General features: G+C 69.2%; 52 protein-coding genes, 1 tRNA gene and 2 pseudogenes (2 of these 55 running past the window's edge). 40 read left to right on the top strand and 15 right to left on the bottom strand.

Going from position 1 to position 57,107, the window contains the following annotated elements:
• From eccCa to eccE, 9 genes are all read left to right on the top strand, one after another.
• A protein-coding gene (gene eccCa / locus AC5Y6X_RS24095; RefSeq protein WP_499989637.1) for a type VII secretion protein EccCa crosses the window boundary here: on the top strand, window positions 1-1,806 show its final stretch. It extends 2,157 nt beyond the left edge of the window; only the last 1,806 of its 3,963 coding nucleotides appear in the window; its start codon lies off the left edge, out of view; the stop codon is at window positions 1,804-1,806.
• A gap of 2 nt (window positions 1,807-1,808) precedes the next feature.
• Entirely contained in the window at window positions 1,809-2,117 is a 309-nt protein-coding gene (locus tag AC5Y6X_RS24090; protein WP_499989636.1) for a PE family protein, read from the top strand.
• A 2-nt stretch (window positions 2,118-2,119) separates the two neighbouring features.
• Window positions 2,120-3,598, top strand: a complete 1,479-nt coding sequence (locus AC5Y6X_RS24085; RefSeq protein ID WP_499989635.1) for a PPE family protein — start codon at window positions 2,120-2,122, stop codon at window positions 3,596-3,598.
• A 57-nt stretch (window positions 3,599-3,655) separates the two neighbouring features.
• A complete protein-coding gene (locus AC5Y6X_RS24080) occupies window positions 3,656-3,949 on the top strand; it encodes a WXG100 family type VII secretion target (RefSeq protein WP_499989634.1) in 294 nt (97 codons plus the stop codon).
• Between the two features lie 31 nt (window positions 3,950-3,980).
• Window positions 3,981-4,271 carry a WXG100 family type VII secretion target gene (locus AC5Y6X_RS24075; RefSeq protein ID WP_324682210.1) on the top strand — a complete coding sequence of 97 codons (291 nt, stop codon included), beginning with the start codon at window positions 3,981-3,983 and terminating at the stop codon, window positions 4,269-4,271.
• 10 nt (window positions 4,272-4,281) lie between these two features.
• Window positions 4,282-5,178: an ESX secretion-associated protein EspG gene (locus tag AC5Y6X_RS24070; protein WP_499989633.1), complete on the top strand. Its 897-nt coding sequence runs from the start codon at window positions 4,282-4,284 to the stop codon at window positions 5,176-5,178.
• A 68-nt stretch (window positions 5,179-5,246) separates the two neighbouring features.
• Window positions 5,247-6,653 carry a type VII secretion integral membrane protein EccD gene (gene eccD, locus AC5Y6X_RS24065; protein ID WP_499989692.1) on the top strand — a complete coding sequence of 469 codons (1,407 nt, stop codon included), beginning with the start codon at window positions 5,247-5,249 and terminating at the stop codon, window positions 6,651-6,653.
• Window positions 6,650-8,035 carry a type VII secretion-associated serine protease mycosin gene (gene mycP / locus AC5Y6X_RS24060; protein WP_499989632.1) on the top strand — a complete coding sequence of 462 codons (1,386 nt, stop codon included), beginning with the start codon at window positions 6,650-6,652 and terminating at the stop codon, window positions 8,033-8,035. Before eccD ends, mycP begins: the two co-directional genes overlap by 4 nt.
• A 14-nt stretch (window positions 8,036-8,049) precedes the next feature.
• Window positions 8,050-9,021, top strand: coding sequence for a type VII secretion protein EccE (gene eccE, locus AC5Y6X_RS24055; protein ID WP_499989691.1), 972 nt, complete (start codon window positions 8,050-8,052; stop codon window positions 9,019-9,021).
• Here the strand turns inward: eccE and AC5Y6X_RS24050 are convergent.
• Window positions 8,977-10,179: an alpha/beta hydrolase family protein gene (locus tag AC5Y6X_RS24050; protein ID WP_499989631.1), complete on the bottom strand. Its 1,203-nt coding sequence runs from the start codon at window positions 10,177-10,179 to the stop codon at window positions 8,977-8,979. The genes eccE and AC5Y6X_RS24050 overlap by 45 nt on opposite strands.
• Window positions 10,180-10,302: 123 nt before the next feature.
• Between AC5Y6X_RS24050 and AC5Y6X_RS24045 the strand changes: the two genes are divergently transcribed.
• On the top strand, window positions 10,303-11,088 hold the full coding sequence (locus AC5Y6X_RS24045) for a trans-aconitate 2-methyltransferase (protein WP_499989630.1): 786 nt from the start codon (window positions 10,303-10,305) through the stop codon (window positions 11,086-11,088).
• On the opposite strand, the gene stf0 is transcribed toward AC5Y6X_RS24045, so the two are convergent.
• The 3 genes from stf0 to bluB all read right to left on the bottom strand — a co-directional run bounded on the left by stf0 (window position 11,077) and on the right by bluB (window position 14,088).
• Entirely contained in the window at window positions 11,077-11,874 is a 798-nt protein-coding gene (stf0, locus tag AC5Y6X_RS24040) for a trehalose 2-sulfotransferase (RefSeq protein WP_499989629.1), read from the bottom strand. The two genes, AC5Y6X_RS24045 and stf0, sit on opposite strands and share 12 nt — an antisense overlap.
• 77 nt (window positions 11,875-11,951) lie before the next feature.
• Window positions 11,952-13,343, bottom strand: coding sequence for a sulfatase family protein (locus tag AC5Y6X_RS24035; RefSeq protein WP_499989628.1), 1,392 nt, complete (start codon window positions 13,341-13,343; stop codon window positions 11,952-11,954).
• Window positions 13,344-13,416: 73 nt separating this feature from the next.
• Window positions 13,417-14,088: a 5,6-dimethylbenzimidazole synthase gene (gene bluB, locus AC5Y6X_RS24030; RefSeq protein ID WP_499989627.1), complete on the bottom strand. Its 672-nt coding sequence runs from the start codon at window positions 14,086-14,088 to the stop codon at window positions 13,417-13,419.
• A 65-nt stretch (window positions 14,089-14,153) separates the two neighbouring features.
• On the opposite strand from bluB, the gene AC5Y6X_RS24025 reads away from it, so the two are divergent.
• Window positions 14,154-14,441 (top strand): hypothetical protein, encoded by a 288-nt coding sequence (locus tag AC5Y6X_RS24025; RefSeq protein WP_499989626.1) that lies wholly within the window; start codon window positions 14,154-14,156, stop codon window positions 14,439-14,441.
• Between the two features lies 1 nt (window position 14,442).
• Here AC5Y6X_RS24025 and AC5Y6X_RS24020 read toward each other — a convergent pair whose 3' ends face one another.
• A complete protein-coding gene (locus AC5Y6X_RS24020) occupies window positions 14,443-14,925 on the bottom strand; it encodes a hypothetical protein (protein WP_499989625.1) in 483 nt (160 codons plus the stop codon).
• A 316-nt stretch (window positions 14,926-15,241) separates the two neighbouring features.
• Here AC5Y6X_RS24020 and AC5Y6X_RS24015 point away from each other — a divergent pair, with 316 nt between their 5' ends.
• Complete coding sequence (locus AC5Y6X_RS24015) at window positions 15,242-15,895, top strand: L,D-transpeptidase family protein (RefSeq protein ID WP_499989624.1); 654 nt, start codon at window positions 15,242-15,244, stop codon at window positions 15,893-15,895.
• A 6-nt stretch (window positions 15,896-15,901) separates the two neighbouring features.
• Here the strand turns inward: AC5Y6X_RS24015 and AC5Y6X_RS24010 are convergent, their stop codons facing one another.
• A complete protein-coding gene (locus tag AC5Y6X_RS24010; RefSeq protein ID WP_499989690.1) occupies window positions 15,902-16,393 on the bottom strand; it encodes a nuclear transport factor 2 family protein in 492 nt (163 codons plus the stop codon).
• A gap of 83 nt (window positions 16,394-16,476) precedes the next feature.
• On the bottom strand, window positions 16,477-17,121 hold the full coding sequence (locus AC5Y6X_RS24005) for a TetR/AcrR family transcriptional regulator (RefSeq protein WP_499989623.1): 645 nt from the start codon (window positions 17,119-17,121) through the stop codon (window positions 16,477-16,479).
• A 38-nt stretch (window positions 17,122-17,159) separates the two neighbouring features.
• Between AC5Y6X_RS24005 and AC5Y6X_RS24000 the strand changes: the two genes are divergently transcribed.
• The 4 genes from AC5Y6X_RS24000 to AC5Y6X_RS23985 all read left to right on the top strand — a co-directional run bounded on the left by AC5Y6X_RS24000 (window position 17,160) and on the right by AC5Y6X_RS23985 (window position 22,562).
• Window positions 17,160-18,386, top strand: a complete 1,227-nt coding sequence (locus AC5Y6X_RS24000) for a hypothetical protein (protein ID WP_499989622.1) — start codon at window positions 17,160-17,162, stop codon at window positions 18,384-18,386.
• Window positions 18,387-18,551: 165 nt separating this feature from the next.
• Window positions 18,552-20,504, top strand: a complete 1,953-nt coding sequence (locus AC5Y6X_RS23995; protein ID WP_499989621.1) for an Hsp70 family protein — start codon at window positions 18,552-18,554, stop codon at window positions 20,502-20,504.
• Between the two features lie 159 nt (window positions 20,505-20,663).
• A complete protein-coding gene (locus tag AC5Y6X_RS23990) occupies window positions 20,664-22,091 on the top strand; it encodes a DUF7159 family protein (protein WP_499989620.1) in 1,428 nt (475 codons plus the stop codon).
• An 81-nt stretch (window positions 22,092-22,172) separates the two neighbouring features.
• Window positions 22,173-22,562 carry an Rv0313 family protein gene (locus AC5Y6X_RS23985; protein WP_499989619.1) on the top strand — a complete coding sequence of 130 codons (390 nt, stop codon included), beginning with the start codon at window positions 22,173-22,175 and terminating at the stop codon, window positions 22,560-22,562.
• A 32-nt stretch (window positions 22,563-22,594) separates the two neighbouring features.
• Here the strand turns inward: AC5Y6X_RS23985 and AC5Y6X_RS23980 are convergent, their stop codons facing one another.
• Window positions 22,595-23,290 (bottom strand): DUF3060 domain-containing protein, encoded by a 696-nt coding sequence (locus tag AC5Y6X_RS23980; protein WP_499989618.1) that lies wholly within the window; start codon window positions 23,288-23,290, stop codon window positions 22,595-22,597.
• A 56-nt stretch (window positions 23,291-23,346) separates the two neighbouring features.
• Between AC5Y6X_RS23980 and AC5Y6X_RS23975 the strand changes: the two genes are divergently transcribed.
• Window positions 23,347-24,372 (top strand): NADP-dependent oxidoreductase, encoded by a 1,026-nt coding sequence (locus AC5Y6X_RS23975; protein WP_499989617.1) that lies wholly within the window; start codon window positions 23,347-23,349, stop codon window positions 24,370-24,372.
• Window positions 24,373-24,511: 139 nt separating this feature from the next.
• Complete coding sequence (locus AC5Y6X_RS23970) at window positions 24,512-25,336, top strand: glycoside hydrolase family 16 protein (RefSeq protein ID WP_324682133.1); 825 nt, start codon at window positions 24,512-24,514, stop codon at window positions 25,334-25,336.
• A gap of 4 nt (window positions 25,337-25,340) precedes the next feature.
• Here AC5Y6X_RS23970 and AC5Y6X_RS23965 read toward each other — a convergent pair whose 3' ends face one another.
• Window positions 25,341-26,858 carry a glycosyltransferase family 39 protein gene (locus AC5Y6X_RS23965; protein WP_499989616.1) on the bottom strand — a complete coding sequence of 506 codons (1,518 nt, stop codon included), beginning with the start codon at window positions 26,856-26,858 and terminating at the stop codon, window positions 25,341-25,343.
• A 68-nt stretch (window positions 26,859-26,926) separates the two neighbouring features.
• Between AC5Y6X_RS23965 and AC5Y6X_RS23960 the strand changes: the two genes are divergently transcribed.
• Genes AC5Y6X_RS23960 through AC5Y6X_RS23950 form a run of 3 tightly spaced genes read left to right on the top strand, consistent with a single transcriptional unit; the run spans window position 26,927 to window position 28,656 of the window.
• Entirely contained in the window at window positions 26,927-27,238 is a 312-nt protein-coding gene (locus tag AC5Y6X_RS23960) for a hypothetical protein (protein ID WP_499989615.1), read from the top strand.
• Between the two features lie 39 nt (window positions 27,239-27,277).
• Window positions 27,278-27,949: a GAP family protein gene (locus AC5Y6X_RS23955; RefSeq protein WP_499989614.1), complete on the top strand. Its 672-nt coding sequence runs from the start codon at window positions 27,278-27,280 to the stop codon at window positions 27,947-27,949.
• Between the two features lie 26 nt (window positions 27,950-27,975).
• Window positions 27,976-28,656, top strand: a complete 681-nt coding sequence (locus tag AC5Y6X_RS23950) for a GAP family protein (protein ID WP_499989613.1) — start codon at window positions 27,976-27,978, stop codon at window positions 28,654-28,656.
• On the opposite strand, the gene AC5Y6X_RS23945 is transcribed toward AC5Y6X_RS23950, so the two are convergent.
• A complete protein-coding gene (locus AC5Y6X_RS23945; protein WP_499989612.1) occupies window positions 28,647-29,435 on the bottom strand; it encodes a hypothetical protein in 789 nt (262 codons plus the stop codon). The two genes, AC5Y6X_RS23950 and AC5Y6X_RS23945, sit on opposite strands and share 10 nt — an antisense overlap.
• Window positions 29,436-29,614: 179 nt before the next feature.
• On the opposite strand from AC5Y6X_RS23945, the gene AC5Y6X_RS23940 reads away from it, so the two are divergent.
• Window positions 29,615-30,175 carry a hypothetical protein gene (locus AC5Y6X_RS23940; RefSeq protein ID WP_499989611.1) on the top strand — a complete coding sequence of 187 codons (561 nt, stop codon included), beginning with the start codon at window positions 29,615-29,617 and terminating at the stop codon, window positions 30,173-30,175.
• Window positions 30,176-30,297: 122 nt separating this feature from the next.
• On the opposite strand, the gene AC5Y6X_RS23935 is transcribed toward AC5Y6X_RS23940, so the two are convergent.
• Complete coding sequence (locus AC5Y6X_RS23935; protein WP_499989610.1) at window positions 30,298-31,134, bottom strand: L,D-transpeptidase; 837 nt, start codon at window positions 31,132-31,134, stop codon at window positions 30,298-30,300.
• A gap of 855 nt (window positions 31,135-31,989) precedes the next feature.
• On the opposite strand from AC5Y6X_RS23935, the gene AC5Y6X_RS23930 reads away from it, so the two are divergent.
• On the top strand, window positions 31,990-33,093 hold the full coding sequence (locus AC5Y6X_RS23930; protein WP_499989609.1) for a PPE family protein: 1,104 nt from the start codon (window positions 31,990-31,992) through the stop codon (window positions 33,091-33,093).
• Between the two features lie 127 nt (window positions 33,094-33,220).
• Here the strand turns inward: AC5Y6X_RS23930 and AC5Y6X_RS23925 are convergent.
• Window positions 33,221-33,294: transfer RNA gene (locus AC5Y6X_RS23925), tRNA-Gly, on the bottom strand.
• Window positions 33,295-33,498: 204 nt separating this feature from the next.
• On the opposite strand from AC5Y6X_RS23925, the gene AC5Y6X_RS23920 reads away from it, so the two are divergent.
• The 7 genes from AC5Y6X_RS23920 (at window position 33,499) to AC5Y6X_RS23890 (ending at window position 42,544) form a co-directional block, all read left to right on the top strand.
• Window positions 33,499-34,140: a VldE C-terminal domain-containing protein gene (locus tag AC5Y6X_RS23920; protein WP_499989608.1), complete on the top strand. Its 642-nt coding sequence runs from the start codon at window positions 33,499-33,501 to the stop codon at window positions 34,138-34,140.
• 42 nt (window positions 34,141-34,182) lie between these two features.
• Window positions 34,183-34,755 (top strand): dCTP deaminase, encoded by a 573-nt coding sequence (gene dcd / locus AC5Y6X_RS23915; protein WP_324682116.1) that lies wholly within the window; start codon window positions 34,183-34,185, stop codon window positions 34,753-34,755.
• Between the two features lie 151 nt (window positions 34,756-34,906).
• Window positions 34,907-36,742 carry a DUF7159 family protein gene (locus AC5Y6X_RS23910; RefSeq protein WP_499989607.1) on the top strand — a complete coding sequence of 612 codons (1,836 nt, stop codon included), beginning with the start codon at window positions 34,907-34,909 and terminating at the stop codon, window positions 36,740-36,742.
• 230 nt (window positions 36,743-36,972) lie between these two features.
• Window positions 36,973-38,418 (top strand): DUF7159 family protein, encoded by a 1,446-nt coding sequence (locus tag AC5Y6X_RS23905; RefSeq protein WP_499989689.1) that lies wholly within the window; start codon window positions 36,973-36,975, stop codon window positions 38,416-38,418.
• Window positions 38,419-38,507: 89 nt separating this feature from the next.
• Complete coding sequence (locus tag AC5Y6X_RS23900) at window positions 38,508-39,545, top strand: DUF7159 family protein (protein ID WP_499989606.1); 1,038 nt, start codon at window positions 38,508-38,510, stop codon at window positions 39,543-39,545.
• A 155-nt stretch (window positions 39,546-39,700) separates the two neighbouring features.
• On the top strand, window positions 39,701-41,128 hold the full coding sequence (locus AC5Y6X_RS23895) for a DUF7159 family protein (RefSeq protein WP_499989605.1): 1,428 nt from the start codon (window positions 39,701-39,703) through the stop codon (window positions 41,126-41,128).
• Between the two features lie 90 nt (window positions 41,129-41,218).
• Window positions 41,219-42,544: a UDP-glucose dehydrogenase family protein gene (locus AC5Y6X_RS23890; protein ID WP_499989604.1), complete on the top strand. Its 1,326-nt coding sequence runs from the start codon at window positions 41,219-41,221 to the stop codon at window positions 42,542-42,544.
• 38 nt (window positions 42,545-42,582) lie between these two features.
• On the opposite strand, the gene AC5Y6X_RS23885 is transcribed toward AC5Y6X_RS23890, so the two are convergent.
• Window positions 42,583-43,155, bottom strand: coding sequence for a Uma2 family endonuclease (locus tag AC5Y6X_RS23885; RefSeq protein ID WP_499989603.1), 573 nt, complete (start codon window positions 43,153-43,155; stop codon window positions 42,583-42,585).
• A 401-nt stretch (window positions 43,156-43,556) separates the two neighbouring features.
• Between AC5Y6X_RS23885 and AC5Y6X_RS23880 the strand changes: the two genes are divergently transcribed.
• The 10 genes and pseudogenes from AC5Y6X_RS23880 to rfbA all read left to right on the top strand — a co-directional run bounded on the left by AC5Y6X_RS23880 (window position 43,557) and on the right by rfbA (window position 54,807).
• Window positions 43,557-47,216: a nitrate reductase subunit alpha gene (locus AC5Y6X_RS23880; RefSeq protein ID WP_499989602.1), complete on the top strand. Its 3,660-nt coding sequence runs from the start codon at window positions 43,557-43,559 to the stop codon at window positions 47,214-47,216.
• Window positions 47,217-47,226: 10 nt separating this feature from the next.
• On the top strand, window positions 47,227-48,810 hold the full coding sequence (gene narH / locus AC5Y6X_RS23875; RefSeq protein WP_499989601.1) for a nitrate reductase subunit beta: 1,584 nt from the start codon (window positions 47,227-47,229) through the stop codon (window positions 48,808-48,810).
• Window positions 48,807-49,481 (top strand): nitrate reductase molybdenum cofactor assembly chaperone, encoded by a 675-nt coding sequence (narJ, locus tag AC5Y6X_RS23870; RefSeq protein ID WP_499989600.1) that lies wholly within the window; start codon window positions 48,807-48,809, stop codon window positions 49,479-49,481. The genes narH and narJ overlap by 4 nt, the downstream gene beginning before the upstream one ends.
• Window positions 49,478-50,221: a respiratory nitrate reductase subunit gamma gene (gene narI, locus AC5Y6X_RS23865; RefSeq protein ID WP_499989599.1), complete on the top strand. Its 744-nt coding sequence runs from the start codon at window positions 49,478-49,480 to the stop codon at window positions 50,219-50,221. Before narJ ends, narI begins: the two co-directional genes overlap by 4 nt.
• A 107-nt stretch (window positions 50,222-50,328) precedes the next feature.
• Window positions 50,329-51,771 (top strand): nitrate/nitrite transporter, encoded by a 1,443-nt coding sequence (locus AC5Y6X_RS23860; RefSeq protein WP_499989598.1) that lies wholly within the window; start codon window positions 50,329-50,331, stop codon window positions 51,769-51,771.
• 42 nt (window positions 51,772-51,813) lie between these two features.
• Entirely contained in the window at window positions 51,814-52,320 is a 507-nt protein-coding gene (locus AC5Y6X_RS23855) for a nucleotidyltransferase domain-containing protein (protein ID WP_499989597.1), read from the top strand.
• Window positions 52,321-52,449: 129 nt separating this feature from the next.
• Window positions 52,450-52,677, top strand: a pseudogene (locus AC5Y6X_RS23850) (HepT-like ribonuclease domain-containing protein); the annotation flags it as partial.
• Between the two features lie 71 nt (window positions 52,678-52,748).
• Window positions 52,749-53,504, top strand: coding sequence for a maleylpyruvate isomerase family mycothiol-dependent enzyme (locus AC5Y6X_RS23845; protein ID WP_499989596.1), 756 nt, complete (start codon window positions 52,749-52,751; stop codon window positions 53,502-53,504).
• A gap of 35 nt (window positions 53,505-53,539) precedes the next feature.
• Window positions 53,540-53,914, top strand: coding sequence for a nuclear transport factor 2 family protein (locus AC5Y6X_RS23840; protein ID WP_499989595.1), 375 nt, complete (start codon window positions 53,540-53,542; stop codon window positions 53,912-53,914).
• A gap of 26 nt (window positions 53,915-53,940) precedes the next feature.
• Entirely contained in the window at window positions 53,941-54,807 is an 867-nt protein-coding gene (gene rfbA, locus AC5Y6X_RS23835) for a glucose-1-phosphate thymidylyltransferase RfbA (RefSeq protein WP_499989594.1), read from the top strand.
• On the opposite strand, the gene AC5Y6X_RS23830 is transcribed toward rfbA, so the two are convergent.
• Entirely contained in the window at window positions 54,777-56,039 is a 1,263-nt protein-coding gene (locus tag AC5Y6X_RS23830; protein WP_499989593.1) for a YibE/F family protein, read from the bottom strand. The two genes, rfbA and AC5Y6X_RS23830, sit on opposite strands and share 31 nt — an antisense overlap.
• A gap of 31 nt (window positions 56,040-56,070) precedes the next feature.
• Window positions 56,071-57,107: pseudogene (locus tag AC5Y6X_RS23825) on the bottom strand (pyridoxal phosphate-dependent aminotransferase); it runs 264 nt beyond the window's last position.

Here is a 57,107-nt window from a genome sequence, read left to right as displayed (position 1 = left end):
CCGGAGCCGAAGCTGTTCACCGCCGAGCGGGTCGAGCCGGATCAGACCACGGTGATCTCGGAGGAAGAGGAGCCGACCGGGCCGCCGCGCAAGCTGATCGCGACGATCGGCGAGCAGCTGGCCCGCTACGGGCCGCGGGCGCCGCAGCTGTGGCTGCCGCCGCTCGACGAGCCCATCCCGCTCACCGCGGCGCTGGCCCGCGCCGGGATAGGCCAACGGCAGTGGCGCTGGCCGCTCGGCGAGATCGACAAGCCCTTCGAGATGCGCCGCGACCCACTGGTTTTCGACGCCACGTCGTCGGCCGGGAACATGGTGATCCACGGCGGGGCCAAGTCGGGCAAATCGACCGCGCTGCAGACCTTCATCATGTCGGCCGCCAGCCTGCACTCGCCGCGCGACGTCACGTTCTACTGCCTCGACTACGGCGGCGGGCAGCTGCGGGCGCTGGAGGACCTGGCGCACGTCGGCAGCGTCGCCTCGGCGCTGGAGCCCGAACGCATCCGCCGCACCTTCGGCGAGCTGGAGCAGCTGCTGCTGTCGCGGCAGCGGCGGGAGATGTTCCGCGACAAGCACGGCTCGGCGCCCGACGACGGCTTCGGCGAGGTGTTCCTGGTCATCGACAACCTCTACGCGTTCGGCCGCGACAACACCGACCAGTTCAACACCCGAAACCCGTTGCTGGCCAAGGTGACCGAGCTGGTCAACATCGGCCTGGCGTACGGTATCCATGTCGTCATCACCACGCCGAGCTGGCTGGAGGTGCCGCTGGCGATGCGCGACGGCCTCGGGCTGCGGCTGGAGCTGCGGCTGCACGACGCGCGGGACAGCAACGTGCGGGTGGTCGGCGCCCTGCGCCGCCCGGCCGACGCCGTGCCGCACGACCAGCCGGGCCGCGGGCTGACGATGGCCGCGGAGCACTTCCTGTTCGCGGCTCCGGAGCTGGACCAGATAGCCGCGATCAACGCCCGCTACCCCGGCATGGCCGCGCCGCCGGTCCGGCTGCTGCCCACCAATCTGGCGCCCGAGGCCGTCGGGGCGCTGTACCGCGGCCCGGAGAAGGTGGTCATCGGCCAGCGCGAAGAGGACCTGGCGCCCGTCGTCCTCGACTTCGCCGACAACCCGCTGCTGATGGTGTTCGGCGACAGCAAGTCCGGCAAGACCACGCTGCTGCGCCACATCATCCGCACCATCCGCGAGAACTCGACGCCCGACGAGGTCGCCTTCACCGTGCTGGACCGGCGCCTGCACCTGGTCGACGAGCCGCTGTTCCCCGACAACGAGTACACCGCCAACATCGACCGGATCGTCCCCGCGATGCTGGGGCTGGCCAACCTCATCGAGTCGCGGCGCCCGCCCGCGGGTTTGTCGCCCGCCGACCTGGCGCGCTGGACCTTCGAGGGCCACACGCACTACCTGATCATCGACGACGTCGACCAGGTGCCGGACGCCCCGGCGATGAGCGGCCCCCACATCGGGCAGCGGCCGTGGACCCCGCTGATCGGCCAGCTGTCGCAGGCCGCCGACCTAGGGCTGCGGGTGATCGTCACGGCGCGCGCCACCGGGTCGGGCCACGCGCTGATGACCAACCCGTTGCTGCGCCGCTTCAACGACCTGCAGGCGACCACGCTGATGCTCGCGGGCAACCCGCAGGACAGCGGCAAGATCCGGGGCCAGCGATTCGGCCGGTTGCCCGCCGGGCGGGCAATCCTGTTGGGCGACAGCGACAGTCCCGCTTACGTGCAGTTGGTCAACCCGCTGGTTGGCGAGTCCGTGATGGTCAGTGAAACGCAGAGAGGACAGGAGTAGCCATGACGTTGCGAGTGGTTCCCGAGGGACTGGCGGCGGCGAGCGCGGCGGTGGAGGCGCTGACCGCGCAGCTGGCGGCGGCCCACGCCGCGGCCGCGCCGGCGATCACCGCGGTGGTGCCGCCGGCGGTGGACCCGGTGTCGCTGCAGACGGCCGCCGGGTTCAGCGCCCAGGGCCAGGAACACAGCGCCGTCGCCGCGCAGGGCGTCGAAGAGCTGGGCCGCGCCGGCGTGGGCGTGGGCGAGGCCGGGGTGAGCTATCTCGTGGGTGACACCGCGGCGGCCGCTACGTACGGGGTCACGGGCGCCTGACGATGACCGCGCCCATCTGGATGGCTTCGCCGCCCGAGGTGCACTCGGCGTTGCTCAGCGCCGGTCCGGGACCGGGCCCGCTCTTGGCGGCCGCCGGCGCGTGGACGTCGCTGAGCGCCGAATACGCCTCGGCGGCGGCCGAACTCACCTGCCTGGTGGGGTCGGTGCAGGCCGGGGCGTGGCAGGGCCCGAGCGCCGAGCGGTATGTGACCGCGCACGTGCCGTACCTGGCGTGGCTGGAGCAGGCCAGCGTCAACAGCGCGGGGGTGGCCGCGCAGCACGAGGTCGCGGCGGCGGCCTACACCGCCGCCCTGGCGACCATGCCGACGCTGCCGGAGCTGGCGGCCAACCACGTGATCCACGGCGTGTTGGTGGCCACGAATTTCTTTGGGGTCAACACGATTCCGATCGCCGTCAACGAGGCGGACTACGCGCGGATGTGGGTTCAGGCCGCCACCGCGATGGGTACCTATCAGGCCGCGTCGGGAGGCGCGCTGGCGGCGGCGCCCAGAACGGCGCCCGCACCGACCGTGGTGAATCCGGGTGCCGGCAGGGCCGGCAACGCCGCGGCCACCGCCGCGCAAAACAGCCCCACCTCGTGGCTGTCGAACCTGGTGCGGCAGCTGATGAAATTCCTCCAGGACGTCGTGCAGAATTTCGTCAAGCTCCTGCAGAACTTCCTGACGAATCCGGCGGGGGCGCTGGGGGGTTTCCCGCTGCTGTTCTTCGTCGCCTACGAGGTGGTCACCAACCTGCTCGGCTGGCCGACGTGGGCCATGATCTTGAGCGCGCCGTTCGTGCTGCCGCTGGCCATCGGCATCGGCTATTTTCTGCTGGTTGGTCCCGAGATCGCGCCGGTCGCGGAGGGCGCCGCGGGGGCAGCGCCGGTGGCATTGGCGCCCAAGGCTTCTCAGGTGCTTCCGGCGGCGGGCATGGCGTCGCCGGTAGCGAGTCCCGCCGGGGCCCCGGCGTCCACGCCCGCCGCGAGTTCCGCCGCGGCCGCAACCCCGGCCCCGGCGGCGGCCACCGGAAGCTTCGCCTACATCGTGGGTGGCGGCGCCGACCCCGAATCCGGCCTCGGGCCGACGGTGGGGGGCCGCGGTGGCATCAAGGCACCGGCCGCGACCGTCCCGGCGGCGGCCGCCGGGGTGCCGAGTCGCGCCGAGGCGCGGGCGCGGCGGCGCCGCCGGGCCGCGATGCGCGAGTACGGCGACGAATTCCTGGACATGGACTCCGACATCGGCGTCCCACCGGACTACGGCGAGGAGGAGCTCGCCGCCGCGATCGCGTCCGGGACCGGCGCCGGGAGGCTGGGATTCGCCGGCACCGCGCACAAGGACGAGGTGCCGCGGGCGACGGGGCTGACCCAGCTGGGCGGCGACGAGTACGGCGGCGGCCCGCGGACACCGATGGTGCCGGGAAGCTGGGATCACGACGACGAGACACCGAGTGAATCCGGGAGAGGGGCCCGCGACGGTTGACGAGACGGTGAGCAGCGTGGGAGTCAGTAACCGAAATCCGAAGGGAGAGAGATCAGTATGAGTATGTTGGATGCTCACATTCCGCAGTTGGTGGCCGCGCAATCGGCGTTCGGCGCCAAGACGGCGCTGATGCGCAGCACGATCAGTCAGGCCGAGCAGGAGGCGCTGTCGGCGCAGGCGTTCCACCAGGGCGAGGCCTCGATGGCGTTCCAGGCCGCCCACGCCCGCTTCGTGGAGGCGGCGGCCCGGGTGAACACCCTGCTCGACATCGCCCAGGCCAACCTCGGGGACGCCGCGGGCACCTACGTGGCCACCGACGCGGCGGCCGCCTCGAGCTACACCGGGTTCTGACCTCACCGACCAACACGCGAAAGGACTTGTGATGTCACAGATCATGTACAACTACCCGGCGATGCTGGCCCACGCCGCGGACATGTCGGGCTACGCCGGCACGCTGCAGGGGCTGGGCGCCGACATCGCCACCGAACAGGCCGCGCTGCAGAACGCCTGGCAGGGCGACACCGGGATGACGTATCAGGCCTGGCAGGCCCAGTGGAACCAGGCCATGGAAGACCTGGTGCGCGCCTACCAGGCGATGTCGACCACGCACGAATCCAACACGCTGGCCATGCTGGCCCGTGACACCGCCGAAGCCGCCAAATGGGGCGGTTAGCCCTGCCCGGATGAGCGTCGAACCCAACGCCGTCGAGCTGACGGTCGATCACGCGTGGTTCATCGCGGAAAGCATTGGGGCCGGGAGCTTCCCGTGGGTGCTGGCGATCACCACGCCGTATTGCGATGCCGCGCAGCGCGACGCGTTCTTCGAACGTCAGAAGGACGAACTGACCCGGTTGGGCCTGGTGTCCGACGACGGCTCCAAAACCGGGGCCATCAAGCCGGCGGTCGCCGATTGGATCCGGGTGGTGTGCTTCCCGGACCGGTGGCTGGACCTGCGCTTCATCGGGTCGGCAGGCGAGCTGCTGCGCGGCGTCGTCGCGCAGCGCGCCGGCGCCGCGGGTGGGCCCGCGAAAACCGTTGTCGCGCTGCGCAGCGCGCAGCTGATCACGTTCACCGCAATGGACGTCGACGATCCCCGGGCCCTGGTTCCGGTCCTCGGCGTCGGGCTCGCGCAGCGGCCGCCGGCCCGATTCGAGGAGTTCAGCCTGCCGGCGCGGGTCGGCGCCCGGGCCGACGAGCGGCTGCGGTCCGGCGCGCCACTGCCGGAAGTGCTTGACTACCTTGGCATTCCCGGATCGGCCCGGCGCATGGTGGAGTCGGTGTTCGCCGGCCCGCGCAGCTACGTCGAGATCGTCGCCGGCTGCCGCCGCGACGGACAGCACGCCACCACCGAGGTCGGCATGAGCATCGTCGACACCACCGAGGGCCGCGTGCTGGTCAGCCCGTCGCGCGCGTTCGACGGCGAATGGGTTTCGACCTTCAGCCCGGGGACACCGTTCGCCATCGCCGTCGCGGTCGAACAGCTGACCGCCCAACTGCCCGACGGCCATTGGTTTCCCGGCCAGCGGCTGTCCCGAGACTTTTCCGCAGACCTTTCCCCCGAGTACTCGGCAACCAGATAGAAAGAGAGCACGATGTCCCAGGAACGGCCCCAGCATGTTTCGAGGGTCCGGTGACCGCCGGCACCGTTATGCCGATCGTCCGTGTGGCCATCCTCGCGGACAGCAGGTTGACGGAGATGGCGCTGCCCGCGGAATTGCCGCTGCGCGAAATCCTGCCCGCGGTGCAGCGGTTGGCGGTTCCCGCCGCCCCGGACGACGAATCGGGTGACACCGACGGGACCCGGGCCGCGTCCCAGCTGAGCCTCGCCCCCGTCGGCGGGGCGCCGTTCAGCCTGGACGCCAGCCTGGACACCGTCGGAGTCGTGGACGGAGACCTGCTCGCGTTGCAGCCGGTGCCGGCCGGCCCGGCCGCGCCGGGCATCGTCGAGGACATCGCCGACGCCGCCATGATCTTCTCGACCTCCCGGCTGAAGCCCTGGGGCACAGCGCATATCCAGCGCGGGGCGCTGGCCGCGGTGATCGCCGTGGCCTTCGCCGCGACGGGCCTGGGCGTCACCTACCGGGTCGCGATCGGCGCGCCGGCCGGGCTGATCGCGGTCGGCGCGATCGCCGCGCTCATGGCGTTGGCCGGGCTGGTGATCCGGCCGCGCTCGGTGGGAGCCGGGACGGCGCTGTCGATCGCGGCGCTGGTGCCGATCGCTGCGGCCCTGGCGTTGGCGGTGCCCGGGAAATTCGGGCCGGCACAGCTGATGCTGGCCGCGGCCGGGGTCACCGCCTGGTCCCTGATCGCCATGCTGGTTCCCGGCGCCGAGCGCGAGCGAAGCGTCGGTTTCTTCACCGCGACGGCGGTGCTGGGCGCCGGGGTGTTGCTCGCGGCCGGTGCCGAATCGATCTGGCAATTACCGATATTGACCGTCGGCTGCGGGCTGATCGTGGCGGCCCTGCTGGTCACCGTCAGGGCGGCTCAGCTGTCCGCGGTGTGGGCACGCTTCCCGTTGCCGGTCATCCCGGCGCCGGGCGACCCCACCCCGTCGGCCCCGTCGCTGCGGGTGCTCGAGGACTTCCCGCGGCGCGTGCGCATCGGCGACGCGCACCAGAACGGTTTCATCGCGGGCGCGGTGCTGCTCAGCGTCCTGGGATCGGTGGCGATCGCGCTGCGCCCGGAGGCGCTGAGCGGCGTGGGCTGGTACGTGGTGGGGGCGACGGCGGTCGCGTCCATCCTGCGTGCCCGGGTGTGGGATTCGGCCGCGTGCAAGGCCTGGCTGCTCGCCCAGCCGTACCTGGTGGCCGGTGCCCTGTTGGTGCTCTACACCGCGACGGCACGCTACGGCGCCGCCCTGGGCGCGGTGGTGGCGCTCGCCGCGCTGATGCTCGCGTGGGTGGTGGTCGCGCTGAACCCGCGCATCGCGTCGCCGGACAGCTATTCGCTGCCCGCGCGGCGGCTGCTGGGCTTCGCCGCCGCCGGCCTCGATGGCTCGCTGATCCCGGTCATGGCGTATCTGGTGGGCCTGTTCGGCTGGGTACTCAATCGATGATCCGTTCCGGATTCGCCTGCGCCACAGCGGTCCTGGCCGCCGTGGCGTGGGCCTGTCCGCCGGCCTTCGCGGTCAGTCCGCCGGCGGTCGACCCCGGCGTGCAACCGCCCAGCGGAAACCCGGGCCCGGGGGAGCCGATGGAGCAGCGCGGCCCCTGCACCGTCTCCGGTGTCATGCCCGGCACCGATCCCGGTGTGGTGACCCGCAGCCAGGCGATGCTGAATCTCCCTGCGGCGTGGCAGTTTTCCCGCGGCGAGGGCCAGCTGGTTGCGGTCATCGACACCGGGGTGCGCCCGGGCCCGCGGCTGCCCAACGTCGACCCCGGCGGCGACTACGTGGAGACGACCGACGGCCTGACCGACTGCGACGGGCACGGCACCCTGGTCGCCGGGATCGTCGCCGGCCAGCCCGCCGGCGCGGACGGCTTCTCGGGGGTCGCCCCGGCGGCGCGGGTGCTGTCGCTGCGGGTGACGTCGGCGAAATTCTCACCGCGAACCCCGGGCGGCGACCCGATGATGGCGCGGGCCTCCTTCGACGTCGCGACGCTGGGCCGCGCCATCGTGCACGCCGCCGACCTGGGCGCCCGGGTGATCGACGTCTCCACCGTCACCTGCCTGCCCGCCGACCGGCCCGTCGACCAGGCCGCGCTGGGTGCGGCGATTCGCTATGCCGCCGTGGACAAGGACGCGGTGATCGTGGCCGCCGCGGGCAACACCGGCGCGACCGGGTCCATGGGCGGCGGAACGTCGTGCGAATCCAATCCGCTGACCGACCTCGGCCACCCCAACGACCCGCGGAACTGGGCCGGCGTCGCGTCGGTCTCCATCCCGTCGTGGTGGCAGCCGTACGTGCTGTCGGCGGCCTCGCTGACGCCGGACGGCCAGCCGTCGAAATTCACCGTGGCCGGGCCGTGGGTGGGGATCGCGGCGCCGGGCGAGAACATCGCGTCGGTGAGCAACCGCGACGGCGGCGGCCTGGCCAACGGCCTGCCCGACGACCACCAGCAGCAGGTCGCGCTGAGCGGCACCAGCTACGCGGCCGGCTACGTCGCCGGTGTGGCGGCGCTGGTCCGCAGCAAGTACCCCGATCTGCCGGCCACCCAGGTGGTGCACCGCATCACCGCGACCGCGCACAACGGCGCCCGGGCGCCGTCCAACCTGGTGGGCGCCGGCAGCATCGACCCGGTGGCGGCCCTGACCTGGGAGCTGCCCGCGGGCAACGGGCCGGCGACGGCGAAGCCGGTGGCCGTGCCGCCGGCGCCGGCGCCGAAGGACACCACACCACGGGCCATCGCGTTCGCCGGGACCGCCGGGCTGGCCTTGCTTGTCGCGGCCGTCGCCGCCGTCGCCGCGGTCGTCCGACGAAAGGAGACCACCTCGTGAGCCAGCTGCGCTCGATGCCGACTCCAGGCAGCGGCCGAATCACGTTGGCGGCGTTGGCCGTTGTGCCCGCGGCGCTGGCCTACCCCTGGCACTCCACCCGCGACCAATGGCTGCTCGGCATCGCCGTCGCCGTCGTGGTCCTGTTGTTCGGGTGGTGGCGGGGACTGTACTTCACCACGATCCTGCGTCGCCGGCTCGCGATCCTTGCGCGCCGAGCCGGATTCGTGCCCCGACCCAGTCCCGCCACCGAGACCACAGCGCTGCTGCGCGTCGGGGCGCCGGCCGGCGACTCGGCTGCGCTCCCGCTGCCGGTGCTCGCCCGGTATCTTGACCGCTACGGCATCCGTGCCGACAAGATCCGAATCATTAGCCGCGACAACGGTTCCGACGTGTCGCGCCGGGAGATCTGGATCGGGCTCACGGTATCGGCCGCCGACAACCTGACGGCGCTGCAGGCGCGCTCGCCGCGAATCCCGTTGCACGAGACGGCCGAGGTCGCGGTGCGCCGGCTCGCCGACCATCTGCGCGAGCTCGGCTGGCAGGCAGGTCTGGCCGACGCCGACGACGTGCCGCGGCTGCTCGATTCAAATGCTAGGGAGACGTGGCGCGGCGTGCGGCGCGGCGACTCGGATTACGTTGCCGCATACCGGGTCAGCGTGGACGGCGCGTGGCCCGAGACGTTGGCGGCGATCCGGTCGTATCCGACGCGCGAGACATTCACCGCGCTGGAGATCGCCGGCCGTGCATCGGGTGTCACGATCGCGGCCGCGTGCGCGTTTCGCACCGAGACCCCGCCGAAGCGCGGGGCGCCGCTGACCGGGCTGACGCCGCAACGCGGAAACCACCGCCCGGCGCTGGCGGCGCTGGACCCGTTGTCCACGCGACGACTCGATGGGCACACGGATGCGCCCGCCGACATGCTGGCGCGGCTGGACTGGCGCCTACTCGAACATGACACCGTGCAGGAAGCTGGTCATCCGGCGTAGGTAGTCGAGCTGGCTGACGTGCAGCACGTGACTGCCCGGAAACCAGTGCAGCGCACAGCGATCCCAATGCCGCCAGAGCATCTCGGCCTGGCCCGGCGGAGCCATCCGGTCACCGAGTCCGGTGATGATCATCCGACGCTCCCGGGGCACCAGCGGCCGGTAGTTCAGCGGGCAGTGATAGGACAGCCCGGCAGTCAGCTCGTCCCGGCCGATGCTGGACAGCCGTAGCCCCAGCCCGACGAGTTTGTTGGCCGGAAACCATTCGTCGAACATCGTCGCCGGGGTGATGACCGGGCAGTTGGGGATGACGGCGTCGAGCCGGTCCTCGACCGAGGCCACCAGCGCCGAGGTGTAGCCGCCCAGCGAGATCCCGGTCAGCGCAATGCGTTCCACACCGGTGTGGCGCAAATAGTCGACGATGGAACGGAAGTCGTGCACGGCCTGGGCCATCGCCTCCGCGAATCCGCTGAGCCCGCCGGCGAAATAGCCGAATCCGCTGAAGGGGGAGAGTCTTTCGGCCCGCCGACCGTGAAACGGCAACGTGTACATCAGCACGTCATAGCCGGACCGGTAGTACCACGGCAGGGAGAAGAACCGCCCGTTGGCCAGATACGACGAGCCCATGAAACCGTGGATGACGCACAGCGTGGGACGCGGCCCGTCGTCGTGGCGCCAGTGCTGCGCGCGCACGGTGTTGTTGGACGCCCACGCGCCCCATTGCCGGCGCATCGCGGGGTTGATCGCGGTGAAGCTGCTGGGAAAGGCGATGTTGTCCACCCGGCCGCGGGCGATCCACTCCGCGAGCCGACTGGCCGGCCGCGACGACACCCGCGGCAGTTCGGTGGGCGCCGGAAACGACTTCACCGGATCGTGCTCGGCCGCCAGCTCGGCGTAGAACTTCAGGTTGTCGCGCTCGCCGGCGGGCCCGCTCTGGCGCACCGACGCGGCGAGAACCACCGGCGCGACCGTGGTGGCCAGCACCGACGCCACCCAGGTGCGCAGCGCGAGATCGCCGGCGGCGGACGCCTCGACGACCACGCGCTGACGCGGTGACAGCGCCGAGCGCGGCGGCAACCCGTCGGCATCGGCACCCACGTCGGCGCCGGGGACGTCGGGAACCGGAACGGGCGGATCGATCGGATCCGTTTCGGGCGTCACGAACGCCGATGCTATCCCGCCGCGGCGCAATCCGAGGCCCACTCGGGCGGCGCGCGGACCGCACGGCGTAATACGGTCTTGTCTATCAGCGGAGTGGCGACGGTATCGATCAGGAGGACCGCCATGTGGGATCCCGACGTCTACCTGGCATTTGCCGACCATCGCAGCCGCCCCTTCTACGACTTGCTTTCGCGGGTGGGCGCCGAGCGCGCCCGCCGGGTGGTCGACCTCGGTTGCGGCCCCGGCCACCTGACCAAGTACCTGTCCAAGCGCTGGCCCGGCGCGGTGATCGAGGCGATGGACAGCTCACCGGAGATGGTCGCGGCCGCGCGAGAACGCGGCATCGACGCCACCACCGGCGACCTGCGGGACTGGAAACCCAAGCCCGACACCGACGTCGTGATCAGCAACGCCGCCCTGCACTGGGTGCCCGAACACGCCGACGTGCTGGTCCGGTGGACCGGTGAGCTGGCGCCCGGGTCGTGGATCGGCGCCCAGATCCCGGCCAACTTCGACACACCGTCGCATGCCGCGGTGCGGGCGGTGGCGCGTCGCGAACACTACGCAAAAACCCTGCGCGACATACCATTTCGCGTCGGCGCCGTCGTCCAGTCGCCAACGCATTACGCCAACCTGCTGATGGACGCCGGATGCAAGGTCGACGTCTGGGAGACCACCTACCTGCACCAGCTGACCGGTGAGCATCCGGTGCTGGAGTGGATCACCGGCACCGCGCTGGTCCCGGTGCGCGAGCGCCTCGACGACGAGGGCTGGGACCAATTCCGCAGCGAGCTCATCCCGCTGCTCGACGACGCCTACCCGGCCCGGGCCGACGGGACGACGATCTTCCCGTTCCGCCGCGTGTTCATCGTCGCCCAGGTCGGCGGCGCGCAGCGCTCAGGTGGGTAACCCCAGCGCCGCCGCCTCCTCCCGATAGCGGTCGACCCACTCGTCGGAGCGCTGGTCGGCCTGGCGCTCCAGCATCGGCGGGGGAGCCAGCTTCGGGTCCTGCCCGAGGGCGCCGAGGATGTCGGCGACGATCGACGTGAGGTTGCGCCACAGCACCGGGTAGGAGATGTCGATCGGTTCGATGGCTTCCTCGGCGAACCAAGCGCGCCAGCTGTTTTCCTGCCCGCGCAGGTTCTTGACGATGTGCGCGATGGCGCCGGCGTGGTAGACGGCCCGCTCGTCGCGCTCGGGGTCCGGCCTGCCCCGCCACACCCGGGTCTGCACGGCGCGCCAGAACGACACCGCCTGCGACACCACGTCCGGCCGATAGACGTGCACGTACACCGGTTCGCTGCCGATCACGTCGCGGATCGCCGCGCTCAGGGTGTCCCCGGAGCGGTCGGGCAGCTGCGATGCCCGCTGCCGCAGCAGCGGTGTCTGATTCCACATCAGCTTGCCGCCCCAGATCCCGTTGGGCGTGCGCCCGGAACTACGGATGTGCTCGCGCCAGGCGAGCGGCGTCGCGGGGTCGGGCGTGCCGGGCACCAGCGGATCGAGCAGCCGCAGGATCGATTCGTCCTCGGTGTCGGCGAACCACTGCCGGGGCTGGGGCGCCATTCCGGTGGTCGGCAGGTATTGGAAGAACTCCTGCGGTTCCCCGGCGCATCCGGTGGCGCGCAGCGATTCCACGAGCAGTGTGCTGCCGCTGCGCTGCGTGGCGAGAACCAGGTAGGACGTCGCGGACACCGGATGAGCCTACCGCGCAATTCATTCGGTGGGGCCGCCGGTGAATTAGCTTCACGCTGAACGCAACTATTGCACGCCTATTGCTCGGACGGCGCGGCCACCTCGTCGATGCCGCGGTCGGCGGCGATCGCCGAGCGGCTGGTGGGAGTCGTGCGATGGATCCGCAGATACGTCTCGGTGTAGCGCTGCGCGATGCGGGTGCCGGCGAACTCCGATGGAATGACGTCGCCGGTCCGTTGCCGCCAATCGTGCAGGCGGACAGCCAGATCGGCGGCGATCACCTCCATCCGGGTGCCGCCGCGGGCCAGCAGGTTGACCGTCTCGGTGGGATCGGCGCGCAGGTCGTAGAGTTCGCGCTGCGGGCGCGGCGCCTTGACGAAGGGCGCGACGGCCACGCCGGACGGGCTTTCCTCGATGTCCCACGGCAGGTCCAACAACGGCCGGGGCACGTAGTTCTCGATGTAGCTGTATTCCTTTGTGCGGATTGCGCGAATCGGATCGAACGAGTCGTGGTAGGTCTTCATCGTGTAGACGTGGTCGCGCACCGGGTCGGCGTGGTTGTCCGCCGTGAGCAGGGCGTGTGCGTGCGACACGCCCTCGACCTCGGCCGGGACGTCGAGGCCCAGCAGGTCCAGCAGCGTCGGGACCAGGTCGACGCCGCTGAACAGCTCGTCGTAGACGCGCGGTGCGATGTTCCGGTTGGTGGGCGGGCGGATCACCATGGCGATGCCGGTCCCCGCGTCGTACAGCGTGGATTTGGCGCGCGGGAACGCCGCCCCGTGATCGGTCAGGAACACCACCCAGGTGGTGGCGTCCAGCCCGGTCTCGGCCAGCGTGTCCAGGATCTTGCCCACCGCGGCGTCCGCCGTGGCGACCGACCCGTAGAAATCCGCGAGATCCTGGCGCACCTCCGGGGTGTCCGGCAGGTAGTCGGGCAGCTCGATGCCCTCGCTGTCGGCCGGTTCGTAGCGGTCCCGCGGGAAGGGCCGATGGGTTTCAAAGAACCCGGCCGACAACAGGAACGGTTGCTCGGACAGCACCGGCGGGCCGTCCTGCAGCCACTCCCCAACCCTGTCCACCACGTATTCGCAGTAGGAGTTCGACACGTCGAACTCGTCGAAGCCGAGGCGTTTCGGATAGGACGTCTCGTGTTGCATACCGAAAAGCGCTGAGTACCAACCCGACTCGGACAATATTTGCGGAAGGGTGCGGACCCCGCTGCGGTACTCCCAGCCGTGGTGGGCCAGGCCGACCAGCCCGTTGCTCTGCGGGTAGCGGCCGGTGAACAGCGATCCCCGGGATGGCGAGCACAGCGGCGCGGTGGCGTGCGCCCGGGTGAACAGGATGCCCTCCGCGGCAAGCTGGTCCACGCGTGGGCTCGACACGTCGGGGTTGCCGTAGATGCCGAGATTGCGTCCGAGGTCGTGCCAATGCACGATCAGCACGTTCTCGCGCGCCGTGTCCGTCACTTCTTCACCTCGCTGCCCGGCCGGCGGCGACGATACCGCAGCCCGCTGCGGGCCATCTGTGTGCGTCGGCCCATCACGCCGGCTCGTCGTCCCGCGCCGGTTCGCCCCAGCGGTTCTCGGAGACGAACTCCGATAGCGGCCGCGCAACCGCCCAGCCGTCGAGTTCCAGCGCCGGGCGCTCCGGGAACTCGGGCACCGGTCCCAGGCACAGGATGGCCACCGGTTCGGCGCCGGCGGGCATGCCCAGCAGCGCCGCCAACCGGCGCGGATCGAACAGCGACACCCAGCCCATGCCGAGGCCTTCGGACCGCGCGGCCAGCCACAGGTTCTGGATCGCGCACGACACCGACGCGAGGTCCATCTGCGGCAGCGTCCGCCGTCCGAAGACGTGTCGCCCGCGGTCGTCGCCCAGCGCGACGACGAACAGTTCGGCGCAGTCCAGGATGCCCTCGACCTTGAGCGCCAGGAACTCCTCGCCCCGCTCGCCCAGGGCCGCGGCGGTGCGCGGGCGTTCCTCGTCGACCAGCGCGTGGATGCGCCTGCGCAGCAGGTCGTCGGTGATCCGGATGAAGCGCCAGGGCTGCATCAGGCCGACGCTGGGCGCGGCGTGGGCGGCCTGCAGCAACCGCACCAGCACGTCGTCGGGCACCACGGCGCCCGGCACGAAGCGGCGCATGTCGCGGCGTTCGGAGATCACCCGGTACACGGCCCGCCGCTCCTGCGGATCGAATGCGTGATCGCTCACACGGCCATCGTAAGAATGCCGGGGTGGAAAATGCTCCAGAGCGTGCATGACGAAGGGAGTGTCGCGTGAAGCTTTCCCGCAATTTCGAGGCGTTCGAGCAGCTGCCCACCGACGGCAGCGCCACGGGTGCCTACGGCGAGCCCTACCAGACGGCCGACGGTGCGACCGTGATCCCGGTGGCCAAACCGGTCGGAATCTTCGTGATCCGCGGCGGCGAGGCGTCCTGGGTGCCGGCCGTGGACGCCAACCGGATGGCGCTGATCGGCGTGGTCACCGGCCTGCTGGCGGCGGTGATCGGCTGCCTGGCGGTGCTGCGGCAGCCGCCCTGGCCGCGGATAACGATCACGGGCTGACTCACGGGCTGTAGGTGACGCCGACGGCGCGGAAGACGTAGTCGGCCGGCATGTCGAAGGCCAGCGACCGCAGCGGCAGCTTGTCCAGCACATCCTCGGGGATGGCGGCCTTGTAGTGCAGCGACAGCTCGCCGCTGAACTTCGGGTCGACCTCGGCGACGTCGAGATCGACCTGCAACCCGGTCGGCGAGATCTCGGCCCTGGCCGCGCCGGTCTGGGGCGCGTCCCAGCGCACGTCGACGGTCGGGCCGGCAAGCTTGGGCAGCATCGACAGCGTCGCCAGCACCCGCTCCGCGGTGAAGACCAGCGATCCGGTGTAGCTGGCGACGCTGTGCGGCACCCGCGCGCCCGGGATGACGCCGCTGAACCGCCGGGTCACGGCGACGTAGTCGGCGAGGTAGATCAGGCCCTCCGCCTCGACCTGAGCGTGCAGGTCGTCGGGTAGCTTGCCGATGCCGAACAACCTTCGGACAAAGACCGCCATGACCCCAGTATCCCCGGGATGCCGGGGGGCCGGCCACTTCGCGAGCGTTGACTGTGCAGCCAGGGCGTTGGCAGTGAAGCCAGGGCGTTGGCAGTTACACCAGGGCGTTGGCAGTGAAGCCAGGGCGGAGAAATCGCCGGATACACGCCGTAGCTTCACTGCCGAAGCCGTAGCTTCACACTCAAAGCCGCACCTTCACACCCCCGTTGCGCCCGTTGGTGTTTCGGCCCTCGACCGTTTGGTCACGGCGCGGTGACCCAACTGGAGCTAAAGCTTTACTTGACCCCAAGGATGTCGTCAGCTGACGATTGACTCCATGCGCCGACTGCTCGCTTTGCTGTGCGCCGCGGCATGCGCGATCTTCGTGTCCGTGTTGCTCGCGCCGGTGAGCGGCGCGGCCACCCCCTGGTTTGCGAACTCGGTTGGCAATGCCACGCAAGTGGTTTCGGTGGTGAGCACCGGCGGTTCGAACGCGACGATGGACATCTACCAGCGCACCGCCACCGGCTGGCAGGCACTGCGGACCGGCATTCCCACCCACGTCGGTTCGGCGGGCATGGCGCCCCAGGCCAAGAGCGGGGTTCCGGCCACCCCGATGGGCGTGTACACCCTCGACTCCGCCTTCGGCACGGCGCCGAATCCCGGTACTGGACTGCCGTATACCCAGGTCGGGCCGAATCACTGGTGGAGCGGCGACGACCACAGCCCCACGTTCAACACCATGCAGGTCTGTCAGAAGGCGCAGTGCCCGTTCAACACGGCGGAGAGTGAGAACCTGCAAATCCCGCAGTACAAGCACGCGGTCGTGATGGGGGTCAACAAGAACAAGGTTCCCGGCGGCGGCGCCGCGTTCTTCTTCCACACCACCGACGGTGCGCCGACGGAGGGTTGCGTGGCCATCGACGACGCGCAGCTGGTGTCGATCATGAAATGGCTGCGGCCCGGCGCGGTGATCGCGATTACGAAGTAGCCGCCGCTAGGTCGCGACGGCGCGGCCCGGTTTGATCTTGAAGTCCATGCCCGCCAACGACATCGTCGCGTCGTAGGTTCTGTCGTAACCGGTTCCGCTGATCTTCCAACCGTCGTCGGTGCGCCGGTAGGTGTCGCGGTAGAAGGCGGCACCGATCAGCATGAAGTTGAGGTCGGCGACGATGACGCGGTCCTGCAGATACCAACTGCCCGTTGCGGTGTCGCCGTCCACGATGATCTCCGGGTGGGTCACCCGGTGCTCGGTGATGACGTTGAGGGGAAGCGACGTACGCATGTACTCGACCAGGTCGGCGCGGTTGGTGAAGTGCAGTTCGTTGCCGATCGACGGGCCGTAGTCGGCCTTGATGTCGTCGGCCAGGGTGTCGGCGAAGTCGTCCCAGTGTTTGGTGTCCAGCGCGCGCAGGTAGCGGTACTTGACTTGCTTGATCGCTTCGATGTCGGCGAAGTCTTGAGGGGTCATCCGGTCATTGCAGCACATGGGTATCGGTCGGCTGCGGCCGCATCGACGCATCGCCCAGACTGAAGCCACGGTCACGTTCCACGGCGTGTTGTGTGCGTGGTTTACGTGTCGCGGTAGCCCTGACCGTCGGACAGGTAGCCGGTGACCATGTCGATCAGGGCGCGTCGCTCCAGGCTCCAGTCGATCGCCGTCCCGGTGATCATCTGCGCCAGCACCACGCCCCGCAGCGCGGCCCAGATAACCTCGGCCACAACGGCATTCGCCGGATCCTCGGTGATCAGCCGGCCCAGCTCGCCGATCGCGGAGTTCATTTCGAGCAGGTGGCGCCGCGAGGACTCGCCGGGGCCGCCGCGGGTGACCCGCAGGATTTCGAAGGCCGCCATCGAGGTCGGGCTGCTGTAGCAGCTCCAGGCGGTGTCGACGACGACCTCGATGCGCTCGCGCAGCGGCAGTTCGCTCACGTCGGCCGACGACAGGCTCTCGATCAGCCTGTCGACACCGTCGTCGACGACGGCCATCAGCAGGCCGTGGCGGTCACCGAAGTGGTACTGGATGACCCCCCACGTCACGCCCGCGCGCTCGGCCACGTGCTTGGCGGTGGCCGCGGCGAACCCCTCCTCCACGATGCAGCGCACCGTCTCGTCGATGATTCGCGCCCGGGTGTCGTCGCCGCGCTTGCGGGGCGCGCTGGTGCGCCGGGTCGGGCCGACGGGGCGCCCGGACGTCTGGCCTGCAACAATGGACATTGTTGACTTTATAACATAGTCGAGTCTATTTTTGGGCGGTGAGCCGATCCCGATACGCTCAACTGTCGCGCGAGCAGCTGGCCATCCTGGTCCCCGAACTGCTCCTGATCGGGCACATGATCGACCGCTCCGGCATGGCCTGGTGCATCAAGGAGTTCGGCCACGAGGAGATGGTGCAGATCGCCATCGAGGAGTGGGCGGGCGCCAGCCCGATCTACACCAAGCGCATGCAGCGGGCCCTGAACTTCGAGGGCGACGACGTGCCCACCATCTTCAAGGGCCTGCAACTCGACATCGGCGCACCGCCGCAATTCATGGATTTCCGGTACACCATCCACGACCGCTGGCACGGCGAATTCCAGCTCGACCACTGCGGCGCCCTGCTCGACGTGGAGCCGATGGGCGAGGAGTACGTCTTCGGGATGTGCCACACCATCGAGGATCCGACGTTCGACGCCACCGCCGTGGCGACCAACCCGCGCGCGCAGATGCGCCCCATCCACCGGCCGCCGCGCCAACCCGCGGACCGCCATCCGCACTGCGCGTGGACGGTGATCATCGACGAGTCCTATCCGGAGGCCGAAAGCATTCCGGCGCTGGACATCGTTCGTCAAACCCGCGCTGCGACATGGGAACTCGACCCCATCGACCGATCCGGGCAGGGTCAGCCGGACTACTCCGGTCCGCTGCTCTCCGATTTCGACTTCGGCGCGTTCTCGCACTCGGCGCTGGTCCGGATGGCCGACGAGGTCTGCCTGCAGATGCACCTGCTGTACCTGTCGTTCGCGATCGCGGTGCGCAAACGCGCCGCCGCCGATGCCGAGGCCGTCTCGGTGGGCACCCGCGGCCTGATCGGCCTCGCCGGGCTGGCCGCCGAACGGATTCACCGCGCGCTGGAACTGCCCGACGGAATAGAAGGCGCGATGCGGGTTTTCGGGCTGCACCCGCTGCTGAACCCCGCGGGCTACGTGGTGGCGGAGATCGACGGCGACCGCCTGGCCGTGCACGCCTCGCCGGCCCACGACGATCGCGCGTGGATCTCGCTGTGCTCACCCGAATCCGTGCAGCCGCTACAGGCGATCGTCACCGCCGTGAATCCGCGGCTCGCGGTTGAGGTTTGCGGCACGAGCACCGACTGGGTTGCGAAGGTGGTCGAAACCGATACGCCGGCGGACGAACTGCCAGAGGTATCGGTCGCCAAAGTCAGTCGCGGATCGTCGTTCCAATTCGAGCCGAGGCGTTCGCTGCCGCTGACCGTGGTGTGAACCCGAAGCGCCGCGACGCGTTTTGTCAAGGGGTTTTTGGTACCGCTTCGGTGACACAACCGCATCGGCCGTATACCAATGGCATTGCAACCCATCTGCTTTGAGCGTGTCCACGGATATGGTTGACGCTGGCCACCGACCCCTATAGACGAAAGTTTTCGATCTATGTACGACCCGCTTGGGTTGTCGATCGGGACCACGAACCTGGTCGCAGCGAGTAACGGAAGTCCACCGGTTTCGCGCCGTGCTGTGCTTACGTTATATCCGCATTGCGCGCCGAAAATCGGCTTGCCCGACGAAAATCCAAACCTGACGGAGCCGGGCGTGCTGATGAGCGGCTTCGTGGAGCGCGTCGGGGATTCGGTGGCGCTGGTGTCACCCGACGGATCGGCTCACGACCCGGACCTCCTGCTGGTCGAGGCCCTGGACGCCATGGTGCTCGCCGCCGGCGCGGACGCGGCCTCGTCGGAGATCTCGATCGCCGTTCCCACGCACTGGAAGCCCGGCACCGTGCAGGCGCTGCGCGACGGGTTGCGGACGCATCTGGGTTTCGTGCGCAGCGGCATGGCTCCTCGCCTGGTGTCGGACACGATCGCGTCGCTGACCGCCGCGAACGCCGAGCTGTGCCTGGCCGCCACCGGCGTGGTCGGACTGCTCGATTTCGGCGGCTCGGGCACCTCCGCGACACTGGTGAACCTCGCCGGAGACTTCGAGGCCGTCAGTCCCACATTGCGTTTCGCAGAGTTCTCCGGTGACGAGATCGACCAGGCGCTGATGCTCCTCGTGTTCGAGGAACTCGGGCACGGCAGCGGCATCGACCCCGCCAGCACCGCGGCCGTCGGCCAGCTCGGCCAGCTCAGGGAGCAGTGCCGCGCGGCCAAGGAACAGTTATCCACCGACACCGCAGTCGAATTCGCCGCCGAGCTCGGCGGCCGCCGGTGCACCCTGCGGCTGACCCGAGACGAGCTGGGGGACCTGATCCAGGATCGGCTCACCGGGTTCATCTACGCGCTCGACAAGATGCTGGCCCGCCAGCACAAGAGCTGGACGGACCTGTCGGCGGTTGTCACCGTCGGCGGCGGTGCCAGCATTCCGCTTGTCACCGAGCGTCTTTCGGTGCACTCGCGCAGGCCGGTCGTCACGCCGTCGCAGCCCGCGTTCGCGGCCGCGGCCGGCGCGTTGATGCTGGCCTCCCGCGGCGAGGCGTTGGACATCCGCACGCGCACGTCCATCGGCCTGCTCACCGCGACCGCCGGCGGCGACGTCCTCGATCACCCGGCCAGCGACGTGCTGGTGATCGATCACGACGCGATGACGGATCGCGAGTTGGCGTGGTCGCAAACCGAATACCCCGGCGACGTTCGGTTGCCGTACAGCCCCGCCGCCTACGACGAGGACGGGCCGTCGGGATGGTCGATGCGCCTCAACGTGATCGAGCCGCCGCCCAGGGAACGGGCCTGGCGACGTTTCCGGCTGTCCCAGTTGATCGTCGGGATGAGCGCCCTGGTGGCCATGACCGCGGTCGGCGGTGTGGCGTACTCGCTGACGGGCCTCGAACACCGGCAGGCGCCCCCCGCGCCCAGCGTCGCGCCGGTTCCGACGCAACCGCCCTCGGTGGTGCCGAGCCCGCTTCCCCCGCCGCCCACGGCGGTGCCGCCGCCGCCCAGCGCGCAACCGGTGCCCACCACCGTGCCGCCGCCGCCTCCGCCGCCGCCACCGTCGTCACCGCCCCCACCACCGGTGGTCGTGACGACGCCGGAACCGCCGGTCGTCACGACGCACCGTCCCGCGCCACCGCCGACGACGACCCAGCCGCCGACCACGACCCAGCCCCCGACCACCACGCCGACGACGACACCCCCGCCGCCCAGCACGACAACGCCGACGACCACCACCACAACCACGACGGTGCCGATGACCACGGAGTGGATCCACGTTCCGCTGCTACCGGTGCCGATCCCGGTTCCGGTCCCGGCGAACCAGGCGCCGCAGACCCCGCAGGCACCACAGGGGCCGCAGTATTCGCAATATCCTCCGCAGTATCCGCAGTATCCCCAATATCCGCAGTACCCGGGCGACGGCACCGTCCAGAATCCGTACCTGACCCCCGGCTACTAACAGGACCTAGCAAGGCTCTTTGAGCCCAATCACTCCAGCGGCGCACCCGGCAGCACGGGAGTAGCGTTGAAGCAGCCCCATTCCGGGCTGGGGGCGTGTCTTGGCGATGCCCCCCGAAAATGCCCTCTGAAGAGGCATAGGAGGATTGGGAGGCGCGGTTTGGATTTCGTTCTCGGGGTGTCGATGGCTCCCACGACGGTCCGCATGGTCCTGATCGAGGGCCAGGACGCCGACGGCGTAACGGTCGAAGAGGACACCTTCGAGGTGGTTGCCGGGCAGGGCTCGGCCTCCGGGGCGGCCGACCAGGTGATCGGCGCGATCGTCGGGACCCGCGAAGCCGCGGCCGAGGGCGGCTACCGGTTGGCATCGACGGGTGTGACCTGGACGGACCCGGCCGAGGCCGCCGGGCTGCGCGATGCGCTCGCCCGCTGCGACATCGGCGGCGTCATGCTGGTCTCCCCGCTGCTCGCCGCGGCCGCGTTGGCGCAGACGGTGGGTGCCGCGATCGACTACGAGCACATCGCGATGGTCTTCGTCGAGCCCGACAGCGCGACGCTGGCCGTCGTCGAGATTGCCGACGGCTCCCTCGTCGAGCTGCACCGACGGACCCTGACCGGAGCCGGCGCACCGGGCCGGGAGGCCGCCGTCGCGGCCGAGCTGGCGGCGATGGTCGCCGGCCTGGACGCGACGCGAGTGCGGGCGGACGGCGTCTTCATCGTCGGCTGCGGCGTCGACATCGTCGGAATCAAGGCCGCGCTCGAGGCGGCGACCCCACTGCCCGTGACCGCGCCCGAGGAGCCGGACATGGCGCTGGCCCGCGGCGCGGCGCTGGCGTCGGCGAATGCGCCGTTGTTCGCGTCGTCGACGGCCGCCCTGGCGTATGCGCTGGACCCGGGCACCGGAGAGCTGAATCCCGGCGCGCTGAGCCCGACCTACCTCGACATCACCGGCAACTCCGGAATCGGGGCGCTGGCCTACAGCGCCGTCGACGACACCGCGGTCAGCGAGCCGCGACAGCGGCGCGCGCCCATGGTCCTGGCCGCCGGCGCGCTGGTCGCGATCGGCGCCGCCGCGGCCGGGGTGGTGCTGGTGTCGCTGCCGTCCGACGGGCCGACGACGGCCCTGCAACAGAAGCCCCGCGTGAGCGCCGCGCCACAGCAGCCACCGGCCCGGGCGCCCAGCACGCCGCCCGAGGCGCAGGCGCCCGCGCCCAGCCCCTCGCCGCCGCCCGCCGTGGCCGCCCCGCCGCCCGCGCCCGAGGTGGCCGCCCCGGCCCCGCCGCCGACGGCGGAGCCGGCGCCGCACACCGTGGTGAACACGCCACCGCCCCGTCGCACACCGTCGCAGCGGGCCCCGGAGGCCGCGCCGGCCCCCGCGCCGCAGGCACCGGCCGCCGTGCCGTCGCCGCAGCCGCAGTACGCGGCGCCCCCGCAGTACACGCCGCCGCCCCCGCAGTACACGCCGCCGCCGGCGCCGCCCCCGCAGTACCAGCCGGCCCGGCCGCCGCTGACGATGTACCTGCATCTGCCGTTCGTCACGGTCCCCATTCCGATCAACCCGCCGCCGCCGCCCGCCCCGCCGCCGTAGGCCCGCGCGGACCGTCCGTGGCAGACGGCGGCGGCGAGGCGCACACTGGGCAATAACTCCGACGACCAAACAGGAGGTCCCGTGGGCGAGCACGGTGCGTTCGGGTTCGATCCCGACGACTTCGACCGCATGATCAGGGAGGGCAGCGAGGGACTGCGCGAGCTGTTCGAGCGTATCGGCAATTTTGTGGCCGCTCCCGGCGGACGGGCGGGGTGGTCGGCAGTCTTCGAGGACCTGTCGCGGCGGCCCCGGTCCGGGCCGGAAACCACCGGCGAGGCCGGTGACGGCGTCTGGGCCATCTACACGGTGGACGAAGACGGCGGCGCTCGCGTCGAACAGGTCTACGCCACCGAACTCGACGCGCTGCGCGCCAACAAGGACAACGTGGACCCGAAGCGCAAGGTGCGTTTCCTGCCGTACGGCATCGCGGTCAGCGTGCTCGACGACGATTCGGAAGAACCGGCGCAGTAATCACACTGGGGCAGCACGCATTTGGCGTGCGGTCAGCCCTGCTCGACGACGTTGGCATCGCCGGCATTGCTGATCTTCGGTGTGCCCGAATGGTAGGTCACCTTGTTGTTGAAGCCGGAGGCGTCGATGGTGTCGACGGCGTCGACGGTGATCGAGTTTTGGACGCCGGACACGGTGAGGCTCGCGCAGTGGCCGGTGATCACGACGGTGTTGGAAACCCCGCTGACGCTGACGATGCTGTCGTTGCAGGCGATCGTCCGGTTCTCGTTGATGCCGGAGATGCTGAGCTGGCCACCCGCCGGCGGGGCGGCGGACGTCGATGGTGCCGAGGTTCGGGTCCTGCTCGTCGACGGCGGCGACTTGGTCGGGTTGTTCGACGGCGAGGTGAACGGTACGGAGATGGTCGGCGGCGACGTGATGATCGACCGGACCCCGGAAAGCTGGTGTGCGGCGAAGGCCGCGATGCCGCCGGCGAGGGCCAGCATGCCGATGACGATGACGGTGCCCAGGATCCACCACACGCGGTTGCCCGACGGCGGTTTGGGCGGGGGACCGGAAAACGGGCCGCCGCCGTAGGTCCACTGGCCCGGTGGCGGGGGGACCGGGGGGCCGGGCGCGTAGGCCTGGCCGCCGGGTTGTGGGTCTCCCACTTCCGACGTGCGCGCCGCGTCGGCCAGCGGCCGCTCGAGTTCGCGGATCCGCTCTTCCGGGTCTTCGTGTGGATTCATGGCATGAGAATGCCATTCGTTCGGGGATTTTCGGCTCGTTCGGTAGTTTCGGCATCGTGCCCGACTTGCCGAACCGCCAGATCGTGTTGCGTCGTCGCCCCACCGGGTTGGTCCAGCCCGGGGACACCGAACTGGTGACGGCACAGGCGCCCCAGCCCGCCGAGGGCGAGGCCCTGCTCCGGACCACCTACGTCGGGCTCGACGCCGCGGTGCGAACCTGGCTGAACGACCAGCCGGGCTACCTTCCGCCGGTGCAGCTGGGCGAGGTCATCCGCGCGGCCGGCATCGGCGAAGTCGTGGAATCGCGCTGCCCCGCGTATGCCGTCGGCGATGTCGTCACCACGCTGACGGGCTTCCAGGAGTACGTGCTCGTCCGCGACGACGTGTTCAGCACACCCATCCCCGGCGGGGCCGCGGTCGACCAGCTGGCCGTCATGTCGGTGTACGGCCCGACGGGGGCCACCGCCTACATCGGGATGATGGACATCGGCCGGCCCCAGCCGGGGGAGACCGTGGTGGTGTCGGCGGCCGCGGGCGCCACCGGGTCGGTGGCCGGGCAGATCGCCAAGATTGCCGGCGCCCGCGTCGTGGGCATCGCCGGCGGCCCGGAAAAGTGCCGGGCGGTGGTCGAGGACTTCGGATTCGACGCGTGCATCGACTACAAGAACGACGACCTGCCGGCCGCGCTCAAGGAGCATTGCCCCCGCCGCGTCAACGTCTACTTCGACAACGTCGGCGGGCCGATCCTCGACGCGGTGCTGGGCCGGCTGGCCACCAAGGCGCGGGTGGTGCTCTGCGGCGTCATCTCCAGCTACCTGAGCGGCGAGCATCCCGGCCCGGCCAACTACGTCAACCTGCTGTCCAAGACCGCGCTGATGCAGGGATTCAACGCGCTCGACGACTGGGGGCGCTTCGACGAAGCCTTCGCCGCGCTGCGTCAGTGGGAGCACGAGGGCCGAATCAGGCACCGCCAGACCGTGTTTGAGGGCATCGAATCGTGCGTCGATGCCCTCAACGGCCTATTCACCGGGGCCAACATCGGCAAGATGCTGGTCAAGCTCAGCGAACCGGCGTCCGGTTAGTCATGGCGCCCCGTCCTTTGAAAACCGCATGAAGCGGGATGCGCGGGACCCCGGTGCGTGGTTTCATAACACCGTTTGCGAAAGTTGCCGAGGGGCATCCCGAGTCAGAGGTTCGACTTTGAGCGATTGGTGGTTGTAGATGGATCGTCGCAGCATGTTGTTGACGACAGGGCTCGGCATGCTGGGGGCTGCGATGTGCATGCCGGAGGCCTGGGCCGCGCCGTCGGCACCGGAGGCGCCGGCGCCGGCCGCGGGTGGGCCCTACATTTTCGCCGACGAGTTCGACGGCCCGGCGGGCTCGGGCCCGGACCCGGGCAAGTGGACGGTGCAGACCTGGCAGGACGACGTGTTCCCGCCGGTCGAGGGGATCTACCGCGACGACCGGCGAAACGTCTTCCAGGACGGCAATTCCAACCTCGTGCTGCGCGCCACCCAGGAAATGGGCACCTACTACAGCGGAAAGCTGCGCGGCAACTTCCGCAGCATGATCAACCAGACCTGGGAAGCGCGGATCAAGCTGGACTGCTTGTTCCCCGGCCTCTGGGCCGCGTTCTGGGGTGTCAACGAGGATCCGATGCCCGACGGCGAGGTCGACGTCTTCGAGTGGTACGGCAACGGCCAGTGGGCCCCGGGCACCACGGTCCACGCGGCCTCCAACGGAAAAACCTGGGAGGGCAAGTCCATTCCCGGTCTGGTCGACGGCGCCTGGCACACCTGGCGAATGCATTGGGGCGAAGACGGATTCCAATTCTCGCGCGACGGGGGCGCGCCGTACTTCACGGTTCCGCCGAAGCCCATCCACGTCTACGGCGGTCCGCCGGAGGACAAGCGGTGGCCGTTCAACAACCCCGGCTACTGGATGACTCCCATGTTCACGCTTGCCGTCGGCGGTGTCGGCGCCGGTGATCCGGCCGCGGGCACCTTCCCGGCGTCCATGCTGATCGACTACATCCGCATCTGGTAGCCCGTCAGCGCTCGGCCTTGAGCACCTGCACCAGGTTGAACTGCCAGCGTTCGACCAGCCGGAAGCCCAGGTCGCGCGGCACCGCGAACGCCGGCGTGGCGCCGTAGCGGGGGCCGGGCGGAAGCGCCGCGCCCCGCTCGTGGGCCGGCTGCGACCCGTCGGCCTGGGTGATGATCCACACCACCGCGCAGTGACTCAGCGGCGCCGCAACCACTTCGGGTATGAGGTTGGTGTCGAAGACCTCGTTGCGGTCGGTCGCCCGTTGCCACAGGGTGAGGTCGACCAGCTTCCGGTAGGCGTCGGGACGCGCCGCCAGCAGCGGGCGCATCGGGGCTGGCATGAACGTCACCGTGTCGTTGACCAACAGGCAATCGCCCGGCGCGGCCTTCGCGGTGATCAGGTCCGCCACCTGACTGTAGTCCATGCCGTATTTCGCGTACGGGTTACGCTGCGCCCGAACATAATTCGGTGCCGCGGCGACGGCGAACAGAACCAGGATCCCCGTCGCCACCCACGGCCTGACCGCCAACGCACCGACGCAGACGCCCAGCGTCAGCGCCATGGCCGGCGCCGTGAAGGACAGATAACGCGGCGTGTAGATTGGGTGCACCGCGGCCGACCAGATCACGATCAGCGCCGTCGGTATCAGCAGCCAGGCGACCGCCAGGGTGAGCAGTTGCCGAGACGGCTCCGTCAGCTTCGCGGATCCATTGAGCCACAAGGTAATTGCCGCTGCCACCGCCAATGCCGACAACATCGCGAACGGCGGGCTTCGTTCGAAGTACTGCTGGATCGTCACGTCCTCGATGGTCCGGTGCCCGATCGGGGCGATCCATTTGATCTGCTGAACCTGACCGACGACCTTTAGGAAGAACGGCACTAGCGCACACACGGCCAGGCCCGAGGCGACGGCGAAGTGGACCAGCACGGCTCGACCGCGGCGCAAGGCGCACACAAAAACGATGTGCGCCAACAACAACAGCACCAGGTACATCTCGAGCAGGATCGAGGCCGCCAGGGCGATCCCGTAACCCAGCCAGACCCAGGCGTTGTCGCGGCGCGCGGCGACGACGAGCAGCACGGCCAGCCACACCGCCGCCAGCATCGACAGGGCATACGGGCGCGCTTCGATGCCCGCCCACGTCGAGCGGGGGAGGATTCCGCAGAAGACACCCGCTGCCACGGCGACCGTGCGCGACGAGAACTGCTTACCCAACACCACCAGGCCGGCCGCGGCGCCCCCGACCGCCAGACCGCTCGGCGCGCGGGACCAGAACTCGGTGGGCGGGAAGATCTGGAACCAGCCGTGCATGAGCAGGTAGTACAGCCCGTGCACGGCGTCGACGTTGCCCAGCATCCGCCACAGCTGAGCCAGGGACCGACTGTAGGAGGCCGAGATCGTCGCGGCCTCGTCGTACCAGAAGGACGGACGGCCGGCGCCGGCCAGACTGACTGCGGCGGCCAGGATTCCGACGATCAGCGGGTCGAGCGCAGCACGGTTGGGCCGTGACTCGCTGAGCACACCGCCATGTTGCCAGAAGCGGACCCGACGCCCTCCGCAACCGACCCATTCGAACGTATGATCGATCAATGGGGCAGCTCGCGTCGATCGGGTACAACGGCCAGCCGGTCCGCAGCCCGTTTCGGGTGGTGCGTCCGCCGCTCGCGGTGCTGGTCGACCTGACCGTGCTGTTCCCGCGCGAGCCGCATCGCTCGGGCCGCTATCAACCCAACGGCCTGCAACTGCACAAGGTCGTGGAGGGCCGGCTGACCTGTTGGGGGCTCTGCGAGCAGGGCGACTGGTGGGGGCTGGTGACCTATCCGATCGCGTACGGGTCCAAGCAGAAAACGGTGACGCACTGGGTGCCGGCCTGGACGCTGCGGCGAAAGGGTAACCGCTGAACGTGCTTGCGCTTCACGCCAATGCGATGATTGCTGCCCATGGCAGACGACTGGGGTTCGGTGCTGGCCAAGCTCATTCCGCTGGGGCTGGTCATCGCGCTCTCGCCGATCACGGTCATTCCCGCGGTCCTCGTCCTGCACGCGCCCCGGCCGCGGCCGTCGGGCCTCGCCTTCCTCGGTGGCTGGGTCCTTGGGCTGGTCGCGCTCACCGCCGTGTTCGTCGGGGCCTCCGGCCTGCTCGGCGGCTTTCACCAGGCGCCGCCCACGTGGGCGTCCTGGCTGCGCGTGGTGCTGGGGCTGGCGCTGGTCGTGTTCGGCGTCTACAGCTGGCGGACCCGGGATCGCCACACCACGTCCCCGGCCTGGATGCGTTCGTTCGCCAAACTGACTCCCGTGCGGGCGGGGGTCACCGGGGCCGTGCTGGTGGCGATCAGGCCCGAGGTGCTGATCATGTGCCTGGCCGCCGGAGTGGCCGTCGGCACCGGCGGGCTGAGCGTCGTCAACGGGGTCATATGCGCCGCGCTTTTCGTCGGCGTGTCCGCGTCGACGGTCGCGCTGCCGGTGTTCGCCTACCTGGAGCTCGGCCACCGCCTCGACGGACCGCTGGAACGGCTCAAAGTCTGGATGGAAGAAAACCACGGCGCAATGATGGCGGTCATTCTGGTCGTGATCGGTTTGATGGTCCTCCACAACGGAATTCGCGGTCTGTAGCAGCGCCGCACGATAGATTGCTGCCCATGGCGGAAAGTTGGGGAACCGTTCTCAGCGGGCTCATCGGGCTGGGGCTGGTCGTTGCGCTCTCACCGATCACGGTGATCCCGGCGGTGCTGGTGTTGCAGGCGCCGAGGCCGAGACCCAGCGGCCTCGCCTTCCTCGGCGGCTGGGTGCTGGCCCTGGCCGCGGTGACGGCGCTGTCCGTCGGGGCGTCCGGCCTGCTCGGCGGCCTGGACAAGGCGCCGCCGAGATGGGCGTCGTGGCTGCGCGTGGTCCTGGGATCGGCCCTCATCCTGTACGGCATCTACCAGTGGCTCACCCGGCGTCGGCACACCGAGTCGCCGGCCTGGATGCGGTCGTTCGCCACCATCACCCCCACGCGCGCCGCGATAACCGGGGCGGCGCTGGTGGTGATACGACCCGACGTGCTGCTCATTTGCGTCCCGGCCGGCCTGGCGATCGGCGGCAGCGGACTGGAAATCGCGGGCGTCTGGATCGCCGGGGTGATCTTCCTGGCCGTCGCCGCGTCGACGGTGGCGGTCCCGATACTGGCCTACGCGGCCGCCGGGCACCGGCTCGACGATGCGCTGGCCCGGCTCAAAGACTGGATGGACAGGAACACTGCCGCGCTGATGGCGGCGGTCCTCGTGGTGATCGGATTGCTGGTGCTCTACCACGGCATCGACGCCCTGGATCATCGATAGCCGCCGTCGGACAGGCCGGCCTCCTCCTCGAGCCTGTTGGTCTTGCCAAAGACCTTGTCGCGCAGGACTTCCCAGAGGTAGGACGTGATCATGCCGGCGTGGCCCTTGGCGGCCCACTGCTGGGAGTGCAGCTCCTCGTGGTGCAGCACCCGGTCCAGCGCGAGGGCGCTCTCGAAGGGCCTGCCGTTGCGGTCGGTGTACCAGGCGTGCCCCGACTCGACGATCTGGCGCAGCCGATGGTCGGCGCCGACGGAGTCGTCGACGTTGACCATGAAGATGTCGCCCCAGGCGGTGCCGCCCTCGCGGGTGAAAGACCTCTGGATCCGGTTGCCGCCCAGGCCCATGAGGATGCCGTTGGGCGTGCTGACCAGGCGCGCACCGGTGCGGTTGACGAGGCCGACGTCCTGGTCGTAACTCCAGCGGTTTGCCTTCTGCCGGTTGATGATCCGCCGCACCTCGGCGGCGGAGTAGGGCGTCTCGGGGAAGTCCGTGGGCTGCTTGCCCGCCTCGCCGTAGCCGGTGCCCGCGTTGAGGATGTAGGTCATCAGCGCCGCCGCGCGCGCGTCGTCCCCGCTGGCGCCGCGCGCGATCAGGAAGTAGGACTTGCCGTCCGGATCGTTGATCTCGGCGAATCGCCCGAGGATCGTGAAGCTCTCCGGGGTGATGCCGTGTTGCTCGGCGATCTCCGCGACGACTTCGGCAGGCACGCCCCGACGTTCCGCGTTTTGCAGCCACTTGGTGTGATAGCCGCGGGCGCCGGACGACGTGAAAACGACCACCCGCACATTGTGCGGTGATGGCGTCGAGCACGGACCGGAAGTTGACCCGAGTCGTGACAGCCTCGTGACGTCACCATTTGGAAACGGCGCGGTGCGGCGCGGCTCGCGTTCAATGTTGGCTGCCGACAATTGACCCGGTCGTCGGAAAACGACTTGCTTGCGGACATATCTGAGCGTGTATGAAGGAGTCGACGCTGATGGCGGAGCGGTTCAACATCAAAGTAGTTGCCGGCGCTGGGTTGTGCGGAGCCGCGATAGCGTTGAGCCCGGACGCGGTGGCCGCCCCGCTGATAACCGGCGGTCACGCGTGCAACGTGCAGCAGGCGGGCGACGTGCCGGCAGCCGTCGGGGGACCGGCGGGCGGAGCGGCTGGCGCGGGCGGACCGGTGCTGGCGGCCGGCGGACCAGCCGAAGTGTGCGCTCCACTCACCAACATGTCGGGTGTTCCGCTCGTTGTGCCGGGGCCCGTCGGCGCTCCCGTGGTTGCGCCGGTGCCGGCGGGTGTCCCGCTGGCCGTGCCCGGGCCGCTTCCCCTGGGCGCTCCCGTCGGCGCCCCGCTGCCCGTCGCGCCGGTGGTGCCTGCCGGCGCTCCGCTGATCGCGCTCGGCGGTGCGCCGATCGAGGGCGTGCCGGCCGCCCCGATCATCGACATGTCGGGGGTCAAGGACGCGCCGACCGGCCCGGCGCCGACCGGCGGGCCGGTGTCCGGTCAGCCGCTTCCGCCCGGTCCCGCGCACTGAGGCCGATCCTCTTCCCGTTGAATGGGCCCGCCGGGGCAGCCCCGGCGGGCCCATTCACTTGCGGGTGACCATCGAAAGGGCTGCCCAACAACGGTTTTCGATACCCGGGATGCGAAGGCCTGCTAACGCGGCACTATGCGAGGAGTTTCGACGCTGTTCTCCTGCACGATCACGGGGTCGCCGACGTTGACTGTGTTGTAGTACCACTCGGCGTCCTCGGGGCTCAGGCTGATGCACCCGTGGCTGACATTCTCGAGCCCGAGGGAGTTGACGGCCCACGGAGCCGAATGCACGAACAGGCCGCGGTTGGTGATGCGGACGGCATAGTCCACCGGTAGCCGGTAGCCGTCGGGGTCGTCGACGGGGATGCCGACGCTGCTCGAATCCATAACGACCGAGCGCTCTTTGGACAAGACGGTGTAGGTGCCGACGGGGGTCTCATATTCGGGCCTACCCATCGAGGCCGGCATCACCCCCGGTTCTCCGAAGTGGGGTCGGTGGTGCGGCGCCGGCAGCGAAGGCGGCGGTCCCGCCTCGACCCCGTCGACGGTGACGGTGAACGTGTGGTCCGCGATGCTGGCCACACCGACGACCGCAGGACCCGTTTTCATTTCCGTGGACATGCCGCCCACCGAGAGCGCGACCGTGCTGTGGGCGGGCCAGAATCGGTCGGGAACCCACTGCACAACCTTGTTGTCGAGCCATTCGAACTTGCCGGTCATGGCGGGCGAGGATTTGATCGCGATGGTGCCCTCGGCCGCGTGCCGGTCGGCGACGGGCGCACGGAACGTCACCACCACGGGGTGCGCGACGCCGACGACCTCGCCGCGCGCGGGAAGAACCGAGGCGATCGTACGTTGCGGCTGGCTCGCCGACGCCATGCTGACGCCGGGTGGCCCCGCGGCGACGCTCGCGGCGACCCCGACGACGGCAACAACACACCGAACAACCGCCCGCATGGCTCCGATTCCTTCTAACTGACAGAGTTGCAATAGTGATGGTAGGGGTGCCCCGAGCAGTGGAAGCGCAAGGGCGCGTTAGCAATTGATCAAGCCTTCGTCACGATTCGGCTACGGCGGGCCCGACGAGGAGTTCGGGATCGCTGCGCCGCCGGCGCGCTGGGCTGCGGGAGCCGGGTGCGGCTACGTCGGCCCGAAGCCGAATGCAAATATAAGGCCCCTTGTAGAAACTCGTATGACCTCATCACAAAGTGCGACACTGAATCTCAAGTGGCGACAAAACGGCGGCCATTGAGGAGTTCAGGAAGGAGGCGCCGTGAACAGGACACTAACGGGCGTGTTGGCGGCGGCAGCCATAGCACTGGCGCCCCTCTGTATTCCACCGGCACAAGCGCACGCCGACGATCCCTGTGCCGGCATTACCGATCCCGCTGCCCACCAGGCTTGCATCGACGCAGCTTCGCGCGATGATCCCGAGCACAGGTACGAGGGCGAGTGCCAGTCGAGCCCCGATTATGGGCAGTTGGGCCAGGTTTGTCGGAACCTCTGGGTCCGAAAGTCCGTGCCCCACCGTGAGTCGGCGACTCTGTAACGGCGAGAGGGGCTGACAGGGTCATCGCCGGCGCGGATATGCTGCTGGGCTAACGCCGCGTGAATGTTCCACGATTCCCAATGTGAGCAACGGCGTGGCCGCATACGCTCTCAATCGGCGAATCGGGCCACGTCGCCGAACACGAAAGTCACCGAAGGGACAACAAGTGGTGCGCGAGAATCGCTCGTCGGGCAAATGCCAGGCCGCGCGGACCCGCATGCCTGGCGTCGAGACCGTCGACTCCGGGCTTTGACGGGGTAGGCGTGGACTTCTGGGCTCCTCCCGAGATCACCTCGGCGCTGATTCATTCAGGGCCGGGGCCCGGGTCGTTGCTCACGGCTGCCAACGCCTGGCGCCAGCTGGCGATCGAGCTGGGACAGACCGCCGCTGCCTACGCCTCCACCGTCGCGGGCATCTCCTGGGAGGGACCGTCGGCGACGGCGATGACCCTGTCCACCCTTCCCTACATCGCCTGGCTGAACACCACCGCGGGACAGGCCGCACAGATGTCGATGGCGGCTGACACCATGGCCAGCTCGTTCGCCGCCACCCAGGCGGCGGTGGTGCACCCCAGTGTGGTCGCCGCCAACCGCGCGCAGCTGGCTCATCTGATCGCGACGAACTACTTCGGCCTGAACTTCCCCGCCATCGCCGCCACCGAGGCCCAGTACACGCAGATGTGGGAAGACAACGCCACCGCCATGCTGGGCTATCACGCCACCAGCCTGCAAACCATGGCGATGCCGACGTTTACCGCCCCATCCCCGATGACCACTCCGACCGCCCCTGTGACTCAACAGCCCGTAGTGGGCGCGTTGGCAGCCGCCGATCCGGCGGCATCGGCCACCAGTTTCTTCGCCGATCCGTTCGTTCAGACCGTCAATGCCGATCTGTTCCAAATAATCGCCAGCGGTGTCTTCAACCCGCAGTCGTTTGCAGCCTTGTTCATGAGTGGCCACGATTACATGCCCGGTCAATACCCGGATGTCCTGGCGCCTACTCCTCGCAACCTCGCTATCGCGTACAACGTCACCGGTCCCGAGGCCGTGGGCGGGGCTCCCAATTTCTTTGCCCCACCCGCCGCCACCACCAGCGCGGTGCAAGCTTCCGTCACCGCTTCTCTGGGCCGGGGAATGTACGTCGGCAACCTTGTGGTCCCGCCGTCGGCGGTCACCTCCCCGATCCAGCTGGCTGCCCAAGAGGCGCCGATGATGGCAACAACGGCCGAGGGCGCTCCACTGGTCCCGATGTTTGTCCCACCGATGCCACCGGGGGCGCGGAAGGCCCAGCGGGACAAGCCCAACGAAAAGGGCTATGGACCGCCGATCTTCGGCACCATCATGCGGCGGCCTCCGTCGGGCGGATGAGACGAAGGCCCGCCATGGCCGGCGAACCCGCAATCGTCTTGGGATTGTCCAAGATTCGCACTGGCGCCTTCGCCTCGTCCCAGTTCCGGCAGGCGTGAGCCCAGCTCAGAAGTGGAGCCGATGACGGTGGAGCCGATGACGGGAATCGAACCCGCGTATTCAGCTTGGGAAGCTGATGTTCTGCCATTGAACTACATCGGCGCTTTTGCCCCGAAAGGCTAGCATCCGCCGCAAGCGCTCGTCGGGCGCTCTGGGGTGTCGCCCACCGATCTTATGCACGATGGCCGGCGCCCAGGTCGAACGTCGCGACCGATCCGAATCCCCGCCGGTGGTTATAAGAGCCGTCCGCCGATTCTTAAATACGCGATATTTATTATTTCGTGATTAGCCCGTAATGTGCTCTGGATGGGTCGGCACGAATTAGCCAGGAAGCGGCGGAATCCGTCTGTGGTGCTGGCTGCGGTGCTTGCTCCCGCCGCGGTGTTCTTCGCGACGGCGGGCGACGTCCGACCATTACCCACCGCCGACCACGCCAAGCCCGTTATCGCCGACGTCGCGCCGTGCTGCATAGAAATTGTGGCGGCCCCATCGAATACGACCCGTAGGGCCGCCGGTTTCGTCGACGGTCAGTTGGCAGCGTCGAGGTACCACACGCGATCCCGATTCTTGGAGGCCGGGGTCGCGCCGGAGCAGGGCCTCCAGGTCCGGACGATCCTGACCGCGCGCAGCATCAGTGCGACGTTCCCCCAGATTCACGAAATCGGCGGCGTCCGACCGGATCCGCTGCCCTGGCATCCCCTTGGTCTGGCGCTCGACGTGATGATTCCCGACCCCGGCTCCGCGCAGGGCATCGCGCTGGGAAACGCGATCGTCGCGTATGTCATGCAGAACGCGGCGCGATTCGGGATACAGGACGCGATCTGGCGCGGTGTCTACTACACGCCCAACGGTGCGCAATCGTCCAGGGTCGGCCACTATGACCACGTCCACGTCACGACCACCGGCGGCGGATACCCCACGGGCAGGGAGATGTACCTCGCCGACTGAAGCCGGGACGGCTCGTCCCCGGGCAACGGATACGCTCGTCGGGTGCTGCTCTCCGATCGCGACCTCAGGGCCGAAATCACCGCCGGCCGGGTGGGCATCGATCCGTTCGACGACGCCCTCGTGCAGCCGTCCAGCATCGATGTCCGCCTCGACTGCATGTTCCGGGTGTTCAACAACACCCGCTACACCCACATCGACCCCGCCAAGCAGCAGGACGAGCTGACCAGCCTGGTGCAACCCATCGAGGGAGAACCGTTCGTGTTGCACCCGGGCGAGTTCGTGCTCGGGTCGACGCTCGAGCTGTTCACCCTGCCCGACGACCTCGCGGGCCGGCTGGAGGGCAAATCGTCGCTGGGCCGGCTGGGGTTGCTGACGCACTCGACGGCCGGCTTCATCGATCCCGGCTTCAGCGGCCACATCACACTCGAGCTGTCCAACGTCGCCAACCTGCCCATCACCCTGTGGCCGGGCATGAAGATCGGGCAGCTGTGCATCCTGCGCTTGACCAGCCCGGCCGAACATCCTTACGGCAGTTCGCGCGTCGGCTCGAAGTACCAGGGCCAGCGGGGGCCGACGCCGTCGCGGTCCTATCAGAACTTCATACGATCTACATAGCTTCGGCGGGGTTCCCTCGCCGCCGTTCTGCGAGATACTTAGCTTGTCGTGGTTTTTCCTCCGCCCCGACCATGGCTTGGCCGCCAATACCTTTGGAGGGGTTGTCTTGGATATCGTGCTCGGCGTTTCGATGGCACCGGCATCGATTCAGATGGTTCTTCTGGAAGGTGAAAACGCCGACGGCGCCACGGTGGAAGAGGACGAGTTCGACGTCACTGCCGCCGGCGACCCGCCCACCATCAGCGCGACCGATCGCGTGATCGCCGCCATCCTGGGCACCCGCGAGGGCGCCGCCGATGCCGGCCTCAAGCTGTCGTCGATCGGGGTGACTTGGACGGATCAAGCCGAAGCGGCGGCCCTGCGCGACGCGCTTGCCGCCCACAGGCTCGAGAACGTGATGCTGGTCTCGACGTTTCTCGCCGCGACGGCGCTGGGCCAATTCGTCGGTGGGGCAATGGGTTACGAGCGCACGGGCGTGCTGTTCGTCGAGCCAGAGGCCGCGACGCTCGCCGTTGTCGAGACCTCCGACGGTTCCATCGTCGATCTCTACCGGGAACAGATCTTCGCGGAGTCCTATGACGAGGCGACCGCGCAACTGAGCCGGATGATCTCCGGGCTGGACCAACTCGAATGGGGGCCGAACGGTCTCTTCCTGGTCGGCTCGGGAGTCGACATCGCCCCGATCAAGCCGGCGCTGGAATGGGCGACCTCGCTTGCCGTGAACGCACCGGAGGAGCCGGGCACGGCGCTGGCTCGCGGGGCGGCGCTGGCGGCGGCGAACGCGCCGACGTTCGCCTCGTCGACCGCTGCGCTCGCCTACGCCCAGGACCCCGGCACCGGCGCCGTCGGCGCCGACGCGCTGCCCGAGTACCTCAGCGCCTCAGGCCTTTCCGGCGGTGACGACGACGTGGCCTACAGCGCTGTCCCGGACGAGGACGCCGATGCCCCGACCGTCGTCATCGAAGCGTCCGGCCTAGCCGACCTGGAGAACCAGCCCCGGCGCCGGCCTGTGCTGCTGGTCGGCAGCGGGATGGCCGTGGTCGCCATCAGCGCGGTGGTGGCGCTGGAGATTGCGCTGGCGATCGGCATTCGCACGACGGTCGCTTTGCAGCCCAGTCCCAATCAAAGCCTCATCGTCCCGACACAGCAGGCCCCCGCGCCCCCGCCCGTGGAGGCGGCCGCGCCCAAGCCGACGATCAGCGAACCGGCACCCGTGGCGGCGCCCATGCCGTTGAAGCCGCAGTTGGCGGCGCCCCCGCCCGCGGCCCCACCTCCTCCGCCTCCCGCGGCCCCGGCTCCCGCGGCTCCGGTGGTGCCGGTGCCCGTCGTGGTTCCTCCGCTGGTGGTTCCCCCGCCACCGATCCACGTGGCGGCTCCCGACCCGGTTGTCAGGCCGCCGGTGATCGAGTTCCCCCCGCGGCTGTCGCCGCCGGTGATCCAGTTCCCGCCGCGGGTCTCGCCGCCGGTGGTGAACCAGCCGCCGCCGCTGGTCCAGCCGCCGGTGCGCGTCCCGCAGCCTCCGACGCCACCGAAAGTGGGTGGCACTGTTCCGCAGTCGCCGCCGCTAGTCCAGCCGCCGCCGCGGCTGTCGCCGCCGGTGGTGAACCAGCCGCCGGTGCGCGTCCCGCAGCCTCCGACGCCACCGAAAGTGGGTGGCACTGTTCCGCAGTCGCCGCCGCTCCAGATTCCCCCGGTGCAGGGCCCATCGCCCAAGCCGACCGGTCCGGGCGGCGTTGGCCCCGGTCCCTTCGGGGGCGGCGGGCCCCTCGGCGGGGGCGGGCACGGCGGCGGTCCCTTTGGCGGCGGCGGTCCCTTCGGCGGCGGAGGTCCCTTGGGCGGCGGCGCCCCCGCTGGTCCCGGACCCTTCGGCGGGGGCGGGCACGGCGGCGGACCCTTCGGCGGGGGCGGGCACGGCGGCGGGCCGTTCGGCGGCAGCGGGCCGCTCGGTGGCGGCCACGGAGGCTTCGGCGGGGGCGGACGCAAGTAAAGCCACGGCGAGGGGCGCTCACTACCCCGGGGCCGCGCGGGTAGGCTGGAAATACGGGCTGGTCAAGAAGCCGTGCCGCCCGTTTGCCAGAATTCCATAAAGCGCAGCTAATCCCGGATTCTAGGGCCTCGCGGTGCTGTGGCAACAAATCCGTGGTTAATGCACAGAAATGAGTGATGTCCGCGGGCGGGCGGGCAGCACAGCAAACGACCAAGGGGGATCTTCAAGCGGTGGTGGGCGTCGTGCTCGGCGTGTCGATGGCGCCGACGAAGGTCCGCATGGTGCTGGTCGAGGGTGAGAGCGCCGACGGGGCCGCCGTCGACCAGGACGACTTCGACGTCGCCGACGATTCGCCGCGCACCGCGCCCACCCAGGTCGTCTCGGCCATCCTGGGTACCCGCGAGGGCGCCGAGGAGGGCGGTTACCAACTTCTCTCGACCGGAGTGACCTGGACCAATCACGTCGAGGCGGCGTTGCTCCGGGACGCGCTGATCGCGCACAAGATCGAGAACGTCATGCTGGTCTCGGCCTTCATGGCCGCGGCCGCGCTGGCACAGGCCGTCGGCGACGCCACAAATTATGCGAACACGGCGCTGCTCTTCGTGGAGCCGTACACCGCCACGTTGGCCTTGGTCGACACCGCCGACGGATCGGTCTCCGACGTGCATCGCAGGGTTCTTCCCGACGACGAAGACGAGGCCGTTGCCGAACTCGTCAAGATGGTCTCCCGCGCCGAATCGCTGGAGACGCGGCCGGATGGCGTGGTCGTCGTCGGGTCTGGCGTCGATATCCCGCTCATCAAGCCGGCGCTGGAGGCCGCAACCTCGCTCGCGCTGTCCGTACCCGACGAGCCGGAGACGGCCCTGGCTCGCGGCGCGGCGCTGGCATCGGCGAACGCCCCGCTGTTCGCGTCGTCCACGGCCGCACTGGCCTACGCGCTGGATCCCGGCACCGGCGAGGTCGACCCGCTGGCGCTGACCGCACAGTCGCCGGGGTTACTGCCCGGATATCTGCCCGAGTCGCGGGGCGTTCCGGAGTCCACCGCCGATACCAAGGCGGGCGAGCCCAACGTCGCCTACAGCGCGATACCGGACGAGGATGTCGAGGCCGGCACCGTCATCGGCCTGGACGAGGCCGGGCAGCGGCGCCGGTCTCTCCTACTGGTCGGCAGCGCGCTCGCGGTGGTATTCATCAGTGCGGTGGTGGCGCTGGAGATTGCGCTGGCGATCAGCATCCGCCCGACGGTCGCGTTGCGCCCCAGCCCCGCCGAAAACATCGTCGTCCCAACGCAACCCGCGCCGCCGCCGCCGCAGGCTTCTGTTCCCGCGCAGCCGAAGATCCAGGCGCCCGCCCCGGTGGCGGTGCCTCATCCCATAGCTCCGCCGGCCGCGGCTCCGGTTCCCGCAGCTCCGCCGATCCCGCCGCCCGTGCTCGTTCCCGTTCCCGTTCCGCGCGTTCCCGTCATCGGGCCCCCGGCGCCGCGCGGGCCCTTCGGCGGTGGCCCCGCCCCCCGCGGCCCCTTCGGTGGCGGGCATGGTCCGTTCGGGCGCGGGCCGTTCGGTGGGGGCCATGGTCCTTTCGGTGGGGGCCATGGTCCCTTCGGGGGTGGGCATGGCTTCGGGGGCGGGCACGGCTTCGGTGGCGGGCACGGATTCGGCGGCTTTGGGCACCGGTAGCCTCGCGCGTCAGGTGCGGTGAATCGGACGCGCCGAGCTAGGGTGGTGGGGACCACACGCCAAACCAGTTGGGGGGCTTGGAGAAAGCGGTGGACATCGTAGTTGGTGTATCCATGGCAGCGGAGACGGTCCGCATGGTGCTCATCGAGGGCGCCGGCGCCGGCGGGGTGACAGTCGATCAGGACGACTTCGACGTCAGCGGCCGCCCGCAGGCCAACGCCGCGGTGGATCGGGCGGTCGCCGCCATCGTCGGAACCCGGGAAAGCGCGGTCGAAGGCGGGCACCACGTGCTCTCCAGCGGAGTTGCCTGGACCGATCAGGCCGAGGCGGCGGCACTCCGGGATGCATTGGCGGAACGCAAGATTGAGAACGTCATGCTGGTCTCGGCGTTCATGGCCGCGGCGGCCCTGGCGCAGGCGGTCGGCAGCGCCACCAATTGCGCGCGCACCGCGCTGCTGTTCGTCGAACCGGCCAGCGCGACGCTGGCCGTCGTCGACAGCTCCGACGGGTCGATCATCGACACGCATCGGCGGTCCCTGCCGCCGAACGATGACGCGGCGCTGGAACAACTGACCGCGATGGTTTCGGGTGCCGAATCGATGAAAGCCCGCCCCGACGGGGTGTTCCTCGTCGGTTCCGGCGTCGACCTCCCGTCGATCAAACCGACGCTGGAAGCCGCGACATCGCTTTCGCTGACCGCCCCCGAGGAGCCCGAGATGGCCCTGGCCCGCGGCGCGGCGCTGGCGTCGGCGAATGCCCAGCTGGGAGCGCCGTCCACCGTGGCGATGCCGGACGCGGGCGCCGCGCGCGAGGTCCGCGCCGCTCGGGCCAGGTGGCGCTCCCGCAAGCCGTTGGTGGCGGCAGCCATCGCGGCGGTGATGTTCGTCGGCGGGGCGGTTGCCGTGGCGCTCGACCTGACCTTCAGTGTCCGGCCCCACGTGGAGCAGCGGCCGGACATCAGCAAGAACGTCATCGCGCCGGCGCCGCAGGCGCCGCCCCCGCCGCCCTCGGCGGTCCCGGCACCGGAAACCGCGGCACCCCCGCAGCAGGATCCGTCGGAGCGGCCCAGGGACAAGGCCCACGACTGGCTGCACCGGCACCTGGGCCCGGGCATCCTGGGCCCGTAACGGGTAGCCTCGCCCAAGGCCCCGACGGTTCGAACAAGCGTAAAATCGGCCAATTAGGGGAACCCTGGGGGAGTTCGCGGCGTGCCGCCGCCAATCGTGCGCGCGACGACGACGTCCCCGGGCGTGATCGCTGGCAATGCGACTATGGAGGAGCTTTGGACACCGTACTTGGCGTGTCGATGGCCCCGACGGCAGTCAGGATGGTGCTGGTCGAGGGCGAAAACGGGGACGGCGCCACCGTCGACGAAGACAACTTCGACGTTTTCGCCGGCGATGACACGGCAACTGTGAGCGCCGCCGACCAAGTGGTGTCGGCGATCCTGGGCACCCGCGAGGGCGCCGCCGAGGGCGGCTATCAACTGGCGTCGACCGGGGTCACCTTCACCGACCCCATCGAGGCCGCCGCGCTGCGTGACAAGCTTGCCGCCCACAAGGTCGAGAACGTGATGTTGGTCTCGGCCTTTCTGGCCGCGGCGGCGCTGGCCCAGGCCGTCGGAAACCAAACCAACTACGCGCACACGGCGCTGTTGTACATCGAGCCCAATACAGCCACCCTGGCGGTCGTCGATAGCGCCGACGGGTCGGTCTCCGACGTGCACCGCGAGCCCCTCCCGGACGACGACGACGCCGCGGTGGCCCAGCTGGCCACCATGGTTTCCGCCGCCGAGGGGCTGGAGACCCGCCCGGATGCGGTGTTCGTGGTCGGTTCCGGCATCGACGTCCCGTTGATCAAGCCGGCGCTGGAGGCGGCGACCACGCTGCCGCTGACGGCGCCCGAGGAGCCGGAGACGGCGCTGGCCCGCGGGGCGGCGCTGGCGTCGGCGAGTGCGCCGCTGTTCGTGTCGTCCACCGCGGCGCGTGCCTACGCGCAGGATCACGGCACCGGCGCCATCGACCCGTTCGCCGTCGCCCCGGGCTACTTTGACTTCCCGGCGACAGCGGCCGGCGACGGCCTCGCCTACAGCGCCGTCGGCGACGACTTCGCCGACCCCTTCACCGGCCCGCACACCGCCGCGAGCGGTTTCGTCGATGTCGGCGAGCGCAGGTCGTTCGGCCTGGTGGGGAGCGTTTTGGCGGGAATCTTCATCGTGGGAGTGGCGGCGCTGGTCGTTTCGCTCGCGATCGCCATCCGGCCGACGGCCGGCGTGAAGCCCGTGCCGGGCCAGAACGTCGTCGCTCCCGCCCAGCCGGCACCGGCGGCTCCGGCCGCCCCCGCGCCCGCCCCGGCGGCAGTGCCCGCGCCGGCCCCGGCTCCGGCCCCCGCGGCGCCCGCTCCCCAGGCTCCGGCTCCCGTCGCGGTGCCGCCGGCCCCGGCTCCGCCGCCGGTCGTGGCGCCCGCCCCAGCGCCTGTGCCAGTTCCGGAGGCGCCTGCGCCCATTCCCGCCGCGCCGGCGCCCGCGCCTCCGCCGGTCGCGCCCGTTCCCGTGCCGATTCCGCTGCCGATACCAGGCATCGGCGGCGGCGGTGGTCACGGTGACGGCGGTGATCACGGCGGCGGCTTCCCCGGTGGCGGTGGTCACGGCGGCTTCGGTGGCGGTCATGGTCGCGGTGGGTTCGGGATTCCGGGGATCCCAGGGCTTTAATTCGCGCCCACAGCCACCTGTCATCTCCCGTTTGCCTGCCGCTCAGCGGGACGACGCGGTTAGCTCATCGCGGCCACCTACACCGGTGGTATGCGATGCACCGTTTTCGGAACCGGCTACCTGGGCGCCACGCACGCTGTCGGGATGGCCGCGTTGGGACACGAGGTCATCGGGGTCGATATCGACCCGGGCAAGGTCGCCAAGCTCGCCGGGGGCGACATTCCCTTTTACGAGCCCGGACTGCGAAAGCTGTTGACGGACAACCTGACTGCGGGGCGACTGAGCTTCACCACCGACTACGATCTGGCCGCCGAATTCGCCGACGTGCACTTCCTCGGGGTCGGCACGCCGCAAAAGAAGGGCGAATACGGCGCCGACCTGTGCCATGTGCATGCCGTCATCGACACGTTGGTGCCGCGGTTGACCAGATCGTCGGTGCTCGTCGGCAAGTCGACGGTCCCGGTGGGCACCGCGGCCGAGTTGAGCCGACGGGCCGCGGGGCTGGCGCCCCCGGGGGTCGACGTCGAAGTCGCCTGGAATCCGGAGTTTCTGCGTGAGGGGTTCGCGGTGCGCGACACGCTGCGCCCGGATCGCATTGTGCTTGGCGTGCAAGACGATTCGTCGCACGCCGAGCCGGCCGTTCGCGAGCTCTACGGGCCGCTGCTGGAGGCGGGCGTGCCGTTCCTGGTGACCGACTTGCAGACCGCGGAGCTGGTCAAGGTATCCGCCAATGCCTTTCTGGCGACCAAGATTTCGTTCATCAACGCGATCTCCGAGGTATGCGAGGCCGCCGGCGCCGACGTCAGCGTCCTGGCCGATGCGCTGGGATACGACCCACGGATCGGACGCCAATGCCTCAACGCGGGTTTGGGTTTCGGCGGCGGCTGCCTGCCCAAGGACATCCGCGCGTTCATGGCCCGCGCCGGCGAGCTGGGCGCCGACCAGGCGCTGACCTTCCTGCGCGAGGTCGACAGCATCAACATGCGCCGGCGGACCCGGATGGTCGAACTGGCCACCACCGCGTGCGGCGGTTCGCTGTTGGGCGCCAATGTCGCCGTGCTGGGCGCCGCGTTCAAACCCGAGTCCGACGACGTGCGCGACTCGCCCGCCCTCAACGTCGCGGGCCAGCTGCAGCTCAACGGCGCGGCGGTCAACGTGTACGACCCGAAGGCCCTCGACAACGCGCAACGGCTGTTCCCGACGCTCAACTACGCGGTTTCGGTGGAAGAGGCCTGCGAGCGCGCCGATGCCGTGCTGGTGCTTACCGAGTGGCGGCAATTCATCGACCTCGACCCCGATGTCCTCGCCGACCGGGTGCGTGCCCGGGTGATCGTCGACGGCCGCAACTGCCTCGACGCCGCCCGCTGGCAGCGGGCGGGCTGGCGGGTGTTCCGGCTCGGCACGCGACGGCCGTAGCAGGGCGTTTTGATGCGAGGGTCGCAAACCCTCGCTCTCTAAGGCTGGGTCAGCTCGCCGAGCGTGAAGTCCATTGCCAGCGGTTCTTTCGTTTGTACCCGGTCACCGATGAGAGCCTCGACCCGGCGATAGGTCCCCTCACGGAGCAGGTGCGCGAGGAATCGCTCGTCCTGGTTGGCGTCGAGATCGACGATCCAATAGTGCTCGATGCCGGCCTTCGCGTACTCGTAGGCCTTCATCACCCGGTCCGTGCGACGTGAACCAGGTGACACGATCTCGACGACCAAAACGACATCCGATGCGTCTACTCGCACCGGATTGCGCTCCACTACATCGCGGTTCACCACAACCAGGTCTGGGTCACGCACCGTGGGCGGGAAGCGTGCCTCGACCGTGACCTCGACCTCTTGTAGCACGACGAGCGACGCAGGCAGCCTCGCCCGGATCAGCTGTGAAAGATTTCTCGACACAACCTGGTGCAGCGGACGTGGCCGCGGTGTCATGACGATGCCCCCCTCGACGAGCTCCCAGCGACGCGCCTCATCCAGCTCGAGCGCATCCCACTCTTCGAGCGTCACCAGGTCGCGAGGAAACTCGGCCAATCCCGCCACCGTGCACCTCCAGGTCTCCTTTGAAAGCAGGCTACGCCTGCTCGAGGCTCCGCTCGCGAGGAAGCATCGCAGCAGGCACCGACATTCGGCTTCGCCCGTGACTCTTATGCAGCGACCACGCGCCGACACACACGTGTTAACGAGAAGAAAAATGCTTGATTCCGGGCCGTGACGCGGACGCCGTTGCACGCCGTGGCGTCCCGATTATCGCGGCCTCCCATCAGTGCTTTTCCGCCGTCTTCGGCAAAATTGCGGCACAGCTCACACGCGGCAATATGTCGGTGGTGTTACCGCAACCGCACAACCGCAAAAGCGGGTCGGTGCGAATTTTTGAAGCGTCAAAAACCTGCCTTACCCTCGGTGAATGACAGCGCGGTAGCCGTCGTTCGAGAGGAGGCGTCATGGTCGATCTGAACGCGAACCGCCAGACCGCCGCCGACGCCCTGCTCGGATTCAGCAAATATTTCCACCGAGGCGAGGTCTCCGCGGATCGCCGTGCGCTGCACAAGGTCGGCGGCCGCTCGGCGGACGACTTCTACCGGGACCGCTGGGCGCACGACAAGGTCGTGCGCTCGACGCACGGCGTCAACTGCACGGGATCGTGCTCGTGGAAGATCTACGTCAAGGACGGCGTGATCACCTGGGAATCCCAACAAACCGACTACCCGTCCGTCGGCGCCGACAAGCCGGAATACGAGCCGCGTGGCTGCCCCCGCGGCGCCTCGTTCTCCTGGTACACGTATTCGCCTGCGCGCGTTCGCTATCCGTATGTGCGCGGCGTCCTGCTCGAGTACTACCGCGAGGCCAAGGCGCGGCTGAACGACCCCGTGCTGGCGTGGGCCGACATCGTCGACGATCCCGTCAAGTCCAGCCGCTACAAGGCGGCGCGCGGCAAGGGTGGGTTCGTCCGCGCCGAGTGGTGGGAGGCCGCCGAGATGGCGGCGGCCGCGCACGTGCACACGATCAAGAAGTACGGTCCCGACCGGGTGGCCGGGTTCTCGCCAATACCCGCGATGTCGATGGTCAGCCATGCCGTTGGGGCCCGGTTCATTTCGCTCATCGGCGGGTCGATGCTGTCGTTCTACGACTGGTACGCCGACCTGCCGGTGGCCTCGCCGCAGGTGTTCGGCGACCAGACGGACGTGCCCGAGTCGGCCGACTGGTTCGACGCCGGCTACCTGATCATGTGGGGCTCCAACGTCCCGGTCACCCGCACGCCCGACGCGCACTACATGACCGAGGCGCGCTACCGCGGCCAGAAGGTGGTCGTGGTCTCACCCGACTACGCCGACAACACGAAGTTCGCCGACGAATGGCTGCCGGCGCGGCCGGGCACCGATGCGGCGCTTGCGATGTCGATGGGCCACGTGATCCTCAAGGAATTCTTCGTCGACCGGACGACCCCGTATTTCACCGACTACGTGAAGCGGTACACGGACCTGCCGTTCCTGGTGACGCTGACCGAGCGCGACGGGGACTGGCTGCCCGGGAAGTTCCTCACCGCAGCCGATCTCGGCGACACCGGCGAGGGCGCCGCGTCCAAGACGGTGCTGCTCGACGCGCAGGCCAACCCCGTGGTGCCGAACGGCTCGCTGGGACACCGGTTCACGGCGTCCGGCGAAGGACTATGGAACCTCGACCTGGGCGGCGTGGACCCGCTGCTGACACTGGCCGGCGGTGACGTGACCGAGGTGAAGCTGCCGCGGTTCGACGGCGACAAGCCCGGCGTATTGACCCGCGGCGTGCCGTCGAGAATCGTTGCCGGACAACGCGTGACGACGGTCTTCGACCTGCTGCTGGCCCAGTACGGCGTGCGCCGGGAGGGCCTGCCCGGGGACTGGCCGTCCGACTACGACGACGCGACTCAGCCCTACACCCCGGCGTGGCAGGAGCCGATCACCGGCGTGCCCGCCGCGGCGGTGGCACGGATCGCGCGGGAATTCGCCGACAACGCCGAACGTTCGCGCGGCCGGTCGATGATTTTGATGGGCGCGGGAACCAACCACTGGTTTCACTCCGACCAGATCTATCGCTCGTTCCTCACGCTGGTGATGCTCACCGGCTGTCAGGGCGTCAACGGCGGCGGCTGGGCGCATTACGTCGGGCAGGAGAAGTGCCGGCCGGTCACCGGGTGGTCGACGCTGGCCTTCGGGTTGGATTGGCAGCGGCCGCCGCGCCAGATGCAGGGCACGGTGTTCTGGTACCTGTCAACCGACCAGTGGCGCTACGACCGGTTCACCTCCGAGGCGATGGCCTCACCGCTGGCCGAGGGCCGGTTCGCCGGCCGAACCGCAGCCGACAGCATCGCGCTGGCCAGCCGGCTGGGCTGGATGCCGAGTTATCCCACGTTCAACCGCAATCCGCTCGATCTGGCCGACGAGGCGGCGCGGCTGGGCAAGGACGCGTCGGCGCACGTCGTGGACGGGCTGAAGTCCGGGCATCTGCAGTTCGCCTGCGAGGATCCCGACGCGCCCGAGAATTTCCCGCGCTGCCTGACGGTGTGGCGGTCCAACCTGCTCGGCTCGTCGGCGAAGGGCAACGAGTACTTCCTCAAGCACCTGCTGGGCACCGATTCCAATGTCGCCGCCCGCGACGAGGACGCGGTGCGCCCGCAGGAGGTGCGCTGGCGCGACGAGGCGCCGGTGGGAAAGCTGGACCTGCTGTTGTCGATCGACTTCCGAAACACCAGCACCACACTGTTTTCCGACATCGTGCTGCCCGCGGCCACCTGGTATGAGAAGCACGACCTGTCCAGCACCGACATGCACCCGTTTGTGCACGCGTTCTCCCCGGCGATCTCGCCGCCGTGGGAGACCAAGACCGACTTCGAGGCCTTCCACCGCATCGCGCGCGGGTTCTCCTGGCTGGCCGAAAAGCATCTGGGCAAGCGCAAGGACATCGTCGCGGTGCCGCTGCAGCACGACAGCGCGGATGCCACCGCTCAGCCCGGCGGGCGCGTGCTGGACTGGAAAGCCGGTGAGTGCGAACCGATTCCCGGCAAGACGATGCCGCGGCTGGTCGTCGTCGAGCGGGACTATCCGGCGGTCGGTGACAAGATGGCCGCGCTCGGGCCGATGGTCGAAACCGTCGGCCTCACGACCAAGGGCGTGACGACGCATCCCGACGCGGAGGTCGAATACCTGCGGGGCGTCAACGGCGCGGTGGTCAGCGGCGTGGCCGTCGGGCGGCCGTCGCTGGCCAAGGACACCCACGCCGCCGAGGCGATTCTGGCGCTGTCCGGCACGACGAACGGGCGCCTGGCGGTCGAGGGGTTCGAAGCGCTGCAGCGGCGCACCGGCACGGAGCTGGCCGACCTGGCGAAGGAGAACGAGGGCCGGCGAATCACGTTCGCCGACACGCAGTCTCGCCCGGTGCCGGTGAACACGTCGCCGGAGTGGTCCGGTTCGGAGACCGGGGGCCGCCGCTACTCGCCGTTCACGATCAACACCGAGCGGCTCAAGCCGTGGCACACCCTGACCGGTCGCCAGCACTTCTACCTCGATCACGACTGGATGAGCGAGCTCGGGGAGCAGTTGCCGATCTTCCGCCCGCCGCTGGACATGACCGCCCTGTTCGACGAGCCGGCCGTCGGTGACACCGCCGGCGGGATCACCGTGCGGTATCTGACCCCGCACTCCAAGTGGTCCATCCACTCCGCGTACCAGGACAACCTGCACATGCTGACGCTTTCCCGTGGCGGGCAGGCGATTTGGATGTCGGACGTGGACGCGGCGAAGATCGGCGTCAAGGACAACGACTGGATCGAGTGCACCAACCGCAACGGTGTGGTCAACGCCCGCGCGATCGTCAGCCACCGGATGCCCGAGGGCCTGGTGTTCATGTACCACGCGCAGGACAAGGCGGTGGACGTGCCCCGCACCGAGAAGACCGGGAAGCGCGGCGGCATCCACAACGCGCTGACCCGGATCATGATCAAGCCGTCGCACCTGATCGGCGGTTACGCCCAGCAGTCCTTCGCGCTGAACTACCACGGCCCCACCGGAAACCAGCGCGACGAGGTCACCACGATCAGGCGGCGCTCGCAAGAAGTGGAGTACTGACTTGAAGGTCATGGCTCAGCTCGCGATGGTGATGAACCTCGACAAGTGCATCGGCTGCCACACCTGCAGCGTCACCTGCAAGCAGGCGTGGACCAACCGCGGCGGCATGGAGTACGCCTGGTTCAACAACGTGGAAACCCGCCCCGGACAAGGGTATCCGCGTCGCTACCAGGACCAGGAGAAGTGGAAGGGCGGCTGGACGCTGAACAAGCGCGGCCGGTTGACGCTCAGGTCGGGATCGCGGATCAAGCGGCTGCTCAACATCTTCGCCAACCCCGACCTGCCCACGGTGTCGGACTACTACGACCCTTGGACCTACGACTACGAGACGCTGCTGTCCGCCCCCGCGATGGACACCACCCCGGTGGCCCGGCCCAAGTCGCTGATCACCGGCGAAGACACCAAGGTGACCTGGGGTGCCAACTGGGACGACGACCTCGGCGGCGGACCCGAGCAGGTCGGCCGGGACCCGTTGCTGGCCAAGCTGTCCGACGAGGTGAAGCTCGAGTTCGAGCAGACGTTCATGTTCTATCTGCCGCGCATCTGCGAGCACTGCCTCAACCCCTCCTGCGCGGCGTCGTGCCCGTCCGGCGCGATCTACAAGCGCAGCGAGGACGGCATCGTGCTGGTGGACCAGGACAAGTGTCGTGGCTGGCGGCAGTGCGTCACGGGCTGCCCCTACAAGAAGATCTACTTCAACCACAAGACCGGCAAGGCCGAAAAGTGCACGTTCTGCTACCCGCGCGTCGAGGTCGGCATCCCGACGGTGTGCTCGGAGACCTGCGTCGGGCGGCTGCGCTACATCGGGGTGCTGCTGTACGACGCCGACGCCGTCGCGGCCGCGGCATCGGTCCAAGACGAGCAGGACCTGTACCCCGCGCAGCTCGGCGTGTTCCTGAACCCGCACGACCCCCGGGTCGTCGCGGAGGCGGAGCGCGCCGGGATCTCCGGCGAATGGATTGAGGCCGCGCAGAATTCGCCGGTATACCGACTCATCGTCGACTACCAGCTGGCGCTTCCGCTGCACCCGGAGTACCGCACCATGCCGATGGTCTGGTACGTCCCGCCGCTGTCCCCGGTCGTCGATGTGCTGGCCAAGACCGGCCACGACGGCGAGAACAAGAACAACCTTTTCGGCGCGATCGACGCCCTGCGCGTCCCGATCGAGTACCTGGCCGAGCTGTTCACCGCCGGCGACGTCGGACCGGTTCGGCTTGCGCTGCAACGGCTCGCGGCGATGCGCTCGTACATGCGCGCCGCCAACCTGGGCGAGGAGTTCGACGACACGATCCCGGAGTCGGTGGGGCTGGCCGGCGAGGAGATCGAATCGATGTACCGGTTGCTGGCGATCGCCAAGTACGCCGACCGCTACGTCATCCCCAGCGGCGCGGGATCGGACGCGCACCGCCTCGACGCGCTGGCCACCGGGTGCAGCCTCGACGGCGACGGCGGGCCGGGGATGACGGCGTATGACGCGATGGCCGACAAATTCCACGTCACCAACGGCAACGGGAATGGCAACGGCAGCAAGGCCGGGAGAAACCTGCTCAACTGGGACGGCAAGAGCACCGACGGGCTGGTGCCGACAAAGTGAAGACGCTGACGCTGAATCGGCGACCGACGCGCGGCGCGGCGCTGGGCGAGCGCGACCGCCGGCTGACGTGGCGCGTCGCGGCGCTGCTGCTGGATTACCCCAGCACGCAGACACTCGCACTCACCGACCAATTAGCCGCCGCCGCAGAAGAATTGCCCGCCGCGGTACGAACACCGATACTGGACTTCCTGCTGCGGGAATTCAACGGCGCCGACCCGATGGAGCTCGCCGCGCGCTACGTCGAGACCTTTGACATGCGCCGGCGCGCCAGCCTGCACCTGACCTACTACGCCTACGGCGACACCCGCAAGCGCGGCATGGCGCTGCTGCGCTTCAAGCACGCCTACCGCCAGGCCGGGATGCAACTGGGTGATGACGAGTTGCCCGACTACCTGCCGCTGGTCCTCGAGTTCGCCGCGATCGTCGACCCCGCGCGGGGCGAGCGGCTGCTGGCCGAGCATGTGCCGGTTCTGGAACTGCTCCGACTGTCGTTGCGGGACAGCGGCTCCGGATACGCCGCGGTCCTGGGTGCGGTCCTCGCGACGCTGCCCCCGATCAGCACCGCCGACCGGCGCCGCATCGCCGAGCTGGCCGCGGCGGGCCCACCGGAGGAAGACGTCGGGCTCGAGCCGTTCGCGATGGATCCGCTGAGCGCCGGAGGTCGCCGATGAACAGCCTGCTGTGGCTGACCGCGCCGTACATCGCGCTCACATCGTTTGTGCTGGGCCATGTCTGGCGCTACCGGACCGATCAGTTCGGTTGGACCACGCGGTCCTCGCAGATCTACGAGAGCAGGCTGCTGCGGATGGGCAGCCCGCTGTTTCACTTCGGGCTGCTGGGCGTCTTCGGCGGCCACGTCGTCGGCCTGATGATCCCGGAATCCTGGACGTCGGCGGCCGGTGTCCCCGAGTGGGCGTATCACCTGGCGGCGGTGACGATGGGCTCGCTGGCCGGGGCGGCCGTCGTGACCGGGCTGACAATCCTGCTGTACCGGCGCATTACGGTGCCCGAGGTGCGCAAGGCGACGACCCGCAGTGACAGGCTGATGTACGCGCTGCTGGCGGGGGCCCTGGTGACCGGGATGCTCAACACCCTGACCAACGTGTTCGCCGCCTACGACTACCGCCAGACGGTGTCGCCGTGGTTCCGCAGCCTGTTCTCCCTGCATCCGGCGGTGGAGTTGATGGCCGGCGCGCCCGCGACGTTTCAGGTGCACGCGCTGATTGTCCTTGCGCTGCTGGGCATTTGGCCATATACCCGGCTGGTTCACATGTTCAGCGCACCGGCCGGATACCTGCTGCGCCCGTACCTGGTCTACCGCAGCCGCGACCCACAGAAGTCGTCCGGCAACCGCTATGCGAAGGCCTGGGTGGCGCCGGTGGCCCCGCCCGCCCGCAGCCGCTGGGTGTGACACCGGTCGCATAGCTCACCGCCCACCGAGGTCGGAAGTGAGCAGGTTGTAGCACGCGGGTCATCGCGGGAAGCGTTGCCGCAACAACACTTTCCTACCGTGATGGCATGCTGCTACAGACGCGCCGACACACCATCGACGACTGGGACCCCGAAGACGTCGACGCCTGGAACGACGGCGGCGCAAAGATCGCGCGCCGCAACCTGATCTGGTCCATCGTCGCCGAGCACGTCGGGTTCTCGGTCTGGTCGATCTGGTCGGTGATGGTCCTTTTCATGCCGCAGAACGTCTACCACATCGACGCCGCCGGAAAGTTCTTCCTCGTCGCGATGCCGACGCTGGTCGGCGCGATCCTGCGGCTGCCCTACACGTTCGCCACCGCGACGTTCGGCGGCCGCAACTGGACGGTGTTCTCCGCGCTGGCACTGGCGTTGCCCACGGCGTTGACGCTGTACTTCATGGCGCACCCCGGAACCTCGTACACGACCTTCATGGTCGTGGCCGCGATCGCCGGGCTGGGCGGGGGCAACTTCGCGTCCTCGATGACCAACATCAACGCGTTCTATCCGCAGCGGCTCAAGGGGTGGGCGCTGGGGCTGAACGCCGGCGGCGGCAACATCGGCGTCGCGGCGATCCAGATCGTCGGGCTGCTGGTGATCGCCACCGCGGGCAACCGTGCACCGCACTGGGTGTGCGCCGTGTATCTGGTGTTGCTGTCGGTCGCCGCGGTCGGCGCCGCGCTGTTCATGGACAACCTGAGCAACCAGCGCACGAACGGCCGCTCGATGATAGACGTGATGAAATACCGCGATTCGTGGCTGATCGCGCTGCTCTACATCGGCACGTTCGGATCGTTCATCGGCTTCTCGTTCGCCTTCGGCCAGGTGCTGCAGATCAGCTTTCTGGCCAACCTCAGCCACGGAGGCAAGACAACCCCGGCGATGACCGCACACGCGGCGTTGCACGCCGCGCAGATCGCGTTCATCGGGCCGCTGCTGGGCTCGATCGCGCGGCCGCCGGGTGGTTGGCTGTCCGACCGCATCGGCGGCAGCAAGGTCACGCTGTACGTGTTCGCCGCGATGATCGCCGCGGCCGGCTGGCTGGTGGTGTTCGGCGAGATGGCCGACGCCCGTCACGGCGCCCTGTCGGGCGGCGGCCTGGCGGCCTACGTGGCCGGGTTCGTCGCGCTGTTCATCCTGTCCGGGATCGGCAACGGGTCGGTGTACAAGATGATTCCGTCCATCTTCGACGCCAAGGCGCACAGCATCGATCACCTCGGCCGGGCCGAGAAGGCCGACTGGTCACGCCGGATGTCGGGCGCGCTGATCGGGATCGCCGGCGCCATCGGCGCGCTCGGCGGCGTCGGCATCAACGTCGTGCTGCGGGCGTCGTACCTGTCGCCGGCGAAATCGGCGACGACGGCGTTCGTCGTCTTCCTGGGCTTCTACGTGCTGTGCGCGGCGATCACCTGGTTCGCCTACGTCCGGACGCCGGGCCGGGTGCTCGCCCGGAAGGCGGTAACCGTCGCGGAGGCCGTCGCGCCCGCGTGATGCCCGCCCGTCGGGCGGAGTCGCCGATATAGCATGTGCTATATGGATGACGACGAGGACGCGCTGGCGCTGCTCGCAAGGGTCAGTGCTGAGACCGATCGATTGCGGATCCAGGCGAGCAATCAGCTACGGGACGCGGTTGGGCTGGCCGCCGACCGTGGACTGACCCAGAAGCAGATCGCGCATGCCATCGGCCGAAGTCAGCCCGAAGTGTCCCGGCTGATCAAGACCTATCGGGCGAGCCGATTTCGCCCCACCACGGCGCTGGGGCGGGTCGTCGTCGAGCACCGCGACGAAATCGTCGCCCTCGCTCGGACCCACAAGGCAACCAATGTGCGCGTATTCGGCAGCCTGGCACGAGGTGAGGACGACGACGCAAGCGACATCGACCTCCTTGTCGATCTCGAACCGGGCGCCGATCTCCTCGACCTCGCGGCACTCGATGTCGAGTTGGAGCGGTTGCTCGGGCGTCCGGTCGACATCATTCCCGCCCGCTTGCTGAAGCCCAATGCTGCCGCGACCGTCGCCGTCGACGCGAAGCAACTATGAAGCAACTATGACGCGGCGACGTCGCAAAGATTCACAGCATCTCAGGGACGCCGCCGAACACCTGCAGGTGCTGCGCGAGCATCTGGCCCGTGGCTCGCTGGACGACGTCCTGATTCGAGACGCCTCAGCCATCGCCTCGAGGTAGCTATCGATGCGGTCGCGAAGGTGTCCCCGGGACTGCTGAACGCCGAAGCACCCGCAGAGTGGCCCATGATCGTCGCCATGCGGAACCTGCTCGCCCATCAGTACGCCGACCTCGACCAGGAAATCCTGCAGAACACCATCGACAACCGGCTCGAAGGCTTCATCCGGCTGGTCGACCGTCTGCACGACGCCGCCGTCGCGAACGAGACCTGATCGCGCTCGACCAAGTCGCCGGCCCACCGCACTGGATCAACCGGGTCAGGATGCCCGGGTAACCTGGCCGGGTGGACTATGCGGCCGCGTTTCTGGACCAAAACCGCGCCTTCGCAGAGCTGTTCCGCGGCGCCGACGACGCCACGCCGGTGCCGACGTGCCCGGGCTGGACCCTCAAGCAGCTGTTCCGCCATGTCGGCCGGGGCGACCGCTGGGCGGCCCAGATCGTGCGGGACCGGCTCGACGACTACCTCGACCCCCGGAGCGTCGAGGGCGGCAAGCCGCCACCGGACCCCGACGACGCGATCTCCTGGTTGCGCGGCGGCGCGCAGCTGCTCGTCGATGCCGTCGAGCTGACGGGCGCCGAGACGCCGGTGTGGACGTTTCTCGGGACCCGCCCGGCGAACTGGTGGGTCCGGCGCCGGCTGCATGAGGTGGCGGTGCACCGGGCCGACGCCGCCATCGCGCTGGGCGGCGAGTTCACGCTCGACCCCGAACTCGCGTCCGATGCGATCACCGAATGGCTGGAGCGGGTCGCGATCCAGGCCGGAAGGGACGGGGAGGCGCTGCCGCTCGAGGAACCCAACACCATCCACCTGCACGCAACCGATTCCGGCCTCACCGAGCCCGGCGAATGGACGATCGGCGCCTCCGGCGGCCGGGTCGGCTGGTCGCACGAGCACGGCAAGGGGACCGTGGCGCTGCGCGGTCCGGCGACCGAGTTGCTGCTGGCGCTGGTGCGCCGCGTTCCCGTCGGCGACACCGGCGTCGCGGTGTTCGGTGACGAGGCAGTGTGGCAGAACTGGCTGGAGCACACGGCTTTCTAGCCACGGCCGGGTGCGCGCACGGTAACTTGCAGACCATGACCACATCGGAGATCGCCACCGTCTTGGCGTGGCACGACGCGCTCAACGCCGCCGACCTCGACACGTTGGTTGCTCTGTCCAGCGACGACATCGACATCGGTGACGCCCACGGCGCCGCACAGGGCCACGCGGCGCTGCGCCGGTGGGCCGCCGCCCGCAAGGTGACGGCGGAGGTCGGCCGGATCTACGTGCACGACGGCGTCGTCGTCGTCGAGCAGAAGGTCAGCACCCCGGACAACCCCGGCGCCGTCACGGATTCCGCGTCGGCGTTCCGGGTGGTCCACGACCATGTCACCTCGGTCTTCCACCACGAGGACCTGGCATCGGCGTTGGAGGCCACCGAGCTCACCGAAGCCGATGCCGTCGATTGAGTCGATTGAGACGTCAGGAGCCATTCATGCGCGGAATCATCCTGGCGGGCGGCTCGGGCACCCGCCTGCATCCGATCACCATGGGCATCAGCAAGCAGCTGCTGCCGGTCTACGACAAGCCGATGATCTACTATCCGCTGTCCACGCTGATGATGGCCGGCATCCGCGACGTCCTGGTGATCACGACCCCGCACGACGCGGACGGCTTTGAGCGCCTCCTCGGTGACGGCTCGCAATTCGGCATCGACATCAGCTACGCGGTGCAGGAACGGCCCGACGGCCTGGCGCAGGCGTTCGTCGTCGGCGCGGAATACATCGGCAACGACTCGGTCGCTTTGGTGTTGGGGGACAACATCTTCTACGGCCCGGGGCTGGGCACCAGCCTGAGCCGCTTCCAAAACATCAGCGGCGGAGCCATTTTCGCCTATTGGGTGTCCAACCCGTCGGACTACGGTGTCGTCGAGTTCGGTCCCGACGGCATGGCCCTGTCGCTGGAGGAGAAGCCGGCCACGCCGAAGTCCCAATACGCCGTGCCCGGCTTGTATTTCTACGACAACGACGTGGTCGAAATCGCCAGGGGCCTGAAGAAATCCGCGCGCGGCGAGTATGAGATCACCGAGGTCAACCAGATCTACCTGAACCGCGGGCGCCTCGCGGTCGAGGTGATGGCCCGCGGCACCGCGTGGCTGGACACCGGAACGTTCGACTCGCTGCTGGACGCCAGCGACTTCATTCGCACCCTGGAGCGACGGCAGGGCCTGAAGGTCAGCGTCCCCGAGGAGGTGGCGTGGCAGCAGGGCTGGATCGACGAGAAGCAGATGGAGCGCCGCGCCCGCACCCTGGTCAAGTCCGGGTACGGCAGCTACCTGCTGGAGCTGCTGGAGCGCGGCTGATTTGAGCTGACGGGGCCCGGCGTGGCCAGCACCGCGGCGATCGCCGTCGTCAACGGCACCGAAAGTGCCAGCGCGACACCGCCAACCGCGGAGCGCGCGAGCTCGATGGCCACGCTCTCGCTCGTCAGCACGTCGCCCAGCGAGCGGTTGGCGACGCTGAACAGCAACAGCAGCGGCAGCGAGCTGCCCGCGTAGGCGAGCACCAGCGTGTACACCGTGCTGGCGATGTGATCGCGGCCCACCCGGATCGCGCCCAGGAAAATGGCGCGCCGGGAGGTGTCACCGCCCAGGCGGGCGAGCTCGAAGACCGTCGACGCCTGTGTCACCGTCACATCGTTGAGCACACCCAGCGACCCGATGATGAACCCGGCCAGCAGCAGGCCGCTGATCGAGACGTTGCCCAGATACGCGCTGACCGTGGAGTTCTGGTCGTCGGAGAGTCCGGTCAGGTGAGCGAATTCGATTGCCGCCCAAGATAATCCGGCCGCCAGCAGCAACGACGACAGGGTGCCCAGCAGCGCGGCGCTGGTGCGCAGGTTGACCCCGTGCGCGAGGTAGATCACCACGTAGAGAATCGCGGCGGAGGCCACCAGCGCCACCGGAACCGCGGGTGCGCCGTCGCGCAGCGCCGGCAGCAGGAACAGCACCAGCACGCCGAACGCGACGACGATCCCCACCAGCGCCAGCAACCCGCGCCAGCGCGCCACGGCGACGATCACCACCGCGAAGGCGATCGCGAGCCCGACCAGGGGCCAGCCGCGTTCGAAGTCGTAGAACGCGTAGCTGGTGCCGCCCTGTTCGTCGACCTGGCGAACCAGCCGGATGTGATCGCCCGCGGCGAACTGCGGCTGGCCCGGGCCGGGGGAGGACTCCAGCTGGGTGTTCGCGCCGGCGTTCGGCCCGGAATCGATTGCGACGAGCGTCAGCACGCACCGCCCGGCGCCCGGGGCTCCCGGCCGGGGTGCCGTGGTGAGCACCTGACCGGTCGACGGGCTGCCGCAGTCGCTCAGCCCGCTGGACAGCACGTGCCCGCGCTGGGTGCTCACCGCGCCGCCGGTGGCGTTCTGGAACGGCATCGGGATGTCGACGTGCTGGCGGCTGGGCCACAGCCACACCGCCCCGACCAGCACCGCCAGACCGAACGCGGCCAGCAGCCCGACGACGATCCGGGCGGGCAGCGGTCCCAGCGGGGACGGCCCCGAGGACAGATTGTGCGAGTGTGCGTGCGTCACCCGCTCCACCGTAGAGGCGGCCGGAAACCGCCTACGGTCGGTAGCTGGCCAAGAAATTGCCCAGCCGCTCGATCGCGGCCGCCAGGTCCCGGGCCCACGGCAGCGTCACGATGCGCAGGTGATCCGGCGTCGGCCAGTTGAACCCGGTGCCCTGGGTGACCAGGATCTTCTCCTGCAGCAGCAGGTCGAGCACCAGCTGCTCGTCGTCCTCGATCTCGTAGACCTCGGGGTCCAGCCGGGGAAACGCGTACAGCGCGCCCTCGGGTTTGACGCAGGACATCCCGGGGATCTCGTTGAGCTTCTTCCACGCGACGTCTCGCTGCTCGAGCAGCCGGCCACCGGGCAGCACCAGGTCCTCGATGCTCTGGTGGCCGCCGAGGGCAACCTGGATCGCGTGCTGGGCCGGAACATTCGGGCACAGCCGCATGTTGGCCAGCAGGCTGATTCCCTCGATGAAGCTCTCGGCGTGATCCTTCGGCCCGGTGATGGCCAGCCAGCCGGCGCGATATCCGGCGACCCGGTAGGCCTTGGACAGGCCGTTGAACGTCAGGCACAACATGTCGGGCGCCAGCGAGGCCACGTTGATGTGCTTGGCGTCGTCGTACAGGATCTTGTCGTAGATCTCGTCGGCGAGCAGCAGCAGCTGATGCTTGCGCGCCAGTTCGACCATCTGGGTGAGGACTTCGCGGCCGTAGACGGCGCCGGTGGGGTTGTTCGGGTTGATCACCACCAGCGCCTTGGTGCGCTCGGTGATCTTGGATTCCAGGTCGGCGATGTCGGGTTGCCAGCCCTGCGTCTCGTCGCACAGGTAGTGCACGGGCGTGCCGCCCGCCAGCGAGGTCGACGCCGTCCACAGCGGGTAGTCCGGCGACGGGATCAGCACCTGATCGCCGTTGTCGAGCAGCGCCTGCAGCGTCATGGTGATCAGCTCGGAACATCCATTGCCGAGATACACGTCGTCGACGTCGAACCGTGGGAAGTCCTCGACCAACTCGTACCGGGTGACCACCGCGCGCCGGGCCGGCAGGATGCCCTGGGAGTCGGAATAGCCCTGCGCGTACGGCAGCG

Source organism: Mycobacterium sp. NGS26, assembly GCF_059813025.1.
The sequence above is the reverse complement of the archived record's forward strand: the minus strand, read 5'-3'. Positions and strand labels throughout refer to the sequence as shown.

Excerpts from the sequence above, each read along its gene's own strand:
- AC5Y6X_RS23950 (WP_499989613.1), top strand. The coding sequence starts at position 27,976 with ATGGCGGAAAGTTGGGGAACCGTTCTCAGCGGGCTCATCGGGCTGGGG.
- AC5Y6X_RS23955 (WP_499989614.1), top strand. The coding sequence starts at position 27,278 with ATGGCAGACGACTGGGGTTCGGTGCTGGCCAAGCTCATTCCGCTGGGG.
- AC5Y6X_RS23840 (WP_499989595.1), top strand. The coding sequence starts at position 53,540 with ATGACCACATCGGAGATCGCCACCGTCTTGGCGTGGCACGACGCGCTC.
- AC5Y6X_RS24010 (WP_499989690.1), bottom strand. The coding sequence starts at position 16,393 with ATGTGCTGCAATGACCGGATGACCCCTCAAGACTTCGCCGACATCGAA.
- narI (WP_499989599.1), top strand. The coding sequence starts at position 49,478 with ATGAACAGCCTGCTGTGGCTGACCGCGCCGTACATCGCGCTCACATCG.
- eccE (WP_499989691.1), top strand. The coding sequence starts at position 8,050 with ATGCCGACTCCAGGCAGCGGCCGAATCACGTTGGCGGCGTTGGCCGTT.
- AC5Y6X_RS24020 (WP_499989625.1), bottom strand. The coding sequence starts at position 14,925 with ATGGCGGTCTTTGTCCGAAGGTTGTTCGGCATCGGCAAGCTACCCGAC.
- AC5Y6X_RS23890 (WP_499989604.1), top strand. The coding sequence starts at position 41,219 with ATGCGATGCACCGTTTTCGGAACCGGCTACCTGGGCGCCACGCACGCT.
- AC5Y6X_RS23935 (WP_499989610.1), bottom strand. The coding sequence starts at position 31,134 with ATGCGGGCGGTTGTTCGGTGTGTTGTTGCCGTCGTCGGGGTCGCCGCG.
- AC5Y6X_RS23960 (WP_499989615.1), top strand. The coding sequence starts at position 26,927 with ATGGGGCAGCTCGCGTCGATCGGGTACAACGGCCAGCCGGTCCGCAGC.
- AC5Y6X_RS24080 (WP_499989634.1), top strand. The coding sequence starts at position 3,656 with ATGAGTATGTTGGATGCTCACATTCCGCAGTTGGTGGCCGCGCAATCG.
- AC5Y6X_RS24015 (WP_499989624.1), top strand. The coding sequence starts at position 15,242 with ATGCGCCGACTGCTCGCTTTGCTGTGCGCCGCGGCATGCGCGATCTTC.
- AC5Y6X_RS23860 (WP_499989598.1), top strand. The coding sequence starts at position 50,329 with ATGCTGCTACAGACGCGCCGACACACCATCGACGACTGGGACCCCGAA.
- AC5Y6X_RS23920 (WP_499989608.1), top strand. The coding sequence starts at position 33,499 with ATGGGTCGGCACGAATTAGCCAGGAAGCGGCGGAATCCGTCTGTGGTG.
- AC5Y6X_RS24085 (WP_499989635.1), top strand. The coding sequence starts at position 2,120 with ATGACCGCGCCCATCTGGATGGCTTCGCCGCCCGAGGTGCACTCGGCG.
- AC5Y6X_RS24090 (WP_499989636.1), top strand. The coding sequence starts at position 1,809 with ATGACGTTGCGAGTGGTTCCCGAGGGACTGGCGGCGGCGAGCGCGGCG.
- AC5Y6X_RS23980 (WP_499989618.1), bottom strand. The coding sequence starts at position 23,290 with ATGAATCCACACGAAGACCCGGAAGAGCGGATCCGCGAACTCGAGCGG.
- AC5Y6X_RS24075 (WP_324682210.1), top strand. The coding sequence starts at position 3,981 with ATGTCACAGATCATGTACAACTACCCGGCGATGCTGGCCCACGCCGCG.
- AC5Y6X_RS24045 (WP_499989630.1), top strand. The coding sequence starts at position 10,303 with ATGTGGGATCCCGACGTCTACCTGGCATTTGCCGACCATCGCAGCCGC.
- AC5Y6X_RS24070 (WP_499989633.1), top strand. The coding sequence starts at position 4,282 with ATGAGCGTCGAACCCAACGCCGTCGAGCTGACGGTCGATCACGCGTGG.
- mycP (WP_499989632.1), top strand. The coding sequence starts at position 6,650 with ATGATCCGTTCCGGATTCGCCTGCGCCACAGCGGTCCTGGCCGCCGTG.
- AC5Y6X_RS23995 (WP_499989621.1), top strand. The coding sequence starts at position 18,552 with ATGTACGACCCGCTTGGGTTGTCGATCGGGACCACGAACCTGGTCGCA.
- eccD (WP_499989692.1), top strand. The coding sequence starts at position 5,247 with ATGCCGATCGTCCGTGTGGCCATCCTCGCGGACAGCAGGTTGACGGAG.
- AC5Y6X_RS23970 (WP_324682133.1), top strand. The coding sequence starts at position 24,512 with ATGGATCGTCGCAGCATGTTGTTGACGACAGGGCTCGGCATGCTGGGG.
- AC5Y6X_RS23910 (WP_499989607.1), top strand. The coding sequence starts at position 34,907 with ATGGTTCTTCTGGAAGGTGAAAACGCCGACGGCGCCACGGTGGAAGAG.
- rfbA (WP_499989594.1), top strand. The coding sequence starts at position 53,941 with ATGCGCGGAATCATCCTGGCGGGCGGCTCGGGCACCCGCCTGCATCCG.
- AC5Y6X_RS24005 (WP_499989623.1), bottom strand. The coding sequence starts at position 17,121 with ATGTCCATTGTTGCAGGCCAGACGTCCGGGCGCCCCGTCGGCCCGACC.
- AC5Y6X_RS23940 (WP_499989611.1), top strand. The coding sequence starts at position 29,615 with ATGAAGGAGTCGACGCTGATGGCGGAGCGGTTCAACATCAAAGTAGTT.
- AC5Y6X_RS23880 (WP_499989602.1), top strand. The coding sequence starts at position 43,557 with ATGGTCGATCTGAACGCGAACCGCCAGACCGCCGCCGACGCCCTGCTC.
- narH (WP_499989601.1), top strand. The coding sequence starts at position 47,227 with ATGGCTCAGCTCGCGATGGTGATGAACCTCGACAAGTGCATCGGCTGC.
- AC5Y6X_RS23855 (WP_499989597.1), top strand. The coding sequence starts at position 51,814 with ATGGATGACGACGAGGACGCGCTGGCGCTGCTCGCAAGGGTCAGTGCT.